Annotated in this window: 49 protein-coding genes and 1 pseudogene (1 of these 50 cut by a window edge); 26 read left to right on the top strand and 24 right to left on the bottom strand. The window is 51.9% G+C overall.

Translation table 11 applies throughout. From position 1 onward, the window contains the following. From ACGHM3_RS08220 to ACGHM3_RS08250, 7 genes are all read right to left on the bottom strand, one after another. On the bottom strand, positions 1-151 hold the start of the coding sequence (locus ACGHM3_RS08220; protein WP_345418061.1) for an alpha-hydroxy acid oxidase. 950 nt of this gene lie to the left of the window's left edge; 151 of the gene's 1,101 nt are visible here — the first part of the coding sequence; the start codon lies at positions 149-151; its stop codon lies off the left edge, out of view. 36 nt (positions 152-187) lie between these two features. Continuing rightward, positions 188-2,500: a TonB-dependent receptor domain-containing protein gene (locus ACGHM3_RS08225; protein WP_345418064.1), complete on the bottom strand. Its 2,313-nt coding sequence runs from the start codon at positions 2,498-2,500 to the stop codon at positions 188-190. Between the two features lie 159 nt (positions 2,501-2,659). Further along, positions 2,660-3,565, bottom strand: coding sequence for an energy transducer TonB (locus ACGHM3_RS08230; RefSeq protein ID WP_345418067.1), 906 nt, complete (start codon positions 3,563-3,565; stop codon positions 2,660-2,662). After that, on the bottom strand, positions 3,562-3,972 hold the full coding sequence (locus tag ACGHM3_RS08235) for a biopolymer transporter ExbD (protein WP_345418070.1): 411 nt from the start codon (positions 3,970-3,972) through the stop codon (positions 3,562-3,564). Before ACGHM3_RS08235 ends, ACGHM3_RS08230 begins: the two co-directional genes overlap by 4 nt. After that, positions 3,972-4,379, bottom strand: a complete 408-nt coding sequence (locus ACGHM3_RS08240; RefSeq protein WP_345418073.1) for a biopolymer transporter ExbD — start codon at positions 4,377-4,379, stop codon at positions 3,972-3,974. Before ACGHM3_RS08240 ends, ACGHM3_RS08235 begins: the two co-directional genes overlap by 1 nt. Continuing rightward, positions 4,376-5,026: a MotA/TolQ/ExbB proton channel family protein gene (locus ACGHM3_RS08245; RefSeq protein ID WP_345418076.1), complete on the bottom strand. Its 651-nt coding sequence runs from the start codon at positions 5,024-5,026 to the stop codon at positions 4,376-4,378. Before ACGHM3_RS08245 ends, ACGHM3_RS08240 begins: the two co-directional genes overlap by 4 nt. Positions 5,027-5,240: 214 nt before the next feature. Continuing rightward, positions 5,241-5,735: a YchJ family protein gene (locus tag ACGHM3_RS08250; protein ID WP_345418079.1), complete on the bottom strand. Its 495-nt coding sequence runs from the start codon at positions 5,733-5,735 to the stop codon at positions 5,241-5,243. Positions 5,736-5,809: 74 nt separating this feature from the next. Between ACGHM3_RS08250 and ACGHM3_RS08255 the strand changes: the two genes are divergently transcribed. Continuing rightward, on the top strand, positions 5,810-6,991 hold the full coding sequence (locus tag ACGHM3_RS08255) for a 1-acyl-sn-glycerol-3-phosphate acyltransferase (protein WP_345418082.1): 1,182 nt from the start codon (positions 5,810-5,812) through the stop codon (positions 6,989-6,991). Between the two features lie 52 nt (positions 6,992-7,043). Next, positions 7,044-9,167, top strand: a complete 2,124-nt coding sequence (gene dinG / locus ACGHM3_RS08260) for an ATP-dependent DNA helicase DinG (RefSeq protein WP_345418085.1) — start codon at positions 7,044-7,046, stop codon at positions 9,165-9,167. Here the strand turns inward: dinG and ACGHM3_RS08265 are convergent. After that, entirely contained in the window at positions 9,161-9,487 is a 327-nt protein-coding gene (locus tag ACGHM3_RS08265; protein ID WP_345418088.1) for a hypothetical protein, read from the bottom strand. The genes dinG and ACGHM3_RS08265 overlap by 7 nt on opposite strands. Before the next feature lie 179 nt (positions 9,488-9,666). Here ACGHM3_RS08265 and ACGHM3_RS08270 point away from each other — a divergent pair, with 179 nt between their 5' ends. Continuing rightward, positions 9,667-11,214: a sulfotransferase gene (locus tag ACGHM3_RS08270; protein ID WP_345418091.1), complete on the top strand. Its 1,548-nt coding sequence runs from the start codon at positions 9,667-9,669 to the stop codon at positions 11,212-11,214. Positions 11,215-11,316: 102 nt separating this feature from the next. Here ACGHM3_RS08270 and ACGHM3_RS08275 read toward each other — a convergent pair whose 3' ends face one another. Further along, on the bottom strand, positions 11,317-11,952 hold the full coding sequence (locus ACGHM3_RS08275) for an RpiB/LacA/LacB family sugar-phosphate isomerase (protein ID WP_345418094.1): 636 nt from the start codon (positions 11,950-11,952) through the stop codon (positions 11,317-11,319). A 576-nt stretch (positions 11,953-12,528) separates the two neighbouring features. Here ACGHM3_RS08275 and ACGHM3_RS08280 point away from each other — a divergent pair. After that, positions 12,529-13,341, top strand: a complete 813-nt coding sequence (locus ACGHM3_RS08280) for a HAMP domain-containing sensor histidine kinase (RefSeq protein WP_345418097.1) — start codon at positions 12,529-12,531, stop codon at positions 13,339-13,341. A 36-nt stretch (positions 13,342-13,377) separates the two neighbouring features. On the opposite strand, the gene ACGHM3_RS08285 is transcribed toward ACGHM3_RS08280, so the two are convergent. The 8 genes from ACGHM3_RS08285 to dld all read right to left on the bottom strand — a co-directional run bounded on the left by ACGHM3_RS08285 (position 13,378) and on the right by dld (position 22,976). Continuing rightward, the gene (locus ACGHM3_RS08285) at positions 13,378-14,373 is read right to left on the bottom strand and encodes an AraC family transcriptional regulator ligand-binding domain-containing protein (RefSeq protein WP_345418100.1); all 996 of its coding nucleotides are present in this window, start codon (positions 14,371-14,373) and stop codon (positions 13,378-13,380) included. A gap of 372 nt (positions 14,374-14,745) precedes the next feature. Beyond that, on the bottom strand, positions 14,746-15,000 hold the full coding sequence (gene minE / locus ACGHM3_RS08290) for a cell division topological specificity factor MinE (RefSeq protein WP_345418102.1): 255 nt from the start codon (positions 14,998-15,000) through the stop codon (positions 14,746-14,748). Then, positions 14,997-15,812 carry a septum site-determining protein MinD gene (gene minD / locus ACGHM3_RS08295; RefSeq protein WP_345418105.1) on the bottom strand — a complete coding sequence of 272 codons (816 nt, stop codon included), beginning with the start codon at positions 15,810-15,812 and terminating at the stop codon, positions 14,997-14,999. The genes minE and minD overlap by 4 nt, the downstream gene beginning before the upstream one ends. A 70-nt stretch (positions 15,813-15,882) precedes the next feature. After that, the gene (gene minC, locus ACGHM3_RS08300) at positions 15,883-16,704 is read right to left on the bottom strand and encodes a septum site-determining protein MinC (protein WP_345418108.1); all 822 of its coding nucleotides are present in this window, start codon (positions 16,702-16,704) and stop codon (positions 15,883-15,885) included. 396 nt (positions 16,705-17,100) lie between these two features. After that, on the bottom strand, positions 17,101-18,783 hold the full coding sequence (locus ACGHM3_RS08305) for a carbon starvation protein A (RefSeq protein ID WP_345418111.1): 1,683 nt from the start codon (positions 18,781-18,783) through the stop codon (positions 17,101-17,103). Positions 18,784-19,150: 367 nt separating this feature from the next. Next, positions 19,151-20,158 carry a DUF6976 family protein gene (locus ACGHM3_RS08310; protein ID WP_345418114.1) on the bottom strand — a complete coding sequence of 336 codons (1,008 nt, stop codon included), beginning with the start codon at positions 20,156-20,158 and terminating at the stop codon, positions 19,151-19,153. Positions 20,159-20,184: 26 nt separating this feature from the next. Continuing rightward, positions 20,185-20,910 (bottom strand): hypothetical protein, encoded by a 726-nt coding sequence (locus tag ACGHM3_RS08315; protein ID WP_345418117.1) that lies wholly within the window; start codon positions 20,908-20,910, stop codon positions 20,185-20,187. Positions 20,911-21,272: 362 nt separating this feature from the next. Next, complete coding sequence (dld, locus tag ACGHM3_RS08320; RefSeq protein WP_345418120.1) at positions 21,273-22,976, bottom strand: D-lactate dehydrogenase; 1,704 nt, start codon at positions 22,974-22,976, stop codon at positions 21,273-21,275. Positions 22,977-23,171: 195 nt separating this feature from the next. Between dld and lhgO the strand changes: the two genes are divergently transcribed. Further along, positions 23,172-24,395, top strand: coding sequence for an L-2-hydroxyglutarate oxidase (gene lhgO, locus ACGHM3_RS08325; protein ID WP_345418123.1), 1,224 nt, complete (start codon positions 23,172-23,174; stop codon positions 24,393-24,395). A 19-nt stretch (positions 24,396-24,414) separates the two neighbouring features. Here lhgO and ACGHM3_RS08330 read toward each other — a convergent pair whose 3' ends face one another. Together ACGHM3_RS08330 and ACGHM3_RS08335 are read right to left on the bottom strand one after the other, a co-directional pair. Next, entirely contained in the window at positions 24,415-25,089 is a 675-nt protein-coding gene (locus tag ACGHM3_RS08330; RefSeq protein WP_345418125.1) for a TetR/AcrR family transcriptional regulator, read from the bottom strand. 97 nt (positions 25,090-25,186) lie between these two features. Further along, entirely contained in the window at positions 25,187-26,506 is a 1,320-nt protein-coding gene (locus tag ACGHM3_RS08335) for an NCS2 family permease (protein ID WP_345418128.1), read from the bottom strand. A 511-nt stretch (positions 26,507-27,017) separates the two neighbouring features. Between ACGHM3_RS08335 and xdhA the strand changes: the two genes are divergently transcribed. The 9 genes from xdhA (at position 27,018) to ACGHM3_RS08380 (ending at position 37,546) form a co-directional block, all read left to right on the top strand. Further along, a complete protein-coding gene (xdhA, locus tag ACGHM3_RS08340) occupies positions 27,018-28,487 on the top strand; it encodes a xanthine dehydrogenase small subunit (RefSeq protein WP_345418131.1) in 1,470 nt (489 codons plus the stop codon). After that, positions 28,480-30,840 (top strand): xanthine dehydrogenase molybdopterin binding subunit, encoded by a 2,361-nt coding sequence (gene xdhB / locus ACGHM3_RS08345; RefSeq protein ID WP_345418134.1) that lies wholly within the window; start codon positions 28,480-28,482, stop codon positions 30,838-30,840. Before xdhA ends, xdhB begins: the two co-directional genes overlap by 8 nt. Next, positions 30,833-31,732, top strand: a complete 900-nt coding sequence (gene xdhC, locus ACGHM3_RS08350; protein ID WP_345418136.1) for a xanthine dehydrogenase accessory protein XdhC — start codon at positions 30,833-30,835, stop codon at positions 31,730-31,732. Before xdhB ends, xdhC begins: the two co-directional genes overlap by 8 nt. Positions 31,733-31,734: 2 nt before the next feature. Continuing rightward, positions 31,735-32,256: a 2-oxo-4-hydroxy-4-carboxy-5-ureidoimidazoline decarboxylase gene (gene uraD, locus ACGHM3_RS08355; protein WP_345418140.1), complete on the top strand. Its 522-nt coding sequence runs from the start codon at positions 31,735-31,737 to the stop codon at positions 32,254-32,256. Positions 32,257-32,272: 16 nt separating this feature from the next. Continuing rightward, positions 32,273-32,626 carry a hydroxyisourate hydrolase gene (gene uraH, locus ACGHM3_RS08360; protein ID WP_345418142.1) on the top strand — a complete coding sequence of 118 codons (354 nt, stop codon included), beginning with the start codon at positions 32,273-32,275 and terminating at the stop codon, positions 32,624-32,626. A gap of 5 nt (positions 32,627-32,631) precedes the next feature. Continuing rightward, positions 32,632-33,942 carry a guanine deaminase gene (gene guaD / locus ACGHM3_RS08365; RefSeq protein WP_345418144.1) on the top strand — a complete coding sequence of 437 codons (1,311 nt, stop codon included), beginning with the start codon at positions 32,632-32,634 and terminating at the stop codon, positions 33,940-33,942. Positions 33,943-33,996: 54 nt separating this feature from the next. Next, on the top strand, positions 33,997-35,184 hold the full coding sequence (locus tag ACGHM3_RS08370) for a urate hydroxylase PuuD (protein ID WP_345418147.1): 1,188 nt from the start codon (positions 33,997-33,999) through the stop codon (positions 35,182-35,184). Positions 35,185-35,264: 80 nt separating this feature from the next. Continuing rightward, positions 35,265-36,782, top strand: coding sequence for an FMN-binding glutamate synthase family protein (locus ACGHM3_RS08375; RefSeq protein WP_345418150.1), 1,518 nt, complete (start codon positions 35,265-35,267; stop codon positions 36,780-36,782). A gap of 182 nt (positions 36,783-36,964) precedes the next feature. Further along, complete coding sequence (locus ACGHM3_RS08380; protein WP_345418153.1) at positions 36,965-37,546, top strand: Fe-Mn family superoxide dismutase; 582 nt, start codon at positions 36,965-36,967, stop codon at positions 37,544-37,546. A 173-nt stretch (positions 37,547-37,719) separates the two neighbouring features. On the opposite strand, the gene ACGHM3_RS08385 is transcribed toward ACGHM3_RS08380, so the two are convergent. Then, the gene (locus ACGHM3_RS08385) at positions 37,720-39,426 is read right to left on the bottom strand and encodes an acyl-CoA dehydrogenase (protein ID WP_345418156.1); all 1,707 of its coding nucleotides are present in this window, start codon (positions 39,424-39,426) and stop codon (positions 37,720-37,722) included. A gap of 346 nt (positions 39,427-39,772) precedes the next feature. On the opposite strand from ACGHM3_RS08385, the gene ACGHM3_RS08390 reads away from it, so the two are divergent. Continuing rightward, positions 39,773-40,183 (top strand): SRPBCC domain-containing protein, encoded by a 411-nt coding sequence (locus ACGHM3_RS08390; protein WP_345418159.1) that lies wholly within the window; start codon positions 39,773-39,775, stop codon positions 40,181-40,183. Continuing rightward, positions 40,180-41,805: a UbiD family decarboxylase gene (locus ACGHM3_RS08395; protein WP_345418162.1), complete on the top strand. Its 1,626-nt coding sequence runs from the start codon at positions 40,180-40,182 to the stop codon at positions 41,803-41,805. Before ACGHM3_RS08390 ends, ACGHM3_RS08395 begins: the two co-directional genes overlap by 4 nt. Positions 41,806-41,825: 20 nt before the next feature. On the opposite strand, the gene ACGHM3_RS08400 is transcribed toward ACGHM3_RS08395, so the two are convergent. Continuing rightward, positions 41,826-42,698, bottom strand: a complete 873-nt coding sequence (locus ACGHM3_RS08400) for a LysR substrate-binding domain-containing protein (RefSeq protein ID WP_345418165.1) — start codon at positions 42,696-42,698, stop codon at positions 41,826-41,828. 239 nt (positions 42,699-42,937) lie between these two features. Between ACGHM3_RS08400 and ACGHM3_RS08405 the strand changes: the two genes are divergently transcribed. After that, positions 42,938-44,047 (top strand): S-(hydroxymethyl)glutathione dehydrogenase/class III alcohol dehydrogenase, encoded by a 1,110-nt coding sequence (locus ACGHM3_RS08405; RefSeq protein WP_345418168.1) that lies wholly within the window; start codon positions 42,938-42,940, stop codon positions 44,045-44,047. 406 nt (positions 44,048-44,453) lie between these two features. Continuing rightward, entirely contained in the window at positions 44,454-45,308 is an 855-nt protein-coding gene (fghA, locus tag ACGHM3_RS08410; RefSeq protein WP_345418171.1) for an S-formylglutathione hydrolase, read from the top strand. Positions 45,309-45,399: 91 nt separating this feature from the next. Here the strand turns inward: fghA and ACGHM3_RS08415 are convergent, their stop codons facing one another. Further along, positions 45,400-45,897: a methylated-DNA--[protein]-cysteine S-methyltransferase gene (locus ACGHM3_RS08415; RefSeq protein WP_345418173.1), complete on the bottom strand. Its 498-nt coding sequence runs from the start codon at positions 45,895-45,897 to the stop codon at positions 45,400-45,402. Next, a complete protein-coding gene (locus ACGHM3_RS08420; protein ID WP_345418176.1) occupies positions 45,881-47,317 on the bottom strand; it encodes an Ada metal-binding domain-containing protein in 1,437 nt (478 codons plus the stop codon). The genes ACGHM3_RS08415 and ACGHM3_RS08420 overlap by 17 nt, the downstream gene beginning before the upstream one ends. Positions 47,318-47,578: 261 nt before the next feature. Here ACGHM3_RS08420 and ACGHM3_RS08425 point away from each other — a divergent pair, with 261 nt between their 5' ends. The 3 genes and pseudogenes from ACGHM3_RS08425 to ACGHM3_RS08435 form a co-directional block, all read left to right on the top strand. Continuing rightward, the gene (locus ACGHM3_RS08425; RefSeq protein ID WP_345418179.1) at positions 47,579-48,601 is read left to right on the top strand and encodes a hypothetical protein; all 1,023 of its coding nucleotides are present in this window, start codon (positions 47,579-47,581) and stop codon (positions 48,599-48,601) included. After that, a complete protein-coding gene (locus ACGHM3_RS08430; protein WP_345418182.1) occupies positions 48,598-48,960 on the top strand; it encodes a hypothetical protein in 363 nt (120 codons plus the stop codon). The genes ACGHM3_RS08425 and ACGHM3_RS08430 overlap by 4 nt, the downstream gene beginning before the upstream one ends. A gap of 601 nt (positions 48,961-49,561) precedes the next feature. Then, positions 49,562-49,642 (top strand): annotated as a pseudogene (locus ACGHM3_RS08435) (hypothetical protein); the annotation flags it as partial. A gap of 302 nt (positions 49,643-49,944) precedes the next feature. Here the strand turns inward: ACGHM3_RS08435 and ACGHM3_RS08440 are convergent. Next, positions 49,945-50,706 (bottom strand): SDR family NAD(P)-dependent oxidoreductase, encoded by a 762-nt coding sequence (locus ACGHM3_RS08440; protein WP_345418185.1) that lies wholly within the window; start codon positions 50,704-50,706, stop codon positions 49,945-49,947. A gap of 539 nt (positions 50,707-51,245) precedes the next feature. Here ACGHM3_RS08440 and rimP point away from each other — a divergent pair. From rimP to truB, 5 genes are all read left to right on the top strand, one after another. Further along, entirely contained in the window at positions 51,246-51,701 is a 456-nt protein-coding gene (gene rimP / locus ACGHM3_RS08445) for a ribosome maturation factor RimP (protein ID WP_345418188.1), read from the top strand. A gap of 21 nt (positions 51,702-51,722) precedes the next feature. Further along, the gene (nusA, locus tag ACGHM3_RS08450) at positions 51,723-53,225 is read left to right on the top strand and encodes a transcription termination factor NusA (protein ID WP_345418191.1); all 1,503 of its coding nucleotides are present in this window, start codon (positions 51,723-51,725) and stop codon (positions 53,223-53,225) included. A gap of 17 nt (positions 53,226-53,242) precedes the next feature. Further along, positions 53,243-55,951 (top strand): translation initiation factor IF-2, encoded by a 2,709-nt coding sequence (gene infB, locus ACGHM3_RS08455; protein WP_345418194.1) that lies wholly within the window; start codon positions 53,243-53,245, stop codon positions 55,949-55,951. Between the two features lie 133 nt (positions 55,952-56,084). Further along, positions 56,085-56,477, top strand: coding sequence for a 30S ribosome-binding factor RbfA (gene rbfA, locus ACGHM3_RS08460; protein ID WP_345418197.1), 393 nt, complete (start codon positions 56,085-56,087; stop codon positions 56,475-56,477). A gap of 35 nt (positions 56,478-56,512) precedes the next feature. Next, a complete protein-coding gene (gene truB, locus ACGHM3_RS08465) occupies positions 56,513-57,460 on the top strand; it encodes a tRNA pseudouridine(55) synthase TruB (protein WP_345418200.1) in 948 nt (315 codons plus the stop codon). Positions 57,461-57,671 lie beyond the last annotated feature (211 nt).

Consider the following 57,671-nt stretch of genomic DNA (forward strand, 5'->3'; position numbering starts at 1 on the left):
TGTTATTGAGGGCTTGGTCGCGGTCGGCGCCGCCGGCGATATATTCGTACACCGGGTGCGGCATAAAATCTTGCGCTTGCCGTTCGTAGTCGGCTAGGGATAAAAAATCGGCGGGAATGCGAGACAATTTTTGGCTGTAGAAAAAATCCATAAATAAAAACCCCGGCTTGCGCCGGGGCTAAACCGATTAGAATTCGTAGCTAACCGATAATTGAGCGTTTCTGGCATCACCAATGTAGGTAAATGCGCCGCTGCGGTAAGCCGTTAGGTAGTAGTCTTTGTCGGTTACGTTACCGATATTCGCACGCAAGCTCAACTGCTCGTTAAACTGGTATTGGGCGAACAGATCCAGCACGGTGTAACTCGGTACGCCCCAATCTTCGTTGGCAGGGGAATCCGGTTGGCCGGTGTAGATTTCGCTGGAGTAAGTAGCCGTACCACCAAAAGCAAAGGCGGGCGTCAACTGGTAACGTAGCTGCAAAAAGGCGCTCTTTTCCGCAAAGTTGGCCAGGGTGCCACCGGTTTGTACGGGGTCGCCATTGAAATCCACCGATGCGGTTTCTAGTACTTCGGCTTTCATCAGTGCGGCACCAAACTGGGTACTTAGCTGGCGGGTAATATTACCGGTTAACGACAGTTCAACACCTTCCACGCGGTTTTTACCGGTGTTTAATGTGCCGGTGGTTTCGTAGTCGAGACCCTCCATGACATCGTCTTTGGTAATTTGGAACACGGCGGCGGTGGCCAATAAGCGGTCGCCCATCAGATTCCATTTGGTACCTAATTCGATGTTCTCGGTTTGTTCCGGCTTGCTGCGGCCGATGGTTTCAGGCTCGCCACAAATACCGCCGTAGCCACAGGCGCCGCCGACATCGGATTCACCGCCGTTGATGTTGGAGGAGGTGCTGTAGGTGAAATAAACATTACCCACGGTGTTGATGTCGTACACCAGGCCTGCGTGATAGTTGTACAGGTCGTCGGAATAGTCGAAGACAGAAGTAGTATCCGTGAAAGCGCTGTATACGGTGTTGGTGTAGTCAAAGCTGTCTACCCGCAAACCCAAAAAGGCACTTAGCGATTCGGTGATATTGAAGGTGTCCATAACTGCCAACGAGATGGTTTCAATGTCGTAGTCAGAATCCCAGCTGCCTTTGGTAATGCTGCGGTTTAACAAGCCACTGATATTACTGATGTAATTACCGCTGGCATCAATAATACAGTAGGACTCAGAAACACCACCACCACGACCTGGGGTTACACAGTTGCTTGGATTGGTGGCTTCGGAGTCGTAGACACCGTTGAGTACTTCATGGGAAGTGTATTCAAACGAGAAAATAAACTCGTGCTCGGAGCCGCCAATGTCGGTGGTCCAGAAGAGGTTGGCTTGGTCGGCAAAGTAGTCGACTTCTTGCCAGCCCTGGTGGCTGCTCAATGAGATGGTGGGGATGGCACCGGCAGGGTCACTGGCGTCGCGGTTACCGGCGCGGGTACCCGTGACAAAGTAGCCATTATCGGTGGTGCCATAGCGGACGCTATTCTCAAACCGCAGATTGTCGCTAAACAAATATTTGGCCGATAGCGTGGCGGTTTTTACTTCAGACTCTAAAAAGTCTTCGTCTTGTACGTAAACCGGCACGTCCACAACCTGGCCGCTATCGCGGTCGATGTAGGAACCTAAATCGGGCTTGTCCTGGGCATCCAGATAGTACAAATCGGCATTGATGCCGAAGCGGTCGGTTACCTGGAAGGCCGCTGCAAGGGCGATACCGTTGCGCTCTCGGTCGGCTGGGCCGCGGTCGGGTACTTCTTCGTAGGCGTGTAAAATATTAGCACGCAGGGCAGCGGAATCGCTCAGGGCAAAGTTGCTGTCAGCGGTGATGCGACGGTAGTCGTCAGTACCGGCGCCGGCGTTCACTTTATTGAAGTTGTATTCTGTGCTGGCTTGTTTGGTAATGGCGTTAATGGCACCACCGGTGGAACCACGGCCAGCAAAGGTAGAGCTAGGGCCTTTAGTAATTTCGATTTGCTCCACGGCAAAGCTTTCGCGGGTGGTCATGCCGGGGTCGCGCATGCCATCAACAAACACATCACTGCGCGCTTCGTGGCCACGGATCACATAGCGGTCACCAAAGGCATTACCGTTTTCGCCGGTGCCGAGGCTGATGCCGGGCTGGGCGTTCAGGATGTCTTTTAAGTCGGTTTTACCGCTATCTTGAATCTGCGCTTGGGTTAATACGGTGATGGTTTGTGGCGTTTCTGCCAGTTCTCGGGTATGGCGATCGTCGCCGGAGATACGCGCCTTGTAGGGAGCGCCTTTCTGGCTGTAGGGGTTGGTGTCAATGGTCCGCTCTTCGATTTCCAGCGTGTCCAATACCACGGCGTCGTCTTCTTCCTGAGCATTCACGGCTGAGCCCAAAATTAAGGAGGGCAGGCCAATGGCCAGGGTGGTGTGGGTAAGCGTGCGGTTGCGCATGCTCAGTGGGTTTTTGACTTTTTTCATTTGACTCTCCTAAAGTGGAAATTTAGTTTTTGTCTGCGAAAGTTGCATCCGGCTGGTTTAGCTGCACGATGGAAACGTTTTTTATTATTCGCAGCCCTCTCACACAGGTGTGTGGCGAGTTTTATTGCATCCTTGCGTTAGTTTCGTGCTCGGGCACGATTAATGAGTTATTAATGAGTACTCAATCGGTATTACCACGGTCAGTTTTTCTTTGTTAATTTTTTTGGGTATTTTGGGCACGGGGCTGGCCTTATCTAGCATGGCCAAGGCCGCGTTATCTAACTCGCTCACCCCGGAACTTTTCTCAAGTTTTTTACTTAAAATGGTGCCGTCGCGGGCGATGGTAAAACGCACCGTAACCACGCCCTGTTTTTTGTTCTTTTTGGCTTGCTTAGGGTAGGTTTTATGGCGGTTTAGCCATGCCATTAACTTACTGTAATAATTTTTGTAATCGCCCTTGCTGCCGCCGGTGCGCTGGTCGTTTTTGCTGCCCGTAGCCTGTCGTTGAGCCACACTTTGGGGTTTGTTTTGTGCGGTCTCTTTAATTTGTGGTGTGTCTCTGTTTTCTTCTTTAATGGGTTCTTCTTTTGTGGTTACTTCTTTAATGGGCTGTACTAGCTCCTTTGGCGCGGTCTCTTGTTTTACAACGGGCTCAACCACCGGCGCTATATCTGCTACTTTGGGCGTGCTAACAGTTTCCACTTTGGGTTGTGGTTTGGCTTCAGTAACCGGTTTTACGGGCTCCGGTTCAATTAACTCTGGTTCAATTAACTCTGGTTCCGGTTCTGGCGGCACCTCAGGTTCTTCCGGTGCAGTCTCTGGTTCTGGTTCTGGTTCCGGTTGACTAATGGATTGCGTAAAACTGCCCGCCAAACCCAGGCCAACTTCGATGCCTTGCTCGCCGACGTCAAAGGCACCGGCGCGAGCGGTTGGTTTGCTGACAAACAGCAGCCCAATACTTAAGTGGGCAACTAAAGCCACCGCTACGGCAACCAACCAAAGTGGGGCTGGTGTAGCTGTGGCTGTGGCAAGCGTCGCCGTTGGCGCACGTAAGGTGAGGCTCATGGATTAGCCTCGGGGGTTTTCTCAACGATCAAAGTAACCTTGTCTACGCCGCTGTTTTCTATGGTTAATAGCAGGTCGGCCAGTTTGACGGCGGTAATGGTGGCATCGGCATATATCGCAACCGGCCGTTGCGGAGTTTCTTGCTGCAGAATTTGGCTCAGTTCCTGGGTGGTGACCTCTCGCTGGTCCAGTAAAATTGCGCTGTTTGCATTAACGTGTATTTTGCGAGCATCTTGAGTTTCTTTAATGCCCACGGCACTGGTAGGCAAGGACAGAGACTCCGGTAATTGCGCGCGCATTTGCCCAGCCACCATAAAGAAAATCAGTAACAAAAAGACGATGTTGATCAGCGGAATCAAATTGTCGTCATCACTCTTAGGCCGGCTTAAAGGTAAGAGGTTGTTCATTAATTGCCGTATCCCGCCGTGTTCTGATCACTGGCCGGCTTGGCCAGGGTCACGCGAGCGAAACCTGCGGCTTTTAAAGTTTCGATGCCATTCACAAGAACCTGTAGCTGTGTTTGCTGGTTTGGAATGACCACCACGGATTGGGCCACATCGAAAATCTCTAACAAACGGGTGGCTGTCACTTGGTTGCCGTCAACGTCGGTAAAATCGCCGAGCTCAGACAGGTAAACGATTTGTGAAGGCGCGTCTTCGCTGATGTTGCCCGATGCCGGGGCGGCCAGTTCTACGGCTTGCCATTGGCTGAAGCTGCTGGTCAACATAAAAAACATCAACAGAATAAACACCACATCGATCAACGCGGTTAGGCTGATTTTCTTACGAGCCGGGGTGGCTAATAGCGTGTTCATGATGCCGTTTGACGTAGCTCTGGGGCGTGTTGAGAGCAGACCGTTAGGGTTTGTTCAAGGGTGTCTTGGATGGCTAGGTTTTCCAGCTCAACTCGTCGATCCAGCCAGCTGTGAAGCAGGGATACTGGGATGGCAACCGCTAGGCCCACGGCGGTGGTTAATAGGGCTTGCCAAATGCCACCGGATAGCACGGCAGGGTTTACATTGCTGCCCGCAGCCTCCATGGCCTGGAAGGCTTCGATCATGCCTAGCACCGTGCCAAATAAACCCAGCAATGGGGCGAGGGTGGCGATGACCTCTAAAATTCGCAGGTAGCTACCAAGCCGTACCATATGGCCTCGCGCCAGGCGTATGGCTTCGTCTTTTTTGGCAGAGGCAGACAGTTCTGCTGTTTGGTAGAGCTCAATTATTTGATACACCAAGCGAGCGCGGGGATTACGGTTGCCTTTAGTCAACAACAACGCTTGGGGCTTTTGGCCTTGGTGCAGGTGAGCTAGGGCAGAATCCGCACTTTTGTCTAATAGGCGCCATTGCCACCATAGCTGCAGGATTTTCACAACCACCACGGTGGAGGCAACCAATGAGAAGACTATTAGCAGCCAAACCACTGGGCCGCCGTTATAAAGTGTTTGCTGGATGGATGTCACTAGGAAAGCTCCCCAAAAACCGCATGATAATGATCGAGAGATCACTAAAAATAATGCGAATCATTATCAAAATCAATATGTTTTTCTGGAACTTTTTTACTGTGGGTCAAGCAAGCGGCATCTTTTGGCTGGTTTCTGTTACTGGCACTGGAAACCAGTGTCTCAGTCCTACTTAAACGGCCCTACTTAAACGGCCCTCCAAAAACGGTCTTCCTTAAACGCTGCAGCAGCGTTTGTACTTTTTAGCGGAGCCACAGGGGCAGGGCTCGTTGCGCCCCAATGGGATAGCGGGTAGGTCTACACCATCCACAAATTGCCATTGGCCTTTTTGGTTGCGGGTAAAGTCGGAACGCTCGTGGTGTTGTTGCAAGCCCTTGTGGTCGCGGTAAAAGGCTACGAATTCGACCATACCCTCTTTATCTTCTGGGCCACCGGCTTGCCTGTTGAGGATGCGTAAAGACAGCCAGGTCTTATCGCTGCTCCAATCCGCCAGGGCATGTTGTGTTGTCTCAGCGGGCTCGTCCGTAGGGCCGGTGCGGTAGAGGTAATGCCACTGCGCCTTAGCAAAGGCGCAGAAACGCGAGCGCATGAGCTGTTCGGCGCTGTCGGGTGTGGCGTCGGTGCTGCTGGCGTGGTACAGCTGGCAGCATTGGGCATAGGTTTTGTCAGTACCGCATGGGCAGGCCTGAGAAGGGCTAGGATTCGGCATGGTTAGATAGAAATTCCTTAGGTTTTTCGGTATGTTGCGCCTTCCCCAGTACGAGACGCCGAAACAGCCCCAGCATGAGCAAGTTTGACGATATTCGCCCGTATAACGACGATGAAGTACGGCCCACTATAACCAAGTTGTTGGCCAACGATGAATTACTGCACGCTGTTGCCAGTTTGCAGTATCCCAATGCCGTTATTCGTCACCCCAAATTGATGCGATTTTTAGCCAAACGCTTTATGCATTGGCAACTGCGTGGGGCTGATGATGTCACCGGGGTGCAGCATGTACTGGAAAAGTACCTGCGCAAAAACCTGGATAACACTACCACCGAGTTAACCCATTCGGGCCTGGAACGGCTAGATCCAAGCCAGTCTTATTTATTTGTCAGTAATCATCGAGACATCGCCATGGACCCAGCTCTAATAAACTGGGTGTTGTACAACAAAGGCTTTTCCACGGTGCGCATTGCCATTGGCGATAACCTACTCACAAAGGATTACGCCTCGGACTTAATGCGGTTGAATAAAACGTTTATTGTTAAGCGCTCCGCCACGTCGCCACGGGAAAAATTCAAAGCCGCCAAGCACTTGTCCGCCTACATCCACCACAGTTTGCACGAAGATAACTGCAACATTTGGATTGCCCAGCGAGAGGGCCGTGCCAAAGATGGCCGGGATATTACCAACCGGGCAATCATCTCCATGTTTTGTTTGAACAAGCCGAAAACGGATGATTTTGGCGATTATATTACCAACATGAATATTGTGCCGGTTTCCATCTCCTACGAATGGGACCCTTGCGACATAGCCAAGGCCAATGAGTTGTATCAACTGCAGGCCTACGGTGAATACTCCAAGCAAGAGCACGAGGATGTCGAAAGCATTGCCAAGGGGATTCGTGGCCAAAAGGGCCGTGTGCACGTGGCCTTTGGCGAAGTGTTGGGCGAGGGCTTTAACGACGCCGAAGTTGTTGCCCTTGAGGTAGAGCGACAAATTCAACGCCAATACGTGTTACAACCCAGTAACCTTGCGGCGTATTATCTGCTTTATCACCTAACGCCTGAGACCTTAAAATGGGGCGTTGATGAAAAGCCGTTTGTGGTGGAAGAGCACGAGTCGGTGTTTAAGGAGCTCAATCGCCGGCTAGAAAGTGTGCCAGAGGAGCAGCGCACCATATTGTTGTCTGGCTATGCCAACCCCGTTCTGTCGAAGTTGGCGCATTTAAATTCATTGAGCCAGGCGAGTTCTGTTTAAGTTTCTGTAGGCTAGCGTGTGGCTGCGCTGGCGGGAGTAGTACATAGGTAATATGGTCAGCGCTGAAATTAAGCAAGCCATCCAGGGGGCGTATAGTCAGTTTTTAAAAAGCCGGGGCTTAAACGCTCGCTATGGCCAAAAACTGATGATCGCAGAGATCGCGCGTACACTGGCAACCTTGGAGTTTGATGAAAATCAGCGACGGCTGGGCGATAGGCATGTGTGCGTGATCGAGGCGGGCACTGGCACGGGTAAAACCGTGGCTTATCTTCTGGCTGCCATTCCCATTGCCCAACTGTTGGGTAAAAAACTGGTGGTGTCCACCGCCACCGTTGCCCTGCAAGAGCAAATCATCCTCAAGGATCTACCCGAAGTAAAAAAACATTCGGGTTTAGAGTTCTCCTACACCTTGGCCAAAGGCCGCGGGCGCTATCTTTGTTTAACCAAATTAGACCGCATTCTCTCAGATCAACAGTCGGCCATGGATCCAACCCGTGCACTGTATGAAGACGAAATGCCTTCAGTGGACAGTTCTGCCATGGGTGTTTACGAAAATATGATCAATGCCCTGGCGGCCAATGATTGGGACGGTGACAAAGACAGTTGGAAAGACGAACTGGAAGACCAAGTTTGGTCTCGAGTTACCACCGATCATCGGCAGTGCACAGGGCGGCGCTGCTCCAATGTTACCAATTGCAGTTTTTTTAAGGCTCGCGACAGCCTCAGCAACGTGGATTTGGTGGTCACCAATCACGACCTGGTACTGGCCGATTTAGCCCTGGGTGGCGGTGCAATCCTACCGCCACCACACGAAACCATCTACATCTTCGATGAAGGCCACCACCTGCCCGACAAAGCCCTGGGCCACTTTGCACACCATTTGCGCGTCATCAGTACCACGCGTTGGTTAGATCAGAGCATTAAAAGTGTGCCCACTATGAAGGACGATTTGGTTCAGTCCAGCACAGTGAGCCACTACCTCGAAAGCCTGCCCAAATTACTGGAAACCAGTAAAAAAGAGATGGAGCGACTGTGGCCACTGCTGCAATCCTTGGCCGGTGATTTGGCTGACAGTCAAGAGCACAGCCCGCGTTATCGCTTCCCAGACGGCGTGGTTAACGATGACCTCAAAGCATTGGCCGAAGAGCTCCGAGTGAGTTTCAGCGAGCTGTACACCCGCCTGGATAAACTGCGCATAGAGCTGGAGGATCTGCTCGAGGACAAACACAGCCCGATACCCAAGGTTGATTTGGAGAATTGGTTTCCGGTTATCAGTACCTGGAGCGGCCGGGCAGAGGCCTGTTGGCAATTGTGGTCCAGCTACGCTTATCCGGATGCCGACGGCTCAATGCCGAAGGCGCGCTGGTTAACCTTATTTGACACCGGCGCCTACGTCGACATTGAAATATGCTCAAGCCCCATTTTGGCGGCCAACAACCTGCAGGCCAATTTGTGGCAAGAGTGCTGTGCCGCCGTAGTCACCTCGGCCACGTTATCAGCTCTGGGGCATTTTGAGCGCTATCGCATGCGCGCAGGCACACCAGAAAACGCCAATTACGCTTTGGTGCCTAGCCCCTTTGACTTCAGCCGTGCGGAGCTACGCATCCCCAAGGGCACGGCGGACGCCGGCAAGGCCCAGGAACACACCCTGGCCATCACCCGCCAAATGGGCGAAATCATTAACGCCAAGGAGGGCACCTTGGTGTTATTTTCCTCTCGGCGGCAGATGATGGATGTATTCGAGGGTTTGCCGGCTCGGCTAAAGAAATTAGTCCTATTGCAGGGCGACCGCTCCAAGCAAGAGACCATTCGCCAGCACAAATTGGCCATTGATGATGGCAAGGGCAGCATATTATTTGGCTTGGCCAGTTTCGCCGAGGGCTTAGATTTACCCGGCGATTACTGTCGCCATGTCATCATCGCCAAGATTCCGTTTTCGGTTCCCGACGACCCGGTAGAGGCCGCCTTGGCCGAATGGGTGGATCACCGCGGTGGTAACGCGTTTATGGAAATGAGCGTGCCAGACGCTGCAATCAAGCTGGTGCAGGCATGTGGGCGTTTGCTTCGTAATGAGAAAGACAGTGGCGTTATTACCATACTCGATAACCGCCTACTGCAACGCCGCTACGGCAAAGCGCTGCTGGATAGCCTACCACCCTACAAACGGGTCTACTGATCCTCTGATTGCGGCAGCTCATCGCTGTTTAGGCGTTGGTCTGTGCTGTGTTGTCCGCGCTCCAAACTGGCGTCCTTTGCCACACCCCCCGTCACCAAGCTGCGCAGGTCTGGAAAGGCAGCGAACAATTCATCCCGTGGTAATTCGCGCGCCAGTTCATTGCCTTGGTGGTCCTGCACCGTGTACACCGGTTTCGATTCTTTTAAATGAATCAGCACGCGGTATTGCTGGGTTTCCAGCGTGCCGATGGCAGGTGAATTAGCTTGGGCTAACGCAGTGAGGGCAAAACAGCACAAGGTGATAAGCACAGTGCGACGCATGATAGGGCTCCTTGCTGGTTTATTTGTAAAATTACCGCTAAGTCTGGCCAATGGCAGTAAATAAATGCCATCGGCGCTAAATATTATATGAATTGGCCGAAATATAAGACATCACTTTGGGAAATTTAAACCTTCCTAAACTACAGTTTTAAGACAACCTGTGATTGAGAAGCGGTGACATGAACGGCCAAACCTTAAGTAACCCTGCGGTAGAGCGGGTGCAACAATTGATAAGTGCACGCCAGTTTGATCGAGCTGAGGCACTTTTGTCCGAGTTTATTAACGGTGGCAACGCCAGCGCTCAACTGTATTATCAGTTGGGGGTGACCAAGGCGATGTCTGGCCGGCAGCATCACGCTTTGCAGGATTTTCGACGCGCCATCTCCATGGACCCAGCCTTCAGCGAAGGTTATAACGGGTTGGCCCTGGCGCTGTTTGAATTGGGCGAATTGGTGGCCGCCAATGACGTCTGCGAACAGGCGTTTACGCTCAGCAAGCCCTGTATAAAATTGTATTCCAGTTGGGCAAAAATATTACAGCGTATGAATCGTTTGGATAAAGCCAAAGATTTGCTGGAAAAAGCGCTGCTAATACAACCCAATAATCTAACCCTGTGGTGTAACCTGGCAGCCATTGCCGGTGAGTTAAACGACAAGCAAACCGCTATTGCCTGTTTTCAACGGGCACTACAAATTTACCCAGGCCTGGTGGACGTACACGGCTCTATTGCCGAGCACCGCGATTACACCTCGGTGGAAGATGAACACATTAAACAAATGCACTTGGCGCTGCAAAAAGCGGTGCACCCCAAGGTAATTGCTGGCGTGGCTTTTGGCTTGGCCCGCGCTTACGAAAAGTTGGCCGACTACGCCACCGCCACAAGTTACTATCGTTTAGCGAACGGTGAATTGTACAAGTTAGCGCCCTACGACCATGCGCAAACTGAACAGCAATTTTCTGCCATCAAAAATTACTTCAGCCAAGAGAAACTGCAGCAGCTAAGCCAATTTGGCAGCACAGACGACACGCCGATTTTTATTGTGGGTATGCCGCGTTCTGGCACGTCTTTGGTGGAGCAAATACTGGCCAGTCACAGCCAGGTTTTTGGTGCGGGCGAGCTTAATCACATTAAAGCGTTGCTGTTGCGCGATGGTGATTACCTGGCCGATGATTTCGTCAGCGCCCAGTTTGATGTGGGTGAGGAAAAGTTGAAAACTTTAGCCACAGACTATTTGCGTTTACTGCGTCAATATGACCGCAAGGCCCATCATATTGTGGATAAAATGCCACACAATTTTCGATTGCTGGGCTTAATTCGTTGCCTGTTTCCCAACGCTAAAATCATCCACTGCCAGCGTAATAAGCAAGATGTGGTGTTATCCAATTACAAAGCTAACTTTGCCACCAACCTGCGTTACGCCACGGATTTAACCGCTGCTATGCAATTTTACGGCGCCTACGAAGATTTAATGGCTCACTGGCAAAACGTAATGCCCAATAAAATCCTGTCGGTTAAATACGAGGATTTGATTAAAGATCAGCAAGCCACCACGGCACAGCTGTTAAAGTTCTGTAATCTGCCATGGCAGGACGACTGCCTCAACTTTTACCAAACCCAACGTACCGTGGCCACCGCCAGTGCCAGCCAAGTGAAACAGCCGTTGTACAATTCAGCGGTGGATTACTGGAAAAAATTCGCTGTTTACATGCCCGAACTGCAACTCTAAAAGGCTCAGCAACCTTAAAAGCCCACAAGCGCCAGGCATAAAAAAAGGTTACGGCGGGCAGTATCTGGGCGTGCCCGCGGTAACCTTATTAAATGCTTTGGCCTATTTGATTAGGCTGTTGACGAATTCGGCTAGCTCCGGCACTTGGCAATGCTCAAAAAAGCACGCCTGGAAACGTTCACCACCAACGGCTTGCTTTACTAAGCCCTCGTCCAAACTCTTCAAACCCTCAAGGTAAGGCTTTGCTGTGGCGGCCTTTACATCATTTAAGATGCCTGCGTTTTCTACCTGCGAGGCTTTACGCTCCGGCGGGTAACCCTGGCCGGTGACGCCGGTGAAGGCTTTTTCGAAAATGTAGCGGATATTCAGTTCTGCACCCCAGCCGTAACCCTTGGCGAAGGGTAGGGCCAGTGCATTGCCATTGTTGATTTGGGCAAATAGGTAAGCATCACTGGGCTCAATGCAGTAGCCGCAGGCAACGCCGGGATAAGCGTTGAGTGACATCATCGCCCCTTGGCCGGTGCCGCAGCCGGCGACCACAAAGTCCACCGCTTTACTGTTAAGCAAAAGGCTGGCAATGATGCCGAGGTGGATGTAGGTAAGACGGTGATCTTCGTCGCCGTCCATACCCACGTTGAATACTTGGTGCTTCAGCTCGTCGGACACATCCGTTAGCTGCTGCAAGATAGTTGGGTTCTTAGCCGCTTGGCTGAACTCATTCATTAAGGCAATTTTCATCACGATCTCTCCAATTCCATGATTCGGGGCGCCATTTATGGCTGATTGTACCATAATGCCACCGGTGGCAAAAGGTCTGTGGGGCTCTACCCTTGGCAGGGGTTAACTTGCCCGCGGGTATCGGCTGTCGCCCACACTCGGCGGGAATACTATTGCGCTGCGAAACGGCGCACGGCCGATTCGAGCTAATTTCGGATAAACGACAGTCTGGCACGGATAAAAAGTGGGTGATAGGCCGATATCGGTTCTGGTTCATATGTTGACCATTGGCGGCACATTGCTAGGCGGCAAAGACTCAAACCGCCGGCGAAATTCCCAGCCGGAGCGGTATGAAGGTGTGTTGTTGCTTTGATAGGCGACGACTTGTGAGGCAAGAACTTGTGAGCCAAGAACTTGGGGGCTTAGAACCGTTGGCAAGGTCGCACTTAAGGATTGAGAATATTTGGTCTAATCCGTTGGCACCGGATAACAGTATTCCCGTCCATCCTAAACACGGAAATTTGATCTAAGCTGATATGAAGAACATTGAATAGTACAGCAGCAAAACTAATTATGGCCTTTAACTAACGGCGGCGTATGGAACAGTCTTCTAGTAACGATACACAGCCACAAGCAGCCAGCAAACAGCACGAGTCTGAGAAGATGGACGCGGTGGGCGGCTTGGTGGCGGGGGTGTCCCACGAAATCAACACTCCCCTGGGTGTTAACATCGCCAACTGCTCTCTATTGCTTGAAGTATTAGACGACCTGGGCAAGGATTTTAAAAACGGTGATTTGGACGCCGAAGCCTTTGAGGACTTTTTGATCACCGCTCAGGATTTGTGTAACAGCATGTTGAAGAATATGCGGCGGGCTTCTCAACTAATCTCCAACTTTAAGCGTGTGGCGGTAAAAGACACCGATGAATCCAGCCAATTGGAACAAGTGGATGTGATTGAGCTGATTCAGGGGTTTGTATCTTCTTTCGAGGGCACCGGCGTAGACGAGCCAAGATCAGTGCAAGTCCAATTGCAGTTGCCCCCTCGGTTAATCGTCTCCACTTATCCTGCGGTTCTCCTGCAAATTCTTACGGCTTTGATGTCCAATGTTTTAATCCACGCCAAAGATCCTGCCAAAGACATCTGTACAGTGACTATTTCATTAGCACCGGCTGGTGACGGCTATCAACTGACGTTTTCCGACGATGGTGTAGGCGTCCCGGAAGCGGATTTGAAAAAAGTGTTTGAGCCCTTCTTTACTACCAAGCGTGGGGCAGGTAACCCCGGCCTGGGGCTGAGCATTGTTTACAACACCGTAAAAGTGATGCTTCGCAGCGATATTCACTACGAGAGCAAACCGGGGGCTGGCTTTAGCGTATCCTTTAAACTGCACAACCTGATGGCTGAATAAGCCACAATCTGCTCGGTTTAACGCAATACGACACCGTTACCACTGGCGTTGTTCATCTAGGCTGGCCATCAATAGCTCATTGAGCCTTTGCGGGTTGTTGGACATCAAGGCTTCAACAATAAGCTCTATGGGTGCGTGTAAATCGGTCAAATAATAGTGGGCTTTCTCTGCGATTTGCTGTTCTAGGATTTCTTCAAAGGACAGCTTGTGTTGGGCTAGTGCTCGGGTGAGCACCTCTGGTGTGGTTTTTAAATAGAACGCCAAGTCATCCAGAGTACAACTGGCAAAACTGAGTCGCTGGTTGATAACTAGGCGGGTTTGGGCGACAACGTCGCTGCCTTTGGTTATTTCTTCTTGCAGGCCATGGACGTGGGCGATTACCCCTTGTAATAGTTCACCATTGGATGTGCTAATGGCCTGCTGTAGGCTGTCTTCTGGCAAATAGAAGGCGTCTCGCTCGGCTTCGTATTCTAACTCGCAGGCGAAAAAGTCTTGTAAGGCTTCCTCGGCTTTTGGGTGTGGATTAGATATGCCCAAGCTGATTTTATTCGGTGCATACTCGCAGCCTAGCCACTGCCCTAATAAACAGTGCATTTGTGCGGTACCCAGCAGGTTGCGCTGCTGGAAATGTTTTTGGTAGTTGTTGTTGCGCTTAAACAAAACCAATTGTTGTTGGCCAATTTGGTGCTGCCAGTGGCCGGTGTCGCGGTAAAAAGCACCGTATTGGGTAGAAATATCCAGTGCGTCGGCTAGGTTACGACTTAACCCCATGATGCGCGTAGGCAGCCCCAGGGAGGGAGATGCCAAGTGGCGGGCGATAACCACGGCCAGGTCCGGGCTGCGAAAATCTTGGGCGATGGCTTCTAAAACACAATTGAAGAGCTGGCTGGGGATAAACAGTTCGGCATTGCCAAGTAAATCCGGCGGCAGGCCAGCTTTCATGGCGGCCTCGCCTAAATTGATGCCTAATTCGTCAGTGGCGAGTTTGACAGCGTTGAGTAAATCTTGATCTTGCGACACCAGTTTTGTCATGGGTTCTACTTGGCAGTTCATCCTGATTACCGTATTGGTCCTTAAACGATAGCAATATCTATACCAGCAATATCTATACCTTTAGCGAGCCAAACACCTTCCGGGCAGGCGGTGTTGCCGTGCGCCTAGCGCTGACACTACCGTTACGAGCGATGAAAACCTACTGCCCATCGGTTGAATAACCAACGATAGGGGTGGGCGGCTAAGGTACTGGGGGTAAAAGGGTCAATCTCGGCAAATGAGGCAGTGGAATTTAGGGAATTATGGAAGATGGCACCAGCACTTACGCCCTTTCAGGGAAGTGCAGCCGCAGAAATACAGCACTGCTGTTGGTACGTTGGCAGTGCTGTATTCGGTATACAACCCCACGGGCTATTCTCGCTCGGGCAGTACGATGTTCAGTTCCAACACCGAACAGTCGTTGTTTTTCTCCAGTTGTACATCGATTTGGTCTTGCTCAATCTCGACGTATTTTCGGATTACCTCAAGCAGTTCCTTTTGCAGCCTAGGAAGGTAATCAGGTTGTGCTCGTTGGCTGCGTTCGTGGGCAACAATAATTTGTAATCGCTCTTTGGCAACCGATGCAGTGTCTTTTTTTGTACTTTTAAAGTAATCAAAAATACTCATCCTTTCCTCCCAAACAGGCGTTGGAAAATGCCCTTACTTTCTAATGCGATAAAACGGTGCTCTTTGTTTTCGCCCACAAGCCTGGCCACGGCGTCGCTGTAGGCTTGGCCGGCAACGGAGTCTTTATCGTGGATTACCGGAATACCCTGGTTAGAGGCTTTAAGCACAGATTCCGACTCCGGTATCACCGCCAATAGCTTGGTGGCCAGGATCTCTTCAACGTCTTCTACGCCGAGCATTTCACCCCGGGCAACGCGCTCTGGGCTATACCGAGTGAGCACTAAAAATTCTTCAACTCGCTCGCCCTCTTCAGCTTTGCGCGATTTGCTTTGCAAAATACCCAGGATGCGGTCGGAGTCTCGTACCGATGAAACTTCAGGGTTGGCCACCACAATCGCGATATCAGCGAAGTAGAGTGCCATAAATGCACCGTGTTCAATACCCGCTGGTGAGTCGCATATGATGTATTCAAAGCCGTCATTGGCAAGCTCGTTAAGCACGCGTTCAACGCCGTTTTTGCTTAGGGCGTCTTTGTCTCGCGTTTGTGAGGCCGGTAAAATGTAGAGGTTTTCAACCCGCTTATCTTTGATCAGCGCTTGGTGAAGTTGCGCTTCGTTGTTTATAACGTTGACAAAATCGTACACCACACGGCGTTCGCAATTCATGATGATATCAAGGTTGCGCAAGCCGATATCAAAATCGATTACCGCCGTTTTGTGCCCACGCATTGCCAACCCGCTGCTGATTGCAGCACTGGTTGTGGTTTTACCAACGCCGCCTTTACCGGAAGTAACAACAATTATCTTGGCCAAAATTCAGTTCCTTTTGGTTGGGCTCACTGTGGGAGCCGTTAAATTTGTGTCTCAGGAATCAGGGCAGTGCCTAACTCAATTCTTGGATTTTTAATGATTGATCACCTGTGCGGCTAATTTGCACCGCTTTTTTCCACCACTTACCGCGTAAGTCTTCTGAGATCTGAAAATCACCGGCTATGGAAATCAGCTCAGCTTCTAGGCTATGGCAAAAGATGCGCGCGTTTTCATCGCCCTGTACACCAGCGAGGGCTCTGCCGCGCAGGGGGCCATAAACGTGGATGTTGCCATCCGCTAGGATTTCCGCACCGGCAGACACCGCCGCCAACACAATTAGATCGCCACCCTTGCTGTAGACCTGCTGGCCGGAACGTATGGGCCGGGTGATTACGCGGTTGGGGTTGCTGGGTGGGATGATTGCATCGGTGAGCATTGGCACAGCATCAGCGTCTGATTCGGCAGGTTCGGGCTCAGGCTCAGGGGATACCTTTGGTTCAGCGGCAACAGGCTCTGGGCTGGTGTTGATTTCTTCGAGTTTGGTGGCTTTGTTTTTGCCCTCGGGCATAAGGGCAAGGCCGCAGGCCAGCGCCTCTTGTTGCAGCGATTTTTTACCACCGCGCATAACCACTGGGATAAGTCCGTAATGACGGCTAACTTCAATGAGTTCGGCCAGAGGCATATCGCCAGTGCATTGCTCATCGAAGCTGAGAATCACAGCCGTTTGCTGGAAAAAGGCCGGCGCTTGGGCCACTTTTTCTTTTAGGTCTTGTTCAAAAATTACACGATCCAGGCGCAAAACTTCTACTAACGTTAAAGGAAATAGCCCAGCTTTAAGGCGAAAACTCGCGCTTTGCTGGGCAGACGAGGATTCGGTTTGTTGGTCGGTTGCCATTATGTCGTGTGCGTCTCTATTGCGCTTTTAAAACGGGCTTTTATAGCTTTTTAATCAACCTCGTTCAAGCAGGATTTCGGCCCGGAGCCCCAAATTGTGATACTCGCAGTATATCGGTTTGACAGTGCGGGGGCTAAGGGAATTGCTTGGCTCGTTGGCTTTTCTTTTTTTTAAGAAGGGGTGTATAAAAATTAGGCGGAATTTTACTGTGCTCCACTCAGTGACCCACCGTAAATGTCGCTTTGATTTTTATTTTAATTACTTGGGAAGAGTTAGAAGACAACAAACAAGTCGCGGCCGCTCGACTGGTTAGCACCTGCCACGCTGGGTGTCGCAGGTGCTGTTGCTATTGTTGTTGCTATTGTTGTTGCTATCGTTGTTGCTATGGCCGGCAGGTTAGTCGTCTTGCTTGGGCAGCGCCTGCTGCTTAAATTTGGCAATCACCGACCAGGCCTCCAGCATCACCAAAACGCTAACAATTAGCACAATAGCGTCGAGAAAAACCAGCAGGTAATTTTCCGCGAGGAAGTACTCTTTTAATTTGATGATGCCGGCGAAAAAGGCCATTACCAGCACAAAGGACATGGGAATCAGGGTGTAAATAGCTGGGCGGTGCATTTTGATGAGCATTACCGAAATCACCAGCAGCGTTAAACTGGCCAGAATTTGGTTGGTAGAGCCAAACAGTGGCCAAATGATCATACCGCCACTGCCGGATGAGCCACCCGCACCAAACGCCAATAACAAACAGCAGCCAACGGCGATAAACGTCGCCAGGGTGCCATTTTTGAGCGCTGACAAATTGTAGATATCGCCCCATTCTTGGATGATGTAGCGCTGTAGACGAACACCGGAATCCATGGTGGTGCCCGCAAAGAGCACTACCATCACCGCCAAAATGGTGGAGGAAAAGTCCACGGAAAGGCCCCAACCGTTTTCAATCAGTTTAGCTCCGCCGGTGATAAATGCCGCAACACTGCCATCACCTAAATGGCTGTACACCTCGTGCCATTCCTCGGGCGTTGCCGCCAGGGCGACACCACTAACAGCAACAATCGTAATTAATGCCAAGGAGCCTTCACCCACCGCGCCTAAGTAGCCAACAAAGCGGGCATCGGTCTCTTTGTTGAGCTGTTTAGAGCTGGTACCGGAGGCGACAATGCCGTGGAAGCCAGAAACCGCGCCACAGGCAATGGTGACAAACAGCAGGGGGATAATGGAGGGCGTATCCAGTGCCTGCTGGGTGTTAAAGGCGGGGGCGGTGATGTCTGGCATGGATAGGAACACCGCACCGTAGAGCAAAAACAGGCCCACCAGTAACTGCATGCCATTGATAAAGTCGCGCGGTTGAAGCAGCATCCACACCGGTAACAATGAGGCAATGGCGGCGTAGACAAATAGGATGACGATCCAGTTTGCGTTGGCGGTAAGACCGAATAGGGAGTCTGGTAAGCTGATGGGCAGGTAGCTGCCGGCGTAGACCGAGGCATAGAGCACGATAATGCCGACAATACACAGCGGCACTAGGCTAAAGTTTCTGCGCAACAGCTGGCCGATGATTAGGGCAACCACAATGGCTGTCCACGCCGGGAAAACCGCGTTGGGTTGGCTGACGAAGGATTTGGCGATAACCACACCAAAAACCGCGTTAACCATCAGCAGCACGAGAAAGATGACAATCATGAACAAGCTGCGAGTTCGGCTGCCGATAACATCCTCGGACAGCGCCCCCATGGACTTACCCTTGTACCGGTTACTAGCCCACAGCGCCCCCATATCATGCACGCCGGCAAAGAATATGGTGCCGAACACCACCCACAAAACCGCCGGCACCCAGCCCCAATATACAGCAATGGCGGGCCCTACGATGGGCGCTGCCCCAGCCACGGATGTAAAGTGGTGGCCCCACAGCACCACTTTATTGGTGGGCACATAGTCCACGCCATCGGTGAATTCGTGCGCCGGGGTAGTGAAGTTTTCATCAAGGCGAAAAATTTTACTGGCGATGAAGCGAGAATAGACAAACCAACCGAACAGCATCCCGATGATGCCCATGATAACGATGGCGATAGATTGCATGATTTAACCCTGTTCTTATAGTGGTTGTTCAGCTCGGTGCGAACCGCGGGCACGTGGCCATTGGATACTATTGAATAAAGACGAGCGTAAGGGTCAACAGCTCATCGAATAAAAGGGAAACACAGAAGTAGTGCAACAATCAACTTCATCTTTTGCTTCGTCCAAATCGATGCTAGTGGATTGCTTAATTGAATAACGCAAGCCGTTGGATAGGCGCACAATAAAAACACTCTGTGTTATTTCAAACCTGCCCAATGCAAACGTGCTGCTTTAGGCGAGAGAGAAATATTTAAAATGTGACCGAGCCTGGCGTTAGGAGTTCAATAACCGCTGGGTGTGCGCGAGTTTAGCTATGACAGCGAGAGGTTTATTCTAGGGTATTATCAACCGTGAGATAAACCATGGTCTGGTTCAGTAGTTGATAGGCTATTTCGCCAAAGGTCATAGGCCCTTTAATGGCAATGTCTTTGTTTTCCAGCTCGCAGTAAACGTAGTTCAAGATGCAGTTGCAGGAAAACTGAATACTGTCGGTATTGGCCGGTAACTGCTGTTGGAATTGGCTTTGGTAGTCGTCCAAAGGCCGGGCAAAACGATAGTCAACGCCGTCAAATACCGGGGCGTAGAAAGTCACCGTGGATTCGCCCACTTCTCTGATGCTTATATTGACCAACATACCGCAGTAATCGGCCACCAAAGGCAAGCGAATATCAATATTGTTTTGCTGTATGTACTCAGCCAAGTTCACCGTCTTGTCGTTATCCACACTGCACTGACTGGCATGGAATCCCGCCTGTGGGAACTGAAAAACTGGCCCGTCACCCTGGGTGAATAGATTGGTGGTGTTAATCTCTGCGCTGTAATCCGGGGGCAGTTCTACGTGCATCACCACCGCTTGGCGTTGGCTGCTTTCGCCAATATCGCCGTTGGCGACGCTGGGCAGTTGCTTGCCCAAGTGGTCTAAATGCACACCGCTTACCCAGCCGAGAATAGGCTTCATGTACATGTCTTCGTAATTTGGTGCGTTGCGGGCGTACTCTTCGTGTACGCTACTGCCGGCCGGAATAATAACGATGGAAAACCCGTTTTCGGGGGCGTCTTTGGCGATGTTTTGAATTTCTTGTGCGCTATAAAACGCGATTTTGGGCACACCCAAAAAATGTTTAATTTCGGTAATAAGTAACTGTTCTGAGTTGGTTTCTCCGCCACGCTGAGCCATAAAATAAGGAATACTACCGGCAATCCACACGCCTTTAGGTAGTTGTTCCAGCAAATGCCCGGCGCCGGCTATACACAGGCAATGGCCTTGCAGTATTAATTGCTGAGCGCGTTCAACGCTGACTAGCGTACCTCCAGGAGGGAAATTCAAAGGCTCCACGTTAAATCCTTAAGCGTAGTGAAATTTTAGGCAATGGCTTTTAAGTGTTGAATTTCACCGCTCAATTTTTGGCGATGCTTAACAAAGTAACGCCGCACTTCGTTGAGTTTAACTTGGCGGCCTTCTTTTTCGTCAATATTTACCAGCTGACCACGAATTTTGGCGATGAGAAGCTTCAGTGCCAGGGGTTTGATGTGCACATCTAGAACGCCAGCGGCAATTTTTTCCCACACCTGGTCATCAATGGTCGGTAGGCCATCATCCGCTTGCGCGTGAAGGAGTGGAGTGGGGCTGCCAGCTTTGCTGTTTTTAACTTCAACCTTTTTTCCGCCCAGCGTTAAGCGGCCTTCATCCAGGGCGCGTTTAATGGGCCAGATGTCACTCAGTTGTAACTCCAGTAAAGAGCAAACCGCGCTGTAGCTGGTGCCTTCACTCAACATTTTAACCACTTGCTTGGCCATGGCTCGTGTTAAATTCAATCCCGGCTGGCCCAGCCACTGAACATTTTTTTGCTGAATATCGTCGTTGCGGTGGGCGTGGATAAACACGTGGTGCTGAAACATATTTAAATGTCGCCAGGAAATCCAGTTTTGTTGTGAAAAGGCTTTGCTGGCAGCCCTGAGTAAACCGCTGTTGGATTGTTGCCCCAACCACACATCCACACGCCGCCCCTTGGCATCAACTCGGACTTTTTCTACGGACCAGGGTGGGTGAACGCCGAGTGCACTCTTGCACAGGTCGATATCTTTCATGGTTACACCTTAATTATTATTGGTTTTGGGCGCTCAATCGGTGGTATTGCAATCCGTGCGTTGGCGCTTTTATCACCCTAGCATAGTAATTTTTTGGGGGCAGTGAGTTAGCGCTGTTTTAAGACTAAAGAGGGAGGGGTACTCGGCTGGTAGTACCAAATACAGAAGCTACTGCCTGCAACGGTAGGGCATGCGCGGGCCGGCGTTATGAGACTAGGTGTGCTGCTTGTTTTTAGGTTTAGGGTTACTAGGTTTGGAGTCGCTAGGTTTGGAGATGCTAGGTTTATAATTACTAGGCTTAAAGATGCTAGGTTTAGAACAGCAGAGCATCGCCGCTGGGATGCTCTGCCGGCGGCGTAAGTTTACTCCGCCCAGTCTTTCAGCTTGCTGGTCTTACCAATACCGGGGTTAAAGCTGTTGGTTGGGTCTAACTTTTTGTAAAACTCGCGCAGTGGCGGCTTGGCTGCGTATTCGTGGCCGACATTGTGCTCGGCTGGGTATTCGGCGCCACGCTGGTCGAAGGTTGCCAGGATTTGCTGTTTTAGCAGCTTGGCGTCTACACCTTTTTTAACGATGTAATTTTGGTGCATTACGTGGCAAAACAAATGGCCGTAATACCATTTGTTAGCGATCTTATCGTCGATTTCGGGGGGCAGTGTTTCAAACCAATCGCGTTCATTACGCGGGAATGCAACGTCGATGGTCATCATGGCGCCGTTTTTGCGGCCATTCATAATGTGGCTGCGGCCAATGGCTCCACCGGTGACAAAACGATGCAAAAGGGCTTGCGCGCCTTCTTTTTCGGTACATTCAAAGTAGCCGCCTTCGTTATTGGCAAATAACGTATCCAAATACTGGCGGGTTTCTTCCACGCCGTCATCTTCGGTTTCTAAAATCCAATGATGCTGGTAGGTGTCGCGGAATTGTTCCATGCGCTTGGGCAGGTGGTTAGGCAACAATGCGCTGGCGTATTGCATCAAACGGTCTGACATTTTCTTTGGCAAAAAGGATATCTTGTCGGCGATACGATCCACCGTGCGCTTTAGCGAAAATAATTTGGGGATGGTGTTGGGGCCAAATTTATCGATAACAAAAAACATATCCTTGCCGTACTGCTTGCTGACGTCATAGCAATCACGGTGCAGGTATTCGCCGGAGGCCGGTAGGTTTTTAAATTGCGACAGGATATCGCGCCGAATGATGGCGAAGGTACTGGCTTCATTGGCGCCGACGTAGAAAATCTGTTTCTTTTTAGCGATGGGATAGGTGTCGATACGCACGGCGAATACCGCAACTTTACCGGCACAGCCCGAGGCCTCGTACAATCGGCGGCTGTCGGCATTAAAACGCGATGGGGTATCTGCGTCGACGTCGCGTACACGGGTTTGGTATTCGTGGTCGGAGGCTTTTTTATCTGGGAAGTGGACGTCCTGAGTGCTGTAGTTTTGTTGCTGCAGGTTGGTAAGAATTTGCTCCGGAGTGGTACCCAGATCAATGCCCAAATTATTCACTAAAGACAGCTCGCCGTTAGCATCCATTTGGGCGTAGAGCGACAATTCGGTGTAGGCCGGGCCACGGCGCACCAGTGCTCCACCGGAGTTGTTGCAGATGCCGCCAACAATGGATGCGCCAATGCAAGAGGAGCCAATGACCGAATGTGGCTCTCGGCCGTGGGGCGCCAGGGTTTCTTCGAGGCCAAATAACGTGCTGCCGGCCAAGCCGATGATCTGTTTGGCGTCGTCAATGAGTTGAATCTGATCAATACGCATCGTGCTGATGATGACCAGGGGGCGGTCGTAGTCTTTACCATCCGGGGTAGAGCCGCCGGTTAAACCGGTATTTGCGGCTTGCATAATAACCGCCACATCGGCTGCGAAACAGGCCGTTAACGCCTGCCAAATTTCCAATAAAGTACCCGCACGCACCACTGCCAGCGCCTCACCGGAGCCAAACCTGAAGCCATTGGTGTAAGCTTGCATTTTGCCCTTGTCGGTGAATACATAGTTTCGCCCGGCAATGGAGACTAGGGTGTCGATTAGTTGGTTTTGTTCAGGTGTTAAGGCCATGCAACTCTCGTCATATACAGCTAATGGGGGCAGGCAGGCTACGCACTGGGCGGCAAACGCTGCGCAGGAGCGCGACTTTACCGGAAACTGGGTTTTCGGGAAAGGATTGGTTAAAAAGTGCGCGCTTGTGGCCCGCTTATGGGCCTGGTTTTGCCTCTGGGTGAGAGAGTACGAATATCTAATAAGGATGCTTTTGTGAGTAACGATTTTGATTTTGCCGTTATCGGTGGCGGTATCGTTGGTTTGGCGACCGCCCGCCAGTTGCAACAATGTCACGCCAATGCGCGTATCGTATTGGTGGAAAAAGAAAGCGAGCTGGCTCGGCATCAAACCGGTCGCAACAGTGGTGTGATACACGCGGGTGTTTACTACGCACCGGGCAGCTTAAAAGCCGATTTCTGCCGCCGGGGGGCTCAGGCCACCAAGGATTTCTGTCAGCGCGAAGGCATTGCCGTGGAGCTGTGCGGCAAGTTGCTGGTGGCTACCAACGAGCTAGAGCAGCAGCGCATGTCGGCTTTACTCACTCGCTGTGCCGAAAATGGTATTGAAGTGCAGCCGTTGAGTGCCCAGGAGTTACGCCAGCGCGAACCCCACATTGCTGGTGTGGGTGCGATTTGGGTTCCGAGCACGGGTATTGTGGATTACCGCCTGATTTGCCAGCGTTTGGCACAGCAGTTTGTTACCGCTGGGGGCGAGTTGCGTACCCATTGGCCGGTACAAAAGCTCAGTGAAACCGGCACTAGCGTGGTGTTAGCCGGGCCAAAAGGTGAGGTGCAGGCCAGTTATTTAATCGCCTGTGCCGGCCTCCAGGCCGACCGCATCGCCAGTGCCATGGGCGCACGCCTGGATGGCGACTCACAGCGAGAATTTCGTATTGTGCCTTTTCGCGGGGAATACTACCGGTTGCCAGCCGGGCGGGCGGGGCTTATCAACCATTTAATTTATCCCATTCCAGACCCGGAACTACCATTTTTGGGCGTGCATTTAACTAAAACCATTGATGGCGGCATTACCGTGGGGCCCAACGCTGTGTTGGGTTTTAAACGCGAGGGCTACGGCCAACTCAATATAAGTGCCAAGGACTGCAAGGACATTTTAAATTTTGCCGGCACCTGGCCACTGATAAAGCAGCATTGGTCAAGTGGTTGGCAGGAGTTTAAAGATTCTTGGTTTAAGCGAGGGTATTTAAACCGGGTGCAAAAGTACTGCCCCGAGTTAACACTAAACGATTTAATGCCAGAGCCGGTGGGGATTCGGGCGCAAGCAGTGTTGGACGATGGTTCACTAGTGCACGACTTTTTATTCGCCAGAACCAAACGCAGTTTGCATGTGTGCAATGCGCCATCGCCGGCGGCGACCTCTGCCTTTCCAATAGCTGAGTATTTGGTTGATCAGTTAGCCCAGCAGATCGAAGCTTAGATTAGGAGTGGGTTTTGGCTTATGGCGTTGTCACGGTGCTGCTTGCCATATCAGAAGTGGCTAGGGCTTGCAGCGGTTGTAAGCCACAGCCCTTTAAAATAACGTGGCTGACCATATTGGTGATGTGCTCTATGTCCTCTCGCTCGTATTCAGCGCGGTTCATCAGCGTTAGTACTTGGGTTTCAAAGTCGGCGTAGTGCTGAGTGGTTGCCCATATCATAAAAATTAGGTGCACCGGGTCGATTGGGTCCATTTTTCCGGCAGCAATCCATTCATCGAAAACACGCGTTTTAGAGCGTACCCACTGCCGCATATCCATGCGTATATATTCACGAATATGCGGCGCGCCCTGGATGATTTCCATGGCAAACAACTTAGAGGCGCGGGGGTGAGTGTAGGATAATTCTACCTTGGTGCGAATAAATTCGTGCAGCACCTCAGCGGGGTCGTCATCGGCGGAGATATCCGATAAAACCTCATTCCACAACTGCGTGATGTATTCCAACACGGCCTTGTAGAGGTTGTTTTTGTTTTTGAAATAATAGTGGATATTGGCTTTGGGCAAGCCCGCGCGGTTGGCGATCGCCTGCACGCTGGTGCCTTTGAATCCATTGAGCACAAACTCTTGCTCTGCCGCTTTCAGGATAACTTCCTCGTTGCGTTCGCGTATTTTTCCTGGTTTGTACTTTTTCACGTGCGTTTCCTTCTCGTTCAAAACACGAGTTGGCGTAGGCTTATACTTGCCAGAGTTGAGACACTCACTTACCAATTCGATTCAAGTCAGTCTGTCATTACTTTAAGTCAAAAACATAACGGGCGACAAAAATTGCCGCCAAAACGTAGGTTATTTTACTGACCTCACGGTATTTTCCGGTGCCCAATTTAATTCCCACGTAAACGATAAAGCCCAGGGCGATACCTTCGGAAATGCTGAAGGTTAGCGGCATGGCCATCAGTGCCACCACCGCCGTGGCCATGGACGCAAGATCGTCAAAGTCGATTTGGCGGAACGAGTCCATCATCAAAATACCCACCATCACCAGGGCGGGGGTGGTGGCCATCATGGGAATGACTTCCATCAGCGGTGTTAAGAACAACGCTAAAATAAAACACAGAGCCACGACGACTCCGGTGAGGCCGGTACGGCCACCGGCAGAAATACCCGCGGCGGATTCGACGTAGGAGGTTACCGGCGAGGTGCCCAAGGCTGCGCCAGCCACACTGGCGGCGGCGTCGGCGGTCATGGCGCCGCCCATCTTTGGCAGTTTGCCGTTGTTGTCGAGTAGGCCGGCGCGGCGGGATACGCCCAGTAGCGTGCCGATGGTGTCAAACATGTTGACGAAGACCATGGCAAACACGATATCCCAGGTGTCCGCAAAATGCTTGAACGGGTACATTAAATCCATGGCCATAAAGGTATCGCCGATACCGTTGGGCAGACCCACCACGGCATCGGGCACCTTGGTGAGCATGCCGTCGTTGGTGGGAATAAAGAAACCGATAACCGTAATCACCAGGACCGACAAAACAATCCCGGCGTTAACTCGCAATATCAGCAGTACCGCGGTAAAAATAATGCCGGCTAAGGCGAGCAGCGCAGATGGCTGGGATAAATCGCCTAGGGTAACCAGTGTGGCTGGGTTATCTGCCACTAGGCCCGCGTTCTGCAAACCAATAAACGCGATGAACAATCCAATACCGCACTGCACGCCGACCTTAAGCGCGTGGGGAATGGCCTCGGCAATTTTGGTTCTTACACCGGTAACGGAAAGCAATAAAAATAATATGCCATTCCAAAACACCAGCCCCAGCGCGCCTTGCCAGGGAATCTCTCGGGTTAGGCACACAGTAAAAGCGAAAAATGCGTTTAAACCCATACCCGGTGCCAGTGCAATAGGGTAGTTGGTAAATAGCGCCATCAACAGTGTGCCAAAACTGGCGGCCAATGCTGTTACTGTGATTAAGCCCGCGGTGGGCATACCGCTGGCACCCAGGATGCCTGGGTTAACAATAAGCACATAGGACATAGCGGCGAAGGTGGTTAAGCCGGCGATGACTTCGGCTTTCACGCTGGTTTTGTGTTCTTGCAGTTTAAAAAATGAATCCAGCATGGCTGTCCTTAACTCGTTAAAAGGTGGCCTTAGTGGCACTAATGAAGTGAATAGATGATTGCTGTGCCTACAAATGCAAAACGAAGCAATGCTTGTTTTCCCCATAGAGCGTTTCAGCGCGGTGCAGCACTCAGTGCGGGTATTTGCATAACGCGGTAATTTCTGCCTCAATTGAGCAACCACCTAGGCTACTCCGGCGTTGACGCAACAACCCACCCTGTAAACAGTTTAACGCGGGCCGCAATTGGCTGCTGGTCAAAAGCTGACCAAATCAACAGATATTTTTGCAATTTTTTAGCCAAAAATACAACACCTTGTAATCAGTGATCTTGATTCTTAACTCAGCTGGCTAAAAACTTGTCTAATTGGTCAGGGGATTGCATTATGCAGGCCATGGCCGAAGCCCAATTTGGGCACAGTCCGATAATCTCGACTTAAATCTGCCTTGTGGCTACTGCATACTGTTGGTGGCCCCTGGTTATGCCCACATAGATCATAAGGAAAGCACTGCTTGATACACTTTTGCCTCAACGGAACCTGGCGCTCTGAATCTCAGGTTGAGCCATCCATGACCATTCTGCGCTACCTGCGCACTAACGTGGGGCAGATGGGTACCAAAGAGGGTTGTGCATCCGGTGACTGCGGCGCTTGCACCGTAATGCTGGGTGAGTATCTCGACGGGGAATGGCGATATCGGGCCATTAATAGTTGCATCACTCTGCTGGCCAGCGCCCATGGGCGCCATCTGGTTACCGTGGAGGGGTTAGCCGATCAGAGTGATCCTCACCACTTGCACCCAGTGCAGCAGGCTATGGTGGATGTGCATGCTTCACAATGCGGTTTTTGCACGCCTGGGTTTGTGATGTCGCTGGCAGTGGCCGGTGATCAAAACCCGCAAGCAGAGCTTACCGAGGCCCAGGTTATCGATGCGATTTCAGGGAATTTGTGCCGTTGTACCGGTTACCGCCCCATCGTTGACGCCGGTCTGCTGAGCCACAGTTACCCTAGCAATCAAGCCCAATACCAAAGCGCAGCCCCGCCGGCGCAGGGTCTAGCCCAGGCGTCTCTCACAAAGCAGCAGCAGTTTTGCCACCTACCTACCAACGAGCAACAGCTACAAGACTTACTGGCACAAAATCCCATGGCAAGAATCATCGCCGGCGGCACCGATCTCATGCTGGAGCAAACGCAAAACTTTAAATCGTTACCGCAATTGGTGGGAATTTCGCAGGTTGCTGGTTTGAATTCAATTAGCCAGAGCGAGGGGCGGGTCACAGTAGGGTGTGCGGTGACCTATGCCCAGCTCGAAACTCAATTAAAAGATTCCTTCCCGGCCTTTGTGGATCTATTGCACCGCTTAGGTTCTCGGCAAATCCGCAACCAAGCCACCTTGGTGGGTAACATTGCCAATGCGTCTCCCATCGGTGATACGCCGCCGTTTTTATTAACGTTAAATGCCGAGCTCGTGTTGGCCAGTACCCAGGCTCAGCGGCGCGTAGCCTTGGCGGATTTTTTTGTCGATTACAAACAAACACTGCTGCAGCCCGGCGAATATATTCGCCAGGTAGAGTTTGACCTACCCACAGCCGACTTTGTGCGCGCCTATAAAATCAGTAAACGTTACGAAGATGATATATCGGCGGTGCTTTTAGTGGTGCGTTGGCACATTGCTGATGGCAAATTTAGCGCAGTGAAAATCGCCTATGGGGGCATGGCGGCCATTCCTAAACGGGCTCTGGCAGCAGAGCAAGCCATGCTTGGTCAGCCGGCCTGTGAACAAACAGTACTGGCTGCGGCTCAATGTGTAGCGCAGGAATTTACGCCACTAAGCGATGTGCGCGCCTCAGCCGATTACCGCTTACAGGTGGCGAAAAATTGTCTGCATAAAGCCTGGCTGGAGAGCCAAGCGCAAGCGGTTAGCGTGTGGCAGCCCGCTGCAACCCGGCGAACCCAACAAGTGTTTGGGGGGCAAAATGCGTAACGTTAAACCCTATGACCCATTACCAACCCAGCGAATTGCCAAGGCCAACACCAGTGACCTGGGCAAACCTGGCATCCACGAAAGCGCCGTTAAACACGTTACTGGCAAAGCCCAGTACGTAGACGATATTCCCGAATTACCGGGCACACTGCACATGGCCGCCGGCGGTAGCGCCCATGCCTATGCCAAAATACTTAAGGTTGATTTAACGGCGGTATTGGCCTGCCCCGGTGTGGTGGCAGCGTACACCCATCAGGATATCCCAGGAGAAATCGACGTTGCCCCGGTGTTTACCGGCGATCCGCTACTGGCTGTGGACGAAACCCAATTTGTGGGCCAACCCCTATTTTTGGTGGTGGCCGAAACCTACGAGCAGGCGCAGGCAGCGGTGGCTCTGGCAAACATCGATTACCAACCACTCACGCCCAACATTCGATTGCAGCAGGGCCTGGATTCTGGCCACAGTGTGGTGCCCCAGCACGTTATGCAACGCGGCGATTATGGCCCAGCCATCGCTAATGCCGAACAACGGCTGCAAGGCGAAGGTTACATCGGTGGCCAGGAGCACTTTTACTTGGAAGGCCAAATCAGTATGGCCTGGCCCACGGAGGACGGCGGCGTTCATATTCATACCTCCAGCCAGCACCCCACCGAAGTGCAAAAGTTGGTGGCCGAGGTGCTGCATATCGGCAGCCACCTAGTTACCGCAGAAGTGCGCCGCATGGGCGGCGGATTTGGTGGCAAAGAATCTCAAGCGGCGGTGTTGGCGTGTTCCGCAGCTCTGGCCGCCAATGATTTACAGCGGCCTGTGAAATATCGCATGCCGCGCCGCGCTGATATGGAGCGCACCGGCAAACGACACGATTTTGGTTTTCAATACGATGTCGGTTTTACCTCCCAGGGCGATATCCTAGGCATTGATTTAACATTGGCAGGCTTGTGCGGTTGCTCGGCGGATTTATCCCAGGGCATTGTGGACCGGGCCATGTTTCATGCCGATAACGGTTACAGCTTAAATGCCGCCAAGGTTACCGGCTTGGCGCCACGAACCCATACGGTATCGAATACGGCATTCCGAGGCTTCGGTGGCCCCAAGGGTATGTTGGCCATTGAAACTGTAATGGAAAATATCGCCCGCGCCACAGGCCAAGACCCGCTCGCCGTACGCAAGCGCAATTTATATCGCCCGGGCGCAGACACCACGCACTACGGCCAAAAAGTAGAGCAGTTGGTGCTTACCGATATCGTCAGCCGGTTAGAAACCAGCAGCGATTATTGGCAGCGTAGGGAAGCGGTGGCGGCGTTTAATCAGCACAACCCGTATTTAAAAAAGGGCTTGGCACTAACGCCGGTTAAATTCGGAATTTCGTTTACCTCCAAACACTTAAACCAAGCCAGCGCCTTGGTTCATGTGTATACCGACGGCACTATTTTGGTTAACCACGGTGGTACCGAAATGGGGCAGGGCCTGTACACCAAAGTGGCGCAAATAGTGGCCAGCGTTTTTGGTGTGAGCAGCCAGCGGGTGCAAGTGACGGCCACCCGCACCGATAAAGTCGCCAACTCTTCACCCACGGCGGCGTCATCCGGCACCGATCTTAATGGTTTTGCCGCGCTCAATGCCTGTGAAGAAATCAAACACAATTTAGTGCAGTGGGCCTGTGACTGCTACGGTATAGAAGCCTCTAAAATTGTATTTAGTAACGATACCGTCACCCTGGGCGAGGAGTCCTTAGCTTTTGCCGAGTTATGCCGCTTAGCCTACATGAGCCGGGTGCCGCTGATGGCCCACGGCTTTTACAAAACCCCCAAAATTCATTACGACCGCGCTACTGGCCAGGGTCAGCCCTTCTTCTATTTTGCCAATGGTGCTGCCTGCAGTGAGGTGCTGATCGACTGCTTAACCGGCGAATACAAAGTGCTGAGGGCTGATATTTTGCACGACGTGGGCCGCTCGCTTAACCCGGCCATCGACATCGGCCAGGTGGAAGGTGGGTTTATTCAGGGGATGGGCTGGCTGACCAGCGAAGAATTACTGTGGGATGACCGCGGCCGAGTTATTTCCAACAGCCCAGCCAATTACAAAATCCCCACGGCCTTTGATGTGCCGGCAGAGTTTAACGTCGCACTGTACGAAAGCGCCAATCCGGAGAGCACGGTTTTAAACTCTAAGGCGGTGGGCGAGCCGCCACTTATGCTGGCATTGTCGGTATGGGCTGCATTGTCCGATGCCTGCGCCGCTGTGGCCGAGTACCGCTGCTGTCCGCGTTTGGATGCACCGGCCACGGCGGAGAAAGTTCTCGCTGCCGTTGGCGCAGCGCAACAGTTTTTACAGGAGCAAAATCATGAATAAGCCCTGGTATATGGCCGTGGCGAACTGCCATGAAATCGGCGAAGCCTATGTACTGGTGACGGTGCTGGGCACCTCGGGTTCCACTCCGCGTGAGCCCGGTGCCAAAATGGTGGTCACCGCCGAGCACTGCTACGACACGATAGGCGGCGGCCAATTGGAGTATCTGGTTACGCAGGCTGCTCGCCAGCGGCTGCAAGATGGTGAAGTGGGCGTTGATATGCGGCCGTTTCCCTTAGCCGCCGAAGCTAAGCAGTGTTGTGGTGGCCACGTGAGCGTGATGCTGGAAGCCTTTGCGCCTGCCGATTGGCGCTTGGCGGTGTTCGGTGCCGGCCACGTTGCCCAGCAGTTGATTCCCATTTTGGCGCGTATGCCGGCAAAAATTCTGTGGTTGGACAACCGGTTTGATTTCGCCCTAGATCGATCGTTAATTCCTGAAGGCAGTAATGTCGAATTGGGCTATTTCGAAGACCCAGTGGATACTATTTTAGAGCTGCCGGCGGCCACCGAAGTGATTATCCTCACCCACGATCACGCCCTGGATTTTGAATTGTGTAAAGTGGCGTTGGAGCGACCGGATATTCCTTTTGTGGGTTGCATTGGTTCCAACACCAAGGCCAAGCGGTTTGAGCAACGCCTGCTTAAAACTGGGTTAAACGAAAGTGATTTGCAGCGTTGGGTGTGCCCCATTGGCCTGCCGGAAGTACCGGGCAAACTGCCCATCGAAGTGGCGGTTTCCATCAGTGCACAGCTGGTGGCTCGGCGACAACTGCACAGCCAACATCGGCACGACCGACGCGGACTGGCCTGGCGTGAGCTCAAGGATGCATTGGCCAGTGAACCTGAAAATTCCAGCCGCAAAACTCAGTTAGATAACGACCAAGAGGTGCGCTAGTTGTGTCTAACGCCTCAGCGGAAAATACAACCCTAACGCTTGCACAATTAAACGCCCTAACGGGGGAGCAAGCCTGCGCGTTTTTCCTCTCGATTTGCCATTGCCAGCGATGGGCACAAGATATGGACAGCGCTCGGCCCTATGCAACGGTGCCTAGCCTATTAGGTGCCGCCGCGGATTACTGGCAAAACCCCACGGAGGAAGAAATCCTAGAGTCTTTCACAGGCCATGCCCGCATTGGGGATTTATCGGCCATGGAAAAAAAATACAGTGCCGCCGCCAAAGAGCAAGGCCAAGTGGCCAGTGCCAGTAGGGCGGTTATAGAGCAGTTATTTGAAGACAATAACCGCTACTTCGAAAAGAACGGTTTTATTTTTGTGGTGTGTGCCTCCGGTAAGTCCGCTCGTGAAATGCTCGGTCTGCTGCAACAGCGATTAAGCAATTCTCGTGGCCAAGAGCTGGCCACCGGCGCGGCGGAGCAAGCCAAAATTTCTGAGCTGCGGTTATCCCAACGCGTGATTTAAAACCCCTAGGAATACTATGAACGCTTTAGCCCGTGCGCCGATAACGACGCATATATTAGACACCGAGCGCGGCAAGCCAGCGGTTGGCGTTAGTGTTGAATTGTCGCAATTACATCAAGGCAGTTGGACGGTGGTTAATCAGGGCCAAACCAACAGCGATGGCCGAGTGGAGCAATGGCAACAACCGCTCACGCTAGCCACGGGCATGTACCAATTGGTGTTTGCCACCGATGCTTATTTTAAACAACTGGGCGTGGCCAGTTTTTATCCCGAGGTAAACATTCGCTTTTACGTTGCTAAGCCCCAGGAACATTACCATGTGCCGCTGTTGCTATCGGCCCACGGTTATTCCACCTATCGCGGTACCTAACCTTAATGAATTCTTCAGCAACAACATTCACCGCTTACCGCAGCAGTATTTTGCACTTCACCGAGTCACCCAATGCCCAGGGCGAAGGTGTTGAGTATTTTCAAGACGGCGTATTAATTTTGGCCGATGGCAAAGTGCACCAGCTCGGCAACAGTCAAGACTTACTGCCCCAGGTGGCAGACCTCGGCGCGAGTTTAGTGGAATTCCCAGATTCGCTGATTATGCCGGGTTTTATCGATAGCCACGTGCACTACCCACAGGTAGACGTGATAGGGTGCTTTGGCGAGCAATTACTGGATTGGCTGAATAACTATACTTTCCCCGCGGAAATGCGCTTTGCCCAGCGCGAATACGCGGATGCCGCGGCGGCGTTGTTTTTACAGCAATTGTTGGCCGGGGGCACAACCACCGCCATGGTGTATTGCACGGTGCATCCACAATCCGTGGAGGCCTTTTTTACCGCGTCGCAAGCACTCAACACCTGCATGATAGCCGGCAAGGTATTAATGGATCGTAACGCTCCCCAAGCGTTGCAAGATACCGCGCAATCCGGTTATGAACAAAGCCAACAGCTCATCGATGGTTGGCATAATCAGGGCCGACAAAAATACGTTGTTACGCCCCGGTTTGCACCCACATCCACGCCGGAACAAATGCGCCTAGCCGGTAAGCTGCTGGCAGATAACCCGGGTGTTTACATGCAAACGCATCTATCTGAGAACACGGCGGAGTTGGCCTGGGTGCGGGATTTATTTCCCGATAACAAACACTACTTGGACGTTTACGATAAATTTGGCCTGCTGGGGCCCACCAGTGTGTTTGGCCACGGTATTCACCTCAGCGAAGAGGAGTGGCAGCGGCTTGCCGATACTGGCTCGGGCATCGCTTTTTGCCCAACCTCCAACTTATTTTTGGGCAGCGGCTTGTTCGATTTAGCCACGGCCAGGCAGCACGGTGTCAGCGTTAGTTTGGCCACGGATGTTGGCGCCGGCACCAGCCTATGCCAACTGGTGACCCTAAACGAAGCCTATAAAGTGGCCCAGCTGCGCGGTTTAGCATTGCATCCCTACGAGGCCTTTTATTGGTTAACCCTCGGCAATGCAAAGGCTCTAATGTTGGACGACACTATTGGCAACTTTGAGGCAGGCAAAACCGCCGACTTTATTGTGCTCAATAGCAGTTCAGTACCGCTGGTGGATTATCGAGTTCAGCAATGCAAAACGCTGTGGGAAAAACTGTTTGTCATGATGACCCTGGGCGACGATCGATTAATTCAGCACACCTACATCGCCGGGCAGCAAGCCTATAGCGCTTAGCGTCAGCGAGCGCTGCAACATTTTACTGATTATGATTTACCACAAGGGCCAGCCGTGAGCGCGTATATTTTAGATTGGATTAGTTTGATATTTCGTTGGCTGCACGTATTGGCCGCCATCGCTTGGATTGGCTCGTCATTAAAATACGTGTGGATCGATAACAATTTGCGTAAGCCGCCCCAGTGGAAGGCCGATAAAGGCATTAAAGGTGATGTTTGGGTCATCCACGGCGGCGGTATTTACGAGCTGCAAAAATATCAGGTGGCGCCAGCGCAAATGCCGCAAACCTTGCACTGGGTTAAATGGGAATCCTACACCACGTGGCTAACCGGGTTTTTACTGATTTCCGTGGTGTACTACAGCCAGACCAGCAGTTATTTATTGGCCGGCGATGGGCTCATCAATAGCCCCGGCTTGGCCGTTGCCGCTGGCATCGCGTTTTTATTGGCAAATTTGGCCGCCTATGAGGGGCTTATCCGCACCCCGCTGGTTAACAAAGGGCCGGTGTTTGCAGTCACCATGGCGGTGTTTTTGTTAGTCTCCAGCTACATCGCCTTTGCGTTGTTTGCGCCACGGGCTGCGGCGTTACACGTGGGGGCGGCCATTGGCACCATCATGAGTGGCAACGTGTTCTTTGGCATAGTGCCGGCGCAAAAAGCCTTTGTTAAAGCCATAGAGGCGGGCCAGCCTCCGCCGGAGGCCAAAGCCGCCTTTGCCAAGCTGCGCTCTACCCACAACAACTATTTAACTCTACCGGTGATCATGTTGATGATCTCCAACCACTACCCAATTCTGTACAGCCATCCCTGGGGGTGGTTGTTGGTGATCGCGGTGGCTTTAATCAGTGCCTACGCTCGGCACTTTTTTAATTTGCGCAACCAGGGCATCACCAAACCCAGCATTTTGGTGGTGTCTGTTGTGTGTTTGATAGCCGTGGTGGTCGCCGCTCAAATGACGGCCTTTAAACCGGTTGCATCCGCCAAAGGCGACTTGCGGGTGAGCGATGCCGATGCCATGGCCATTGTGGCGGAGCACTGCATGGGTTGCCATGCGGCACAGCCCACCAGTCCTGGCTTTCTGGCGCCGCCGGCCGGGGTGATATTGGAAACACCCAAGCAAACCAAGGCCTGGCAAGAGCGCATCATGGCGGTGGCGGTGCAAAGCCAATACATGCCCCTGGGTAATCTCACCGGTATGACCGAGCAACAACGTCACGCTCTGGGAGTATGGCTGCAACAGTAAGGTTTCAAGCCCTGCATTTGTCACACAGCTGGGCTAGAATGCGCTGCTAAAAAGATCGACCCTAAGAGAGCGAGCGCCTGATGGAAACCTTACCCCTGACGAAATTTACCGTCGAAGTCATGGCATTTATTGCCATTCTGTTTGTTGTTGTGGTTGGGGTGAGCATATTGGTGGTGTGCTATATGTACATTGTCGATGTGCGCCAACGCAGCCACACCATACGTCGCAACTATCCGGTGATTGGCCGGTTCCGGTACTTTTTTGAGCACTTGGGCGAGTTCTTTCGCCAGTATTTCTTTGCCTTGGACCGCGAAGAGCTGCCGTTTAACCGGGCCCAGCGCAGTTGGGTCTATCGCGCTGCTAAAAATATCGACGGTACCGTAGCCTTCGGTTCTACCCGGCCTTTGAATCAGCCCGGCGATGTAATTTTCCTCAATGGTTTATTCCCAACACTGTCTGAGGATCATGTTAAACCCAAGCATGTGGTGATTGGTGAAGGCTACGCAGAAAAGCCGTTTTCCGCTAAATCGTTTTTCAATGTTTCCGGTATGAGCTACGGTGCACTGGGTGCGCCAGCGGTGCGTGCACTGTCCTTTGGGGCGGCCAAGGCCGGCATTTGGTTAAACACAGGCGAGGGCGGGTTATCAAAATTCCACCTCGAGGGTAACTGTGATTTGGTGTTTCAGATCGGAACCGCCAAATACGGTGTGCAAGACAGCCAAGGGCGTTTAAACCAAGACAAGCTGCTAAAAATTGCCGCCCACGATCAAGTTAAAATGTTTGAAATCAAACTCAGCCAGGGGGCTAAGCCGGGCAAAGGGGGCATGCTGCCGGGTAAAAAGGTTACCGCCGAGATCGCGCGCACCCGGGATATTCCCGAAGGCCAGGACTCCAACAGCCCCAACGGCCACGTTGATATTCGCAGCTTGGACGATTTGCTTACCATGGTGCATCGCATTCGTACCTTAACCGGGAAGCCAACCGGCTTTAAACTGGTGTTGGGCAGTGCCGGTTGGTTGGATGAAATGGCTTCTCTTATTGAGCAAAAAGGCCTTGAGTATGCGCCGGACTTTATTACCTTAGACAGCGCCGATGGCGGCACCGGAGCCGCGCCGCAAAGTTTAATGGATTACATGGGCCTGCCCATTGATGCCAGCCTTCCCAAAGTGGCGGATAAGCTCACGCAGTACAACTTAAAACCGCGTATCAAACTGATAGTGTCTGGTAAGTTGGTCAACCCGGGTAAAGTAGCCTGGGCCTTGGCCATGGGCGCCGATTATGTGGTGTCCGCGCGGGGTTTTCTGTTCTCCCTGGGGTGTATTCAAGCCCTTCAATGCAACAAAAACACTTGCCCAACCGGGATAACCACCCACGATGAAGACCTACAGCAAGGCCTGGATGTTGAGAATAAATCGGAACGCGTAATGCATTACGCCAAAAACCTTACTAAAGAGGTGGGTGTTATTGCGCACTCCTGTGGTGCTGATGACCCAAGGATGCTCAATCGGGATCATGTACAAATAATCAACGAAACAGGCATGCCTGAGCCTGTAACCGACCTGTACCCCAACATTATTGCCCGGTCGCAGACGAATTAACTGGCAGAGTGTTTACCTTTGGCCCGGTTTGTGGATGATTGAACAAACCGGTCTAGGAAAGAGTCATAAACCGTACACAAAGCTTCGCTTGGGGTTGAAACTTGCTAGCTTGCCCCAACGTGTAGTGCAACAACCAAAAAATTATACACCTGTGATTAACCAAACTGATAAGGAACGAGACAATGGCTTTCGAACTGCCCCCTTTGCCCTACGCTAAAGACGCACTGGCCCCTCATATCTCTGAAGAAACCCTGGATTTCCACTACGGCAAGCACCACCAAACCTACGTAACTAAGTTGAATGGCTTGGTAGAAGGCACCGAGAACGCCTCTAAGAGCCTGGAAGAAATCATCAAAACCTCCTCTGGTGGCATGTTTAACAACGCTGCTCAGATTTGGAACCACACCTTCTACTGGCACTGCCTAAGCCCTAACGGTGGTGGCGAGCCTACTGGTGCACTGGCCGACGCCATCAACGCCAAGTGGGACTCTTTCGCAAACTTCAAAGAAGTATTCAGCACCGAAGCCGCCAACAACTTTGGTTCTGGCTGGACTTGGTTGGTGAAAAAATCCGACGGTAGCCTGGATATTTTAAACACCAGCAACGCTGGTTGCCCGCTGACCAACGAAGACGTAACCGCTTTGTTGACCGTTGACGTGTGGGAGCATGCCTACTACATCGATTACCGTAACTCTCGTCCAAACTACATGGAAGCCTTCTGGAAATTGGTAAACTGGGAATTCGTTGCCAAGAACCTAGGTTAATCCCAGTTAAAAATGGCCGCATCTGCGGCCTTTTTTTGTCTGTCATTTCTTCTTAAGAACATCTTTAGCTCATTTCTGGCAACCATTCCCGCCTGCTTTCTAGCTAGTTCTCGCTCTGTTTTCTGCATGCTGCCCAGGCATAGTTGCCCACCTACCCGGGCGGCAGGGGTAAACTATTCTGCCAACCATAGCTCGTCGCCGCCTAATTCAGCACTGGCAGTAACGCCGGTAAAGTATGTGTGGCTGCGGGGCAGTAAATTGGCTAAATAAAACGCGCAGGTTGTTGTTTTGCGGGTATAAAAGCTATCCCCACTGTGTTCGTCGCACACTGCTTTGGCCTTACGGTGGCTGGTCGCCATTAGGCAGCCGGCGAGGGTGGACGCATACAGCATCATAAAATCAAACGCCACGGCGGGGCTCGCTTTGGGGTTAGACAGCACCCAGGCCAAGGCATCCTCACACTGGCTTAGCGCCGTCTGCAACTGCGGCCATTGGCTGCAATCGCCAGCCAACTGCTGCATTTCCGCCAGCAGTTGTTGCACGCCGCTGCCGCCATCGCGCAAACACTTGCGGCCAATAAAATCCAAGGCCTGAATCCCGTTAGTGCCTTCGTAGATGGGGAAAATACGGCAATCTCGCAGGTGTTGGGCGGCGCCAGTTTCCTCCACAAAGCCCATGCCGCCGTGCACTTGAACCCCAAGTGAGGTGGATTCCATGGCCACTTCAGTGCACCAGGCTTTTACCAGCGGCGTGGTTACATCCAGTAGGGTTTGCTGGCCGCGGTCTTGGCAGGCGATGGCGTAAAATGACAGCGCGCGGCTGGCTTCGGTCAGTGCGCGCATGGTCAGCAGCATTCGTTTTACGTCCGGATGGGCGATGATGGCGGCCGGCTTGCCGTCCACGCTGCCTTGCACCCGATCCTTAGCGTAGCCCAACGCTTGTTGATAGGCTCGCTCAGCCACAGCAACACCTTGGTGGCCCACGGCCAACCGGGCCTGGTTCATCATGGCAAACATGTACATCAGGCCTTTGTTTTCCTCGCCGACCAAGTAGCCCACGGCACCGCCGTTATCGCCGTACTGCATAACGCAGGTGGGGCTGGCGTGGATGCCCAGCTTATGCTCCGTGGAGACCGTTTGCACATCGTTGCGCTGGCCGGGGTTGCCATCGGCATCCAGCAAGTATTTGGGCACAATAAACATAGAGATGCCTTTGGTGCCTTCTGGTGCATCCGGCGTGCGTGCCAGTACTAGGTGAATGATGTTTTCGGACAGTTCCTGGTCACCCCAGGTGATGTAAATTTTTTGACCACTAATAAGATAGTGGTCGCCGTTGCGCACAGCCTTGGTTTTAACGTTACCCAGATCGCTGCCGGCATTGCCTTCGGTGAGGTTCATGGTGCCAGACCACTGCCCAGTCACCAAATTGCCCAAGTAGGTTTGCTTTTGCTCGTCGCTGCCATATAAATCCAGGGCGTGTATCACGCCTTGGGTGAGCAAACTCAGCAAGCTGTAGGCAACGTTACTGGATTGCAGCATTTCATTTACGGTAAGGCCCACAAGGTTGGGGAAGCCAGAACCGCCGTATTGGGTTTTACTGGCCAAAGTCAGCCAGCCGGATTCCACCAGCTGAGGGTGTAGGGCATTTATCACATCGGGCACCGTGACCGTGCCGTTTTCAACATGGCTACCCTGTTGGTCGCTGGGGTGGTTGCTGGGGGCGATCTCTTGCTCAAAGAACTTGGCCGCCTCGGGTAATAGCTCAGCCACCATCTCCAAACTGGCATCTTCAAAACCCGGTTGTTGGGCGATGTCAGAATAATTACAAATATGTTCCAGTAGGAATAAAAACTCTTTTTCTGGCGCGCGATATATTGTCATAGGATGACCCCGAAAGACGTAGGTTATAACTGTTATTTTAAGTTGGAGATCTCTGGGTGCTGTGATCTATCTCAAACCCAGTAATTATAGATTTGTACCAGCCTTTACAGTTCCTGCTGTTAGTTTAATTTCTAATTACGCAAAATAGGTAAAAACGAATCACTACAGGATTAAAAACATTCACTATTTTGCCGTTAATTTTCTGATATAACGCGAGACTAAATTTACCTGCTCTTGTCATGATAACCAAAGCGTCTTGATTTACGGCGTCTAGAAATTCGCCGTCTGGGATAGGCGATTAATGACTGAATCGGAAGTGTAAGATTTACACGGCAAGAGGGAAAACATGGTAGCGTTAATTCACGAAGTTAATATTCACGCCTCTGCGCAGGCGTGCTTTCAAGCGGTCACGGATCTTTCGCTGTTGCGTCAATGGCATCTCGGTAAAGTTGATGGCAGCGTGCAATTAGGGGAAGAGCTGGTACTTTTGCCTAAGCCTCACTTGCAATTTATTTTAAAAACCACGGAATACACAATCAATCAGCGGCTGGTGCAAACGTTGGTTTCCGGTGCTGGCCATCAATCTGTAATCACCGAACTGACTCCCTTGGCAGATGGTCGCACGCGCGTGCGTTTAACTCACGATGGCTGGGAAGAAAACGATCCGAATATAGCCCAATGCAATATGCAGTGGGGTGCGGCATTGCATCGGCTCAGTCTTTTTCTTGAGACGTCGGACAGTGAGGTTGCATCATGAGTGACAAGGTCGTTGCTTCCAAACAACAAAACCAAGATTACGTAGTGCGGCAAGCCGGTGAAGATCACCCGTTGCAGTGGCAATCTCCCCCCATTAACGATTTACGCTCCGCCTTGGCCTATTTAGAAAACTTCGATGACACAGAGGTTTACACCACCGATTATCCCACCGACCCCATTGCAGAGCTGGCCGGGGTTTATCGCCGCATAGGAGCCGGTGCCACCGTGCAGCCGCCTCGGCAGCAGGGACCGGCGATGTTATTTACCAATTTAAAAGGCTACGACCAAAGCCGAGTGTTGGTCGGTTTGCTTGCGTCACGGCGCCGGGTAAGCCGATTGTTAGGTGCGCCAGAGCGAGAGCTGGGCAAACAAATGGGTCAGGCTAGGCGAGTGGTGACACCGCCCAAAGAGGTCGACCACGCACCGGTGCAAGAAGTAATCCACCGCGCTGATGATCCAGAATTTGATCTGCGTAAAATCTTGCCGGCTCCCACCAACACCATAGAGGACGCCGGTCCCTATTTTTGCATGGGTTTGGTGCTTGGCTCAGACATAGACGACCCAAATAATGTCGATGTCACCATTCATCGCCTGTGCGTACAAAGCAAAGATGAGCTATCCATTTTCTTTGCCCCTGGCAGACACATTGATGCCTTTCGGCAAAAAGCAGAAAGCTTAAATAAACCGTTACCGGTGTCGGTTAATATGGGCTTAGACCCGGCTATTTATATCGGCGCAGAATTTGAAGCGCCAACCACGCCCTTTGGTTTTGATGAACTGTGTGTGGCCGGAGGGCTGCGCGGAGAGCCGGTTGAATTGGCGCGCTGTGTGAGCGTGAACCAACGTTGCATTGCGCGAGCGGAGATTGTGATTGAAGGCGAGATCTTACCCAGCGTTAGGGTGGCGGAAGATAAAAATTCTCACACCGGCAAGGCCATGCCCGAGTTCCCCGGTTACACCGGTGATGCTAACACGTCGCTACCGGTGATTAAAGTTAAAGCCATTACCACACGTACAAATCCCATTTTGCAAACCTTGGTGGGGCCGGGTGAAGAACATGTCTCTATGGCTGGTATTCCCACCGAGGCTTCTATCTGGAATCAGTGCGAAGATGCCTTGCCCGGCCTGGTGCAAAATGTGTATGCACACTCTGCTGGTGGCGGTAAGTTTTTGGCCGTTATTCAGGTGAAAAAAAGAAACGCCGCCGACGATGGCATGACCAAGCAAGCGGCGGTTCTCGCCCTGGCGGTGTATCGTGAATTAAAAAATGTGATCTTAGTGGATGAGGACGTCGACCTATTCGATACCGACGACGTGCTTTGGGCCATGCAAACCCGCTATGTGGGCGATTTGGATACGACCTTTGTGCCCGGTGTGACAGGCCACGTGTTAGACCCTTCTCAGCAGCCCGAGTACGACGGCCGTTTATCCTCCAAGGGCACCACCACCAAAACCATTTTTGATTGCACCGTGCCTTTTAAATTAAAACAACATTTTGTGCGGGCGCAGTTTAAACCGGTGGAGCCATGGCTATGGGCGCCAGATTTGTACACCGAGGAAAGAATAGCCCGCGAAAAAGCCATACTGGCTGGTACCGGGCAAATCAATAATGACGATAAATAGACCGGCTAAAACACCGTATTTTAGCCGGCGAATTCTTCCACCAAAAAATTAATAAAGAGCCGCACCTTTTGCGACATATGCCGGTTGCTTGGGTACACCGCCCAAGTACCGGTATCGGTGGGGTAGAAATCTTCCAGTGCGGTCACCAAACGGCCGTCGTCAATAAACGGCTGCAAATAAAACGAGGGCAGTTGCACCAATCCCAAGCCCGCTAAAGCAGCGTGTACAAGAGCCCGGCCATTGTTGCTGCGCCAGTTGCCGCTCATACGGATATCGATATGCCGGCTATTTTCTCTAAAGCGCCAAGTATCCAGGGTGCCAAGCAGGCAGTTGTGATTGCGCAAGGCGTGGGGGTCTTTGGGTACCGTGTGTTTGGCGAAGTATTCTGGGCTTGCGCAAATTAACAGCTTGCGCGCGGCAATGCGCCGAGCAATTAAAGAAGAGTCTTTCAACGCCCCAGCTCTAATAGCGATGTCGTAGCCCTCAGCCACCATATCCACCAGCCGATTACTAAAATCCAAGTCCACCTGAACTTGAGGGTAGCGGGCCATAAACTTAATGGCCGCCGGCGCGATATAGTCTTCGCCAAATTGGCCGGCCGCGCTGACTTTTAACAGGCCGCGAGCCTCGTGCTGTTGCTCAATGATGGCTTGCTCGGCCTCGTGCAGGGAGGCGAGGAGGTCACGGCAGGTGGGATAAAAACTCTGGCCCACGTCGGTGAGGGTCACCTGGCGGGTGGTGCGGTTTAGCAGTAGGGCATCCAGATGGTTTTCCAAAATCGCAATTTGCCGGCTAACGTGGGATTTAGACACCTTAAGTTGCTCCGCAGCCTTGGAAAAACTGCTCTGGTCTACCACCGCAACAAACGTTTCTATGGCTTCAAGATGCTTCATAGTCGTTTCCTAACTGTTCCCTGAATGCAACAAACTGCCTTTGGTGTTGGATATTGTGCCAACTGGCGTCAATATCAGCAATTGATACTCAAAAAACCACTGTTTCTATACTGCAACAGTGTTATGAAATATAGGCCATTAAAAGTCAGAGCAGAAACGAATAATCTTTCGCTTATTGAGTGTGGGGTAGGCGCAGGCCGGCTCCGGGCGAGTTATTAGATCTAATATTAGGAGCAGCAATGAAAACACGAGCAGCGGTGGCGTTCGAAGCGGGCAAACCCTTACAGGTTGCCGACGTGGATTTGTCCGGGCCAAGAGAAGGCGAAGTACTGGTGGAGATCAAAGCCACCGGCGTATGCCACACGGATGCCTTTACCCTATCTGGCGATGACCCCGAAGGCGCCTTTCCGGCCATTTTAGGGCATGAGGGCGCCGGCGTTGTGGTGGATGTAGGCCCAGGCGTCAAAAGCGTTAAACCCGGTGACCATGTTATTCCGCTTTACACACCAGAGTGCCGCGAGTGTGACTACTGTTTGCACCCCAAAACCAACCTGTGCCAATCCATTCGTTCCACCCAAGGGCAAGGGGTTATGCCCGATGGCACCAGCCGCTTTACCTTAGACGGCAAACCCATTTTGCACTACATGGGCTGTTCTACCTTCTCTAACTACACGGTGCTACCGGAAATCGCCCTGGCCAAGGTCCGAGAAGACGCCCCGTTCGATAAAATATGCTACATCGGCTGTGGCGTAACCACCGGTATTGGTGCGGTTGCTTTCACCATGAAAGTTGAGCCAGGCTCTACCGTTGCTGTGTTCGGTTTAGGCGGAATCGGCCTAAACGTGATTCAAGGGGCAAAAATGGTGGGCGCCAGCCGCATTATTGGTATCGACCTCAACCCAAGCAAAGTTGCCCTGGCCAAACAGTTCGGTATGACCGACTTTGTGAACCCCAAGGAAGTGGAAAATGTGGTGGACCACATCATCCAACTAACCGGCGGCGGCGTGGACTACAGCTTTGAGTGCATTGGTAACGTCAATGTTATGCGCCAGGCGCTGGAGTGCGCCCACAAGGGTTGGGGCCAAAGCTGCATTGTTGGTGTGGCTGGCGCAGGCCAGGAAATCAGCACCCGTCCATTCCAGCTGGTGACCGGCCGTAGCTGGAAAGGCACCGCCTTTGGTGGCGCCCGGGGCCGTACCGATGTACCCAAAATCGTCGATTGGTATATGGAAGGGCGCATTAATATCGACGACCTAATTACCCACACCATGCCGTTGGATGACATCAACAAAGCATTCGATTTAATGCACTCAGGTGAGAGCATTCGCTCAGTGGTGCTGTACGACTAAATCTCGTTGCCTTGGCCGCCGCAGTGTGTGCGGCCTTTTTTAATTCAGAGCCCCGCCCTTAATTGAAAGCACCGCCTTTAATTCAAGGCACCGCCGACACAATAACAAAACACACCCGGAAAGGGGTTTAGGGGAAAGGGGCTTAGGGGAAAAGGCGCACAGGGAATGGCAGCGGATGGCCATTAGTGGTTGTGAGATGGCTCGATTACCGTTTCTCGTAGTTGCAATGAAATGAGTAGTGGCAATTAATAGAGACATTAAAACGTGGTTGAATTAAAAAGCGGCCAAATGTACTTCTCGCCCAAAACCCGCGTTTTTGGTGGGGTAGCAGACTACAATGCCAATAGGCAAAGACCACAGGCAAATACCGTAGTATGATGGCTTGGTCGTTAAGGGGGAGTGAGGCATGTATACCAATATTAAACAAATCGATAGCCACAAGTGTTTCGACGGCGAGCAATTACGCTTTGAGCACGCGTCCAGTACGCTTAATTGCACCATGAATTTCTCAGTGTTTTTGCCAGCCCAGGCAAAAAATTCTTCCGTACCGGTATTGCTTTGGTTATCAGGGTTAACCTGCACCGATGAGAATTTTGTGACCAAAGCCGGTGCACAACAATATGCCGCCGATTACGGTGTGGCTATTGTTACGCCGGACACCAGTCCTCGGGGGGAAGGCGTGCCAGACGACGACAACGGCGCCTACGACTTTGGCTTGGGTGCCGGTTTTTACGTTAACGCCACGCAAAAGCCTTGGTCTGAACATTACAAAATGTACGATTACATCGTGTCTGAGCTGCCCAGTGTGGTGGGCTCAGAATTGCCAATCGACTTTAACCGCTGTGCCATTTTAGGCCATTCCATGGGTGGCCACGGCGCCCTGACCATTGCCTTGAAAAACCCTGGCATGTTCCGCTCGGTATCGGCGTTTTCGCCCATTTGTGCGCCCAGCCAATGCGCCTGGGGGGAAAAGGCCTTGGGCTTGTATTTGGGTGCAGATAAAGAAGCCTGGGCAGAATACGACGCGGTAGAATTACTAGGCAAAGGCAAGCCCAAAGAGAAATTGCCGGTGCTGGTAGACCAAGGCGATGCCGATAACTTTTTAGCAGACCAACTGAAAACACAACTGCTGATTAACGCTGCTGCCAATGCCGACTACCCCATGAGTGTTCGCATGCAAGCTGGCTACGACCACAGTTACTTTTTTGTCGCCTCGTTTATTGGCGAGCATATTAAATTTCACGCCAAGCATTTGCTGTAAAAAGCATTACTGCCAAAGGTGCCGGTGGATTCTTGCTGGCGCCTTCGATAATTTCCTTTCTGTTTTTACTTTGTTGGTTTTTCTTCCTAGGTTAACGTATTGAGTGGCCTTTTTCGTGGTCCAGCAACCACTGCTTTGCCGTTAATCCCCCGGCGTAGCCGGTTAGGCTGCCATTTTTACCCACCACTCGGTGGCAGGGCACAATGATGGCAATTTTATTGGCGCCGTTGGCCGCGCCAACCGCCTGAAACGCACGGGGCTTATTAATGGCTTGGCAAATATCGCCGTAACTTACGGTTTTGCCTGCGGGCAATTTCTGTAACGCCTGCCACACCGTTTGCTGAAATTCCGTGCCTGGTTGTTTCAGCGGCAAATCAAACTGCTGGCGAGTTCCGGCAAAATATTCCTGCAGTTGTTGGCACGCCTGCTCAAATACATCGGCCTGCCTCTGGCTGTTTTGTTTTAGCGCTAAAAAATCTTTGTGTTGCGTTAAATACACGCCGTTAATGTGTTCACCATCGCCGGTAATTAAAACCTCACCCAAGGGGCTGGCGAGAGTGGTGTGGTAGCGATTAAACAGATTGGTCATGGGCTATTTTCCACAAATATAAACAGGCGTAGCTGCGCCAGGGGCGCCACGGTTGAGACAATGCTTCGGCTTGTTTGGCCGTTCGGGTAATGGCATCGGCGCCGGCCAGGGCCTTGCGTAACACAATGTCTTCCTTGGGGAAGGCATCCGGCCACGCCAGGGCGCGCAGGGCAACGTAGTTTGCCGTCCACGGGCCAATGCCCTTAATGGCTTGTAATTGGTTTATCACCGCCTCGGCGTCGGCTCCGGGGGCCAATACCAGTTGGCCAGAACACACCTGCTGGGCAATGGCGATAATAGCCTCGGCGCGGCGGGCAATAATGCCCAGTGAAGCGATATCGTCCACGTGGGCGTGGGCAATCACATGGGCGCTAACCGGCAGGCGGGTGAGCTCCGGTTGAATACCTTGGTAGGGTTGGCAGAAGCGGTCGCAAAACCGGCGAGACAGAGTAGCAGCGGCTTTTACCGTAATTTGCTGGCCCAAAACAGCCCGCACGGCCAGCTCAAAGCCGGCAAAACTGCCCGGTACCCGCAGGCCTAAACCCTTATCGCTAAAATTACCGGGGATTTTACCGGCCATTAAATTCTCGGCGATCAATTGCGGCTGGGCTTGGGTGTCGAACACCTGCTTGGCCTGGTCTATTACCGTGGCAATAACCGGGTGTAACCCGGCGCTAACGGCCAGCGCCAATTGGTGCTTGGCTTCGTTATGGGTAACCTTAATTTCACCGTGCACGGTGCTGCCATCGCGGTTAACCAGCGCAAGGCTGCGGGCAAAACTGTGGTCGGTAATATGTTCTACGCCGTAGATTTGGCGGCTGGCTAAAAACGCCAGTAATTCCTGCCAGCGATAGGGCGGCCGATAATTAAGCGTTAGCCGCAACCAATCTTTTTGCTCGGGGTTTTGGGCCTTGGTTTTACGCAGGCCCGTGGGGGTAAGTTGGTAGCGTTGTTTAAACACATCGTTAAAGCGCCGCACACTGCTAAAGCCGGCGGCAAAGGCAACGTCGGTTACGCTCATTTCCGTGTCGGTTAACAGCCGTTTTGCTAGCAGTAAGTTCTGCGTGCGTTGCCACTGCTTTGGAGTAACGCCAAAGGCTTGCTTGCTGTTACGGCGCTGCTGGCGCTCCCCCAGGGTTTGATCTTCCGGCTCTACAAATGGCGAGTTTGGCGCAACGCCAGAAACCCCAGGTGCCAGCTCCGGCCGGCACAGCAAGCAGGGCCGAAAATCCGCCAGCTCTGCCTCCGCCGCCGTGTTAAAAAACACGCAATTCTCCCGCTTGGGTTTGCGCGCCCGGCACACCGGCCGGCAATACACGCCGGTGGAAGTCACGCCCGTAAAAAACACCCCATCATAGCGCCGATCACGGGCGTAAAAGGCCTTAAGCAAGTGTTCTGGTATTGGCTGAGGTATTTTCATGCAGCCATTGTAACGCTGTGCAGAGGCTAATGCTGGCTGTTTTTGGACATCTAATCTGGGGCCAAGATTAAATCCAATAGAGCAAATTGGTGTTCAACCGTAAAGCTTCGAGTATTAAGTCCTTTAGGCGAAAGTGATCACTGCGTCACAAGATTTGTATCAGGTATTCAAAAATACCAGCCAAGAATTGCGCGGTGCAATTACTGAGGTTAATTTGCTTCGCTACTTGCCAAACGGTTTACGTTAAAAGGATTTACTACTATGAGCATAGCCCCGGAAGACGTCCTATTTTTTATCGCCGACCACGATTCAACCTTACTGGATACGCTTTACACGGTGTACGAACACCCATCGCGAGCCACCGAAGCGCATTTCCGCCGTGTGAACAGTCATCTAGTAAATGACACCATCCTCACTGGCCAAATGGTCATAATCACCCCCGAAGACCCTATGCAATGTACCATTTGGGAGCAGGAAATGGCCGCGGCGGCGAGAGAAGTTGACGCTGAGCGAGAAAGGCTCACGGATAAAGAGCGGCAGCTGTTGGCGAAGCACTACGCCATTATCGGTAATGCTGCCAGCTACTCGGGTACTATGTACGGATGGACCAGCACCTACTTCGACCAAAAGAAACGCCACGTGGAGCGTATCTTAAAACGCATAGAAGAGCTTTATCGTACGACCTACGATAAAACCGGTAGTTTGAAAGGTGAGCAATTTTTTGCTCAACGACGAAGTTTATTGCTGCAAGTGGATACCACCATCAATGGAATGTTGGAACGGAAATTATTTGGCCAGGATATCCATGCTAATAGGATAAAGTCACAATTGGGGTTGAGCAGTAAGTCCATTGTGCATCAATGGAATGCACTGGGTGGCTCTGGCGAGATCAAAAATTTTTCTAGTAACTATCGTCACCTCACAAATACCGCTAGAACATTTGGCCGAGTGGGGCATTTGGCCATAGCTTTGGATGTGGGTTCCAGTGTTGCGGCTATTGCGGAGGCTTGTAGTCTAGAACCTGATAGTGAGTTCTGTGCAAGAACAAAATACGAGCAAGCCGGACGGGCCATCGGGAGTATAGGGATCGGTTCGGTCGGTGGAAAGATAGGTGCCTATGGTGTTTGTAATCTAGTTTTCGGGTTGGAATCATTCGGGACTAGCCTGTTATGGTGTACGATTGTCTCAGGAGTTGCGGGTGGCTACGTAGGCAGTTCAGCTGGGAGTGTCGTCGGTGAAAAGTTGGGCTCGACTTTGTACAGTAAAAGGCATGTTTTAAAGTGAGCGATTATTTCTATCGAGAGGCCGTTTTTTATTTTTCGCTTATTACTGTTGCGCTAGGGGGGCTAGAGTTTTTACACACCATCTATTTTCAGGTGAGATATCAAAAAAAAGTGGATGTGCTTATTAATGGCGACAATTATATCGACGGTGGTTGGATTTTTAATGCATCCAGAATGATGATGTATGCTCATTATTGCTTGTTCCCTAAACGCGCTGAGCGTGCTGGCGTAGAGAAAGCTATCCACCAAATACCTGTGGCCATTAAATGGCATTTAATTGTTCACTGGGTGGCGGTGATTTTAGTGTGCTTTTTAGCGGCGATTGCATACCTATGTGTGCGTTCTATAGGTGGGTTTTAATGCTCGATAGAGGCTTAAAGTTTGCGGGCGTGTGAGACTGTGTTTGTGGAAGATGGTATTCGCCTTATGGTGCACTTTAGCCGCCGGTGTGGCAGGAGGCTGTCATGGCAGTAAGTCAGTTGGAGTGTGCCTCCAAGATGTTGGAGGTTTTTGTTAAAAACACCATGCCGTAAAATGACAATGAATGGTTATACAGGCTTATTTTTATAGGGGATGTGATGTAATGTCGTTTATATATTATTTGGCTATTTCATCGGCTGTAATAATCGGAATCAACCTCGTTAGTTTCCTGTTTGATTCTTTTTCTGTGTTCACACTAATCGGCAGCTCCTTGGCTACGCTACTAGCTGCGCTTTTCGTTTATAAGATACAGAGTATTGGTAAGCAGTAAGCAGTAAGCAGTGTGGACGGTATTAGCGTTTATTAAGGTGGCAGTATATCGTTGGCCTTATCTGTTTCAGTAAGGCTATACAGATTGGCGCTGGATTTGGCGTAAGTGCTCAACAAACCCCATCTAACGCTATTAATCCCTAACCCTATCCTCTCTTTCAAAATCAATGCACCAGAAGGAGTTAGCATGAGCAAATAAGAGCACTGGCAAGGGGTCATCGAGCAATGGAAGATGTCAGGCCTTACTCAAAAACAGTTGTGTACTGATCAGGATGTCAAAGTTGCCATTTAGAATTACTGGATTAAAAAATTCCGTACCGATAATTCCGTTTCCGTTGAGCCAGCTTTTTTATCCATCAGAAGCAGCTCAGGACCTGACTTTATTGAACTACGCTTTGGGCCAGCAACAATCCGGCTGACGATACAGTAGCCCCCTGAGGCTTTGCTAGTCTTGCAGTGTAAAGGGCTGTTAAAAGAAGGGGAGTGTGTCGAGCGAATACAACAGTCGGATATGCTCGAGCCGGGCAGGTTCGGTGGTTTATTCTGGTGGGACTTTCTTAAAGCCATCCACCAGAAATCATCATGGCGCCTTTTTTAAGAGTCCCGGTTCACAGCAAACGGGCTCCACGCCTGTTGCACCGGCATAATTTCTAACTGGTTAATATTTAGGTGCGCCGGTAGCTGCGCCAAATACAACAAAGTATCGGCAACGTCGCCGGGTTGAATGGCCTCTACGCCTTGGTAGAGGTCGTCGTAGGCCTGCTGGTTGCCGCCGGTGCGTACCAGGGTAAATTCACTTTCCGACATGCCAGGGGCTAGGTTGGTCACTCTTACGCCGGTGCCGAGCAGATCGCAGCGTATGGCCTTGGAAAACTGCTCCACAAACGCTTTGGTGCCGCAGTACACATTGCCACCGGGGTAGGGGTAGGTGCCGGCCACCGAGCCCAGGTTGAGAATGCTGGCGCCGCGGCCGGTTTCTATCAATGCAGGCAGTAGGGCTTTAGTGATGGTGGTGAGGCCCTTGACGTTGGTGTCGATCATGGTGTGCCACTGGTCTAGGTCGCAGTCTTGCGCCGGGGCCGTGCCCAGGGCCAGGCCGGCGTTGTTGATCAGGCACTTCAGTGGCGCTAGGTTGGCGGGGAGCTTTGCCAGTTGGGCTTGGCATTGGGCTGTATCGCGTACGTCCAGCGCTAAGGTGGCGACCTGGGTGCTGGCGGCCAGCTGTTGTTCCAGTTCCGCCAGGCGCTCTTGTCGGCGGCCGATCAATAACAGCTGCCAGCCGGCCTGGGCAAACTTGATTGCCGTGGCGCGGCCAAAACCGGAAGTCGCCCCGGTGATACACACGGTTTGGGACATCGTTGTCTCCTTAGGGAATGCGGTTGTAAGGCAAAGTTGCCAGACGGGGTTTCCAAAAATGATGCTTCGCTTATTTACCCTACTTAGACTAACATAATGCGGGCTAGGGGTTTTTATTGAAAATCCTAAGGCGCGCCGCTATAATGCGCGCCTTTAAAAGTGCGGGCTCCCTTGGAACCGGTGGCTGATTACAGCTTGGTCCAACAGTAACGCATCGGCTTAATTTTGTAGGTCTCATTACACAAGGCTTTCACTGCTATGTTTCAGTTTTGATTCGATTTATGGCTAGGCTGCGTAGGGCGGTTGCCGGGCGTTTCACGCTCTTTGGCGCCAGCTGCACACGCAGATGTCAGCTGAGTTACAGGCTTTGGCGGTAACCCAGTCGCAGTGAAACCGAGTAAAAGGCCCCTGTTAGGGGCTTTTTCGTATCTGCAATTTAGCCGAAGTTAGGGTGTCTGTTTAAAAGTGGGCTATTAGGCCCATTTTTTATTTGTAGCGATCACTGCCATCGCCAACGTATTGGAGCTGTATACATACCGATGTCTGGCCGAATAGATCAATTGCACGATTTGGTTCAACCCTCTGTGGAAGCCATGGGGTGCGATCTCTGGGGTGTTGAATACCTGTCCCAGGGGCGGCGCAGTATGCTGCGCATTTTTATCGAGTCAGATAAAGGCATCACCGTAGAGGATTGTGAGCGTGTTAGCCGCCAAGTGAGTGGCGTGCTGGATGTTGAAGACCCAATCGCCGGTGAATACACCCTTGAAGTAAGCTCCCCAGGTGCGGATAGGTTGTTGTTTACACTGGATCAGTACCAGCGTTTTATCGGTGAGCAGGTTAGTGTTCGCTTGCGCGCGCCGTTTGATGGGCGGCGCAATTTTAAGGGCCTGTTGAAGGCCGTAGAGGATCAGGATGTCGTGGTGGAAATCGATGCTGAAGAGTATCTGTTGCCCATCGACTCAATTGAAAAAGCCAATATTGTTCCCCAATTCTAGGGGTGGAGTAACGAGGCCCACATGAGTAAAGAAATTCTTGCGGTGGCGGAAGCCGTATCTAACGAAAAAGGTGTGGATCAAGGCCTAATCTTTGAGGCTATTGAGATCGCGTTAGCAACCGCCACTAAAAAACGCTACGACGAGGATTCCACTATTGAGGTCAATATCGACCGAAAAAGTGGTAATTACGAGACGTTTCGTGTTTGGGAAGTTGTAGACGACGACACCCTAGCCGAACTGGGCACTCAATTCACCATCGAAGAAGCCCACGAAAAAGACACCAGTCTAAAGGCTGGCGATGTTTTCCGGGAGCAGGTTGAGAACATTGGTTTTGGCCGTATCGCCGCGCAAACCGCCAAGCAAGTGATTGTACAAAAAGTAAGAGAAGCCGAGCGCGCCCAGGTGGTGGATGAATACCGTGATCGTGTTGGCGAGCTTATCAACGGCAGCGTTAAGAAAGTCACCCGCGACAATATCATTGTTGATTTGGGCAACAACGCCGAAGGCTTGATGCCACGCGATCAACTGGTAGGCCGAGAAATTTTCCGTGTGGGCGATCGTGTGCGTGCCATCCTGTTGGAAATTCGCACCGAAAACCGTGGTCCGCAGCTGTTGCTTAGCCGCTCTTGCCCCGCCATGTTGATTGAGCTGTTCCGCATTGAAGTACCGGAAATCTCAGAAGAAGTTATCGAGTTACGCAGCGCCGCCCGCGACCCAGGCTCACGCGCGAAAATTGCAGTTACCACCAACGATGGTCGTATCGACCCAGTAGGTGCCTGTGTGGGCATGCGTGGTTCTCGTGTGCAGGCGGTATCCAACGAATTGGGTAACGAGCGCGTTGATATTGTGTTGTGGGACGACAACCCTGCGCAATTCGTGATCAACGCCATGGCGCCAGCAGAGATTGAGTCCATCGTTGTGGATGAAGACTCCCACTCCATGGATGTGGCAGTACAAGAAGATAATCTCGCCATGGCCATTGGCCGCGGCGGGCAAAACGTACGTTTGGCTTCCGAGCTTACCGGCTGGGAAATCAACGTTATGAGCCTGGAAGATTGGCAAGAAAAGCAGCAGGCAGAAACTGGCAGCTACATGGAAACTTTCATGGAAGCGCTGGATGTGGATGAAGACATCGCCGAAGTATTGGTGGAAGAGGGCTTTACCACATTGGAAGAGATCGCCTACGTTCCTTTGGACGAGCTGGTCAACATCGAAGGTTTTGATGAAGACATCGCTGAAGAGCTACGCGCTCGTTCCAAGGACGCGTTATTAACCCAAGCCTTGGCCTCGGAAGAGCAGCTCGATAAAACCGAGCCTGCGCAAGACCTGCTCGACATGGAAGGCATGGACAAACAATTGGCCTACCAGTTGGCCAGCCGCGGTGTAGCCACGATGGATGATTTGGCAGAACTATCGGTAGATGAACTGCTGGATATCGACGGTATGGACGAAGACCGTGCCGGTGCGTTGATCATGAAAGCTCGCGAGCCTTGGTTCGCCGACAGTGATAGCGCAGAGAACTAATTAGTTTAGGAGTGATAATGGCTGAAGTAACGGTAAGTGAACTCGCTAAATCTGTCGGTGCCTCGGTAGAAAGATTGCTGAGCCAGATGAAAGACGCGGGTCTCAGCCACGACAGTGCTGAGGCGCTGGTGACCGATGATGAGAAACAAACTCTGCTCTCGCATTTGAAGAGCAGCCACGGCGAAGCCGCTGAAGCGCCGCGCAAAATTACGTTAAAGCGTAAAACGACGACCACGTTGAAAACGGGTAACCGCAAAACGGTTAACGTTGAAGTACGTAAAAAGCGCACCTACGTGAAGCGTAATGTGGAACTGCCAGCGGATGAAGAGCTGGAAGTGGGCGTAGACGAGATAGAAGAGGCGCCTGTAGCGGAGTCTCTGGAGCCAGAGCTGGCACCAGAGCCCACGCCAGAAGTCGCCGAGCAGCCTGAACCACAACCCGAGCCAGAACCTGAGCCCGAACCTGAGCCCGAGCCTGTTGCTGAAGCTGAGCCAGTGCCGGCGGACACGCCAGCTGAGCCCGAAACGCCTAAAGTTGAGGAGCAGCGATCCTTCACCTTAGACGACTTCGAAGAGCGTCGACTGGCCGCTGCTCGTCAGCGCAAAGAAGACGATGAACGCGCTGCGGTTGAGCTGGAAGAAAAGAAACGCGCTTTGGAAAGTCAGAAGCAAAAGGCTGCTGAAAACAAAGCCACACCGGAAGACAAAAAAGCCGGTGACAACAAAATTATCAAGAAACGTCATCTGGCCCCAGTAGAGACGGTGGACGATGACGAAGATGGCCCGTCTAAGCACGTTAAAAAAGCGGGCAAATCTGCGCCTAAGCCGAAAGGTCTTGGGCCGAAGAAAACCAACAAGAAAGCGTTGTTGGATTACGTTGAGGAGGATGATGACGGCACGGTCACTAACCGTCGTTCAAGACCCGCCCTCCGTTCCAAAAACAAACACGGCTTTAAAAAGCCAACGAGTAAAATTGTGCATGAAGTTGAGCTAGGCGAAACCATCGTTGTATCGGATCTCGCCCAGAAGATGTCGATCAAGGCCACCGAAGTCATTAAGCATTTGATGAAAATGGGCACTATGGTCACTGTTAATCAAGCCATCGATCGTGAAACAGCTGAGTTAATCGTAGAAGAGATGGGCCACAAGGCGGTTCATGTTAGCGATACTCAATTGGAAGACGAATTGGTGGATGCCTCTAACGACGCCGAGGGTGAAAGCGTTACCCGAGCACCAGTGGTTACCGTTATGGGCCACGTTGATCACGGTAAAACCTCGCTGTTGGATTACATTCGTAAGTCCAAGGTGGCCTCTGGTGAGGCTGGTGGTATTACCCAGCATATTGGCGCTTATCGAGTTAAAACTAGCCAGGGCGAGATTGCCTTCTTGGATACCCCAGGGCACGCCGCGTTTACCGCCATGCGAGCACGTGGAGCCCAGTGCACCGATGTGGTTATTCTGGTTGTGGCCGCCGACGATGGCGTAATGCCACAAACCCGAGAGGCGGTAGAACACGCCCGAGCTGCGGGTGTGCCTCTGGTGGTTGCGGTCAACAAAATCGATAAAGACCAAGCTGACCCTGATCGCGTACGCAACGAGCTAACCGCGCTGGAAGTTATCCCAGAAGAGTGGGGTGGTGACACTCAGTTTGTGAATGTTTCTGCTCACACCGGAGAAGGCGTTGACGAGCTGCTGGAATCCGTTAGTTTGCAGGCCGAGCTACTAGAGCTGAAAGCCAAAGTGGGCGTGCCAGCCAACGGTGTGGTCATTGAATCACGCATGGACAAAGGCCGTGGTGTGGTTGCCACTGTGTTGGTGCAAAACGGTGAGTTGAAGCGTGGTGATATTTTGCTGGCCGGTCAAGCTTTTGGCCGTGTTCGCGCCATGACCGACGAATTTGGTAAAAATGTTAAGCAGGCGGGTCCTTCATCGCCGGTTGAAATCCTCGGTTTGGATTCCCCGCCGGACGCCGGTGAAGACTTTATGGTTACAGCCGATGAGCGTAAAGCCCGTGAGGTTGCCTCTGCCCGTACCGACCGTGAACGCCAAGAGAAGATGCAGCGCCAGCAAGCGGCCAAATTGGAAAACATGTTTGCCAATATGGGCGGCAACGAGAAGAAAATCTTGCCGGTTATTTTAAAGGCCGATGTGCGTGGCTCCCTGGAGGCCATCTCTGCTGCTCTAATGGAAATCGGTAATGACGAGGTTGAAGTTAACGTCGTATCTTCGGGCATAGGTGGTATCACCGAAAACGATGTCAACCTAGCGGTGACTTCTGGTGCCGTAGTATTGGGCTTTAACGTGCGTGCTTCTGCCGCTACTCGCGGCCTAGCTGAGGAAGAGTCGGTAGAGATTCGTTACTACAGCATTATTTATCAATTACTCGACGAAGTTAAATCCGCCCTGGGCGGTATGTTAGCGCCAGAGCGTGTCGAAGAAATTGTGGGTATTGCCGATGTGCGCGAGGTGTTCCGTTCGCCCAAGTTTGGCCAGGTGGCTGGTTGTATGGTTACCGAAGGTACCGTGTACCGTTCCAAGCCTATCCGTGTTCTGCGTGACAATGTGGTAATTTACGAGGGCGAATTAGAGTCACTGCGTCGCTTTAAAGACGATGTTGGCGAAGTTCGTAATGGCGTGGAGTGTGGTATCGGCGTTAAAGATTACGACGTAAAAGTGGGCGACCAAATCGAAGTCTACGACATTAAAGAGGTGGCGCGGGAGCTGTAAGCACAGCTCTCATCGCCGACCCTACACATTCCCGCGCCAGCGGGAATGTTGTTTATAGCAGTTAGTTTTTTATTTATGGGTTCGGTTTTGCGCAAACCTGCGGCAAAACCCTGGCACCAGCGGGTAATTCAACATGGCCAAAGAATACAGCCGAGCCGAGCGTTTAGGCGATGAGCTACAACGGTTATTGGCGCTCACCATTCAAAACGAAGTGCGCGATCCGCGCGTTGGTATGGTGAATATCAACGAAGTTGTGGTATCGCGGGATTTGTCCTACGCCAAGGTCTATGTCACCTACGTCAACCGTGACACCGAAACCGAGCGAGCCGAAGCCACCACCGCACTCAATGGTGCCGCCGGCTTTTTGCGCAGCATAGTGGCCAAAAAGCTGGATATCCGCATGACACCAAAACTGCAGTTTATCTTTGATGAGACCAGTATGCGTGGCCAAGCGCTGTCCAATTTAATCAACAAAGCCGTGGCCAGTGACCGGGCTAACTCCGCCGACGACGACTCCTCAGAGTAGTTGGCTCCGAAAACCCTGGCCGCAGTTGTATTAGCATGGTGAATAAAAAGAAACCTCGTCGCCCGGTGCATGGCGTGTTGATATTGGATAAACCGCTGGGATTGTCCTCTAACCAAGCTTTGCAGGCCGCCAAACGCTGCTTCAACGCCGCCAAGGCTGGCCACACTGGCGCTCTAGATCCCCTTGCCAGCGGTGTGCTGCCGTTGTGTTTTGGTGAAGCCACCAAGTTTTCTCAATATTTGTTGGATTCCGACAAGCGTTACCTGGCGACCTTTCGCTTAGGGTTGGAAACCGCCAGCGGCGATCTTGATTCGGAAACCGTGCGCGAGTGTGACGCCAGTGCCATTACTGAGGCGCAAATCCACGCCGCAGTGGCCAAGTTTCAGGGTGATATAGAGCAGGTGCCGCCCATGTTTTCGGCGCTCAAGCATCAGGGGCAGCCGTTGTATAAATTGGCTCGCAGTGGTGTGGAGATTGAGCGCAAGCCGCGCCCGGTAACACTGTACTTGTACAAGGTGTTGGCTATACGACTGGGTGAAAAGCCCGAGGTTGATGTCGATATTCACTGCTCCAAAGGCACCTATGTGCGCTCTTTAGCTATCGATTTAGGTTACGAGCTAGGCGTAGGTGGTACCGTTACCGCATTGCGTCGCACCCAGGCCGGACCCTACGATTTGTCGCAGATGGTAACCCTGGAGCAGCTGCAAGCCCTGTCCGAGCAACCCGAAGCCTTGGACCAACTGCTGGCAAGTGTGGATTCGCCACTGGTGGCATTGCCTGAAATAACCCTGCCGGAGTCCAGTGGCTACTACTTTTGCCTGGGGCAGGCTGTAATCGAGCAAAAAGTGTATCGATTTGCCGAAGAAGGTGATATGGTGCGCGTCTTTTCTGAAGCTGGCGACTTTTTGGGCGTTGGTTTAGTGCAGGCCGGTGGCCAGATAGCTCCAAAGCGGGTTGTCGCCACGGGTATGGCCAAAAATTAAGTTCTAGCTTAGTTTTATGGTCTAAAAGAATATGACCCTAGAGTCTGCTCCGTGCCGTGTAATCTCGGTGTGGCGGCAAGCTGGGTTATTAGGGGCGGGCTTACCGGCCCCTCGGACCTGTCTGTAAATATGCGCGGGCAGGCCTTAGCAGCCGTGCGTTGTGGTAGCGCTAGTCGCGATAACACAATGTGATTCGCATATTTCCTAAAAT

The sequence above is a fragment of the Halioxenophilus aromaticivorans genome (genome assembly GCF_042850945.1).
Lineage (GTDB): Bacteria > Pseudomonadota > Gammaproteobacteria > Pseudomonadales > Cellvibrionaceae > Halioxenophilus > Halioxenophilus aromaticivorans.

Coding starts and splice junctions, on each gene's coding strand:
- ACGHM3_RS08225 (WP_345418064.1), bottom strand. CDS start 2,500: ATGAAAAAAGTCAAAAACCCACTGAGCATGCGCAACCGCACGCTTACC.
- ACGHM3_RS08230 (WP_345418067.1), bottom strand. CDS start 3,565: ATGAGCCTCACCTTACGTGCGCCAACGGCGACGCTTGCCACAGCCACA.
- ACGHM3_RS08235 (WP_345418070.1), bottom strand. CDS start 3,972: ATGAACAACCTCTTACCTTTAAGCCGGCCTAAGAGTGATGACGACAAT.
- ACGHM3_RS08240 (WP_345418073.1), bottom strand. CDS start 4,379: ATGAACACGCTATTAGCCACCCCGGCTCGTAAGAAAATCAGCCTAACC.
- ACGHM3_RS08250 (WP_345418079.1), bottom strand. CDS start 5,735: ATGCCGAATCCTAGCCCTTCTCAGGCCTGCCCATGCGGTACTGACAAA.
- ACGHM3_RS08255 (WP_345418082.1), top strand. CDS start 5,810: ATGAGCAAGTTTGACGATATTCGCCCGTATAACGACGATGAAGTACGG.
- dinG (WP_345418085.1), top strand. CDS start 7,044: ATGGTCAGCGCTGAAATTAAGCAAGCCATCCAGGGGGCGTATAGTCAG.
- ACGHM3_RS08265 (WP_345418088.1), bottom strand. CDS start 9,487: ATGCGTCGCACTGTGCTTATCACCTTGTGCTGTTTTGCCCTCACTGCG.
- ACGHM3_RS08270 (WP_345418091.1), top strand. CDS start 9,667: ATGAACGGCCAAACCTTAAGTAACCCTGCGGTAGAGCGGGTGCAACAA.
- ACGHM3_RS08275 (WP_345418094.1), bottom strand. CDS start 11,952: ATGAAAATTGCCTTAATGAATGAGTTCAGCCAAGCGGCTAAGAACCCA.
- ACGHM3_RS08280 (WP_345418097.1), top strand. CDS start 12,529: ATGGAACAGTCTTCTAGTAACGATACACAGCCACAAGCAGCCAGCAAA.
- ACGHM3_RS08285 (WP_345418100.1), bottom strand. CDS start 14,373: ATGACAAAACTGGTGTCGCAAGATCAAGATTTACTCAACGCTGTCAAA.
- minE (WP_345418102.1), bottom strand. CDS start 15,000: ATGAGTATTTTTGATTACTTTAAAAGTACAAAAAAAGACACTGCATCG.
- minC (WP_345418108.1), bottom strand. CDS start 16,704: ATGGCAACCGACCAACAAACCGAATCCTCGTCTGCCCAGCAAAGCGCG.
- ACGHM3_RS08305 (WP_345418111.1), bottom strand. CDS start 18,783: ATGCAATCTATCGCCATCGTTATCATGGGCATCATCGGGATGCTGTTC.
- ACGHM3_RS08315 (WP_345418117.1), bottom strand. CDS start 20,910: ATGAAAGATATCGACCTGTGCAAGAGTGCACTCGGCGTTCACCCACCC.
- dld (WP_345418120.1), bottom strand. CDS start 22,976: ATGGCCTTAACACCTGAACAAAACCAACTAATCGACACCCTAGTCTCC.
- ACGHM3_RS08335 (WP_345418128.1), bottom strand. CDS start 26,506: ATGCTGGATTCATTTTTTAAACTGCAAGAACACAAAACCAGCGTGAAA.
- xdhB (WP_345418134.1), top strand. CDS start 28,480: ATGCGTAACGTTAAACCCTATGACCCATTACCAACCCAGCGAATTGCC.
- xdhC (WP_345418136.1), top strand. CDS start 30,833: ATGAATAAGCCCTGGTATATGGCCGTGGCGAACTGCCATGAAATCGGC.
- uraH (WP_345418142.1), top strand. CDS start 32,273: ATGAACGCTTTAGCCCGTGCGCCGATAACGACGCATATATTAGACACC.
- guaD (WP_345418144.1), top strand. CDS start 32,632: ATGAATTCTTCAGCAACAACATTCACCGCTTACCGCAGCAGTATTTTG.
- ACGHM3_RS08375 (WP_345418150.1), top strand. CDS start 35,265: ATGGAAACCTTACCCCTGACGAAATTTACCGTCGAAGTCATGGCATTT.
- ACGHM3_RS08380 (WP_345418153.1), top strand. CDS start 36,965: ATGGCTTTCGAACTGCCCCCTTTGCCCTACGCTAAAGACGCACTGGCC.
- ACGHM3_RS08385 (WP_345418156.1), bottom strand. CDS start 39,426: ATGACAATATATCGCGCGCCAGAAAAAGAGTTTTTATTCCTACTGGAA.
- ACGHM3_RS08390 (WP_345418159.1), top strand. CDS start 39,773: ATGGTAGCGTTAATTCACGAAGTTAATATTCACGCCTCTGCGCAGGCG.
- ACGHM3_RS08395 (WP_345418162.1), top strand. CDS start 40,180: ATGAGTGACAAGGTCGTTGCTTCCAAACAACAAAACCAAGATTACGTA.
- ACGHM3_RS08400 (WP_345418165.1), bottom strand. CDS start 42,698: ATGAAGCATCTTGAAGCCATAGAAACGTTTGTTGCGGTGGTAGACCAG.
- ACGHM3_RS08405 (WP_345418168.1), top strand. CDS start 42,938: ATGAAAACACGAGCAGCGGTGGCGTTCGAAGCGGGCAAACCCTTACAG.
- fghA (WP_345418171.1), top strand. CDS start 44,454: ATGTATACCAATATTAAACAAATCGATAGCCACAAGTGTTTCGACGGC.
- ACGHM3_RS08415 (WP_345418173.1), bottom strand. CDS start 45,897: ATGACCAATCTGTTTAATCGCTACCACACCACTCTCGCCAGCCCCTTG.
- ACGHM3_RS08420 (WP_345418176.1), bottom strand. CDS start 47,317: ATGAAAATACCTCAGCCAATACCAGAACACTTGCTTAAGGCCTTTTAC.
- ACGHM3_RS08425 (WP_345418179.1), top strand. CDS start 47,579: ATGAGCATAGCCCCGGAAGACGTCCTATTTTTTATCGCCGACCACGAT.
- ACGHM3_RS08440 (WP_345418185.1), bottom strand. CDS start 50,706: ATGTCCCAAACCGTGTGTATCACCGGGGCGACTTCCGGTTTTGGCCGC.
- rimP (WP_345418188.1), top strand. CDS start 51,246: ATGTCTGGCCGAATAGATCAATTGCACGATTTGGTTCAACCCTCTGTG.
- nusA (WP_345418191.1), top strand. CDS start 51,723: ATGAGTAAAGAAATTCTTGCGGTGGCGGAAGCCGTATCTAACGAAAAA.
- infB (WP_345418194.1), top strand. CDS start 53,243: ATGGCTGAAGTAACGGTAAGTGAACTCGCTAAATCTGTCGGTGCCTCG.
- rbfA (WP_345418197.1), top strand. CDS start 56,085: ATGGCCAAAGAATACAGCCGAGCCGAGCGTTTAGGCGATGAGCTACAA.
- truB (WP_345418200.1), top strand. CDS start 56,513: ATGGTGAATAAAAAGAAACCTCGTCGCCCGGTGCATGGCGTGTTGATA.